This window comes from Mesorhizobium sp. WSM3862 (assembly GCF_002294985.1).
Taxonomy (GTDB): Bacteria; Pseudomonadota; Alphaproteobacteria; order Rhizobiales; family Rhizobiaceae; genus Mesorhizobium.
In genome coordinates this window covers 1-54643 of record NZ_NSGE01000008.1, presented here as the reverse complement: position 1 = coordinate 54643, position 54643 = coordinate 1, and the positions used below count along the sequence as shown (strand labels likewise).

General features: G+C 64.6%; 58 protein-coding genes and 1 pseudogene (1 of these 59 cut by a window edge). 24 read left to right on the top strand and 35 right to left on the bottom strand.

Going from position 1 to position 54643, the window contains the following annotated elements:
* Positions 1–214 carry the beginning of a DMT family transporter gene (locus CK224_RS23055; RefSeq protein WP_095783347.1) on the bottom strand. The gene continues 671 nt to the left of window position 1, outside the view, so the window shows 214 of its 885 coding nt (coding positions 1–214); the start codon lies at positions 212–214; its stop codon lies off the left edge, out of view.
* 574 nt (positions 215–788) lie between these two features.
* Here CK224_RS23055 and CK224_RS23050 point away from each other — a divergent pair.
* The 4 genes from CK224_RS23050 to CK224_RS23035 all read left to right on the top strand — a co-directional run bounded on the left by CK224_RS23050 (position 789) and on the right by CK224_RS23035 (position 5959).
* Positions 789–1940: an acyltransferase gene (locus CK224_RS23050; RefSeq protein ID WP_095783346.1), complete on the top strand. Its 1152-nt coding sequence runs from the start codon at positions 789–791 to the stop codon at positions 1938–1940.
* Positions 1937–3052 (top strand): glycosyltransferase, encoded by a 1116-nt coding sequence (locus tag CK224_RS23045; RefSeq protein WP_245426134.1) that lies wholly within the window; start codon positions 1937–1939, stop codon positions 3050–3052. Before CK224_RS23050 ends, CK224_RS23045 begins: the two co-directional genes overlap by 4 nt.
* A 112-nt stretch (positions 3053–3164) precedes the next feature.
* Positions 3165–4190, top strand: coding sequence for a glycosyltransferase (locus tag CK224_RS23040; protein ID WP_095783345.1), 1026 nt, complete (start codon positions 3165–3167; stop codon positions 4188–4190).
* On the top strand, positions 4187–5959 hold the full coding sequence (locus CK224_RS23035) for an ABC transporter ATP-binding protein (RefSeq protein ID WP_245426131.1): 1773 nt from the start codon (positions 4187–4189) through the stop codon (positions 5957–5959). The genes CK224_RS23040 and CK224_RS23035 overlap by 4 nt, the downstream gene beginning before the upstream one ends.
* A 232-nt stretch (positions 5960–6191) precedes the next feature.
* Here the strand turns inward: CK224_RS23035 and minE are convergent, their stop codons facing one another.
* The 3 genes from minE to minC all read right to left on the bottom strand — a co-directional run bounded on the left by minE (position 6192) and on the right by minC (position 8248).
* Complete coding sequence (gene minE, locus CK224_RS23025; protein WP_042638296.1) at positions 6192–6464, bottom strand: cell division topological specificity factor MinE; 273 nt, start codon at positions 6462–6464, stop codon at positions 6192–6194.
* A complete protein-coding gene (minD, locus tag CK224_RS23020; RefSeq protein ID WP_095783344.1) occupies positions 6461–7276 on the bottom strand; it encodes a septum site-determining protein MinD in 816 nt (271 codons plus the stop codon). The genes minE and minD overlap by 4 nt, the downstream gene beginning before the upstream one ends.
* Positions 7277–7384: 108 nt before the next feature.
* Positions 7385–8248, bottom strand: coding sequence for a septum site-determining protein MinC (gene minC / locus CK224_RS23015; RefSeq protein WP_095778967.1), 864 nt, complete (start codon positions 8246–8248; stop codon positions 7385–7387).
* A gap of 542 nt (positions 8249–8790) precedes the next feature.
* Here minC and CK224_RS23005 point away from each other — a divergent pair.
* Both CK224_RS23005 and CK224_RS23000 read left to right on the top strand, forming a co-directional pair.
* Positions 8791–9000 carry a cold-shock protein gene (locus tag CK224_RS23005; protein WP_066992896.1) on the top strand — a complete coding sequence of 70 codons (210 nt, stop codon included), beginning with the start codon at positions 8791–8793 and terminating at the stop codon, positions 8998–9000.
* A gap of 219 nt (positions 9001–9219) precedes the next feature.
* A complete protein-coding gene (locus CK224_RS23000; RefSeq protein ID WP_066992893.1) occupies positions 9220–9408 on the top strand; it encodes a hypothetical protein in 189 nt (62 codons plus the stop codon).
* A 95-nt stretch (positions 9409–9503) separates the two neighbouring features.
* On the opposite strand, the gene CK224_RS22995 is transcribed toward CK224_RS23000, so the two are convergent.
* On the bottom strand, positions 9504–11024 hold the full coding sequence (locus tag CK224_RS22995) for an FAD-dependent oxidoreductase (protein ID WP_066992889.1): 1521 nt from the start codon (positions 11022–11024) through the stop codon (positions 9504–9506).
* Between CK224_RS22995 and CK224_RS31455 the strand changes: the two genes are divergently transcribed.
* Positions 10966–11118: a hypothetical protein gene (locus tag CK224_RS31455; protein WP_164748317.1), complete on the top strand. Its 153-nt coding sequence runs from the start codon at positions 10966–10968 to the stop codon at positions 11116–11118. The two genes, CK224_RS22995 and CK224_RS31455, sit on opposite strands and share 59 nt — an antisense overlap.
* On the opposite strand, the gene CK224_RS22990 is transcribed toward CK224_RS31455, so the two are convergent.
* The 3 genes from CK224_RS22990 to CK224_RS22980 all read right to left on the bottom strand — a co-directional run bounded on the left by CK224_RS22990 (position 11115) and on the right by CK224_RS22980 (position 14548).
* The gene (locus CK224_RS22990; RefSeq protein WP_095778970.1) at positions 11115–11987 is read right to left on the bottom strand and encodes a ferritin-like domain-containing protein; all 873 of its coding nucleotides are present in this window, start codon (positions 11985–11987) and stop codon (positions 11115–11117) included. The two genes, CK224_RS31455 and CK224_RS22990, sit on opposite strands and share 4 nt — an antisense overlap.
* A gap of 538 nt (positions 11988–12525) precedes the next feature.
* Positions 12526–13362 (bottom strand): BA14K family protein, encoded by an 837-nt coding sequence (locus CK224_RS22985; protein ID WP_095783342.1) that lies wholly within the window; start codon positions 13360–13362, stop codon positions 12526–12528.
* A 79-nt stretch (positions 13363–13441) separates the two neighbouring features.
* Complete coding sequence (locus CK224_RS22980; protein WP_066992885.1) at positions 13442–14548, bottom strand: KamA family radical SAM protein; 1107 nt, start codon at positions 14546–14548, stop codon at positions 13442–13444.
* Positions 14549–14729: 181 nt separating this feature from the next.
* Between CK224_RS22980 and CK224_RS22975 the strand changes: the two genes are divergently transcribed.
* Entirely contained in the window at positions 14730–15665 is a 936-nt protein-coding gene (locus CK224_RS22975) for a hypothetical protein (RefSeq protein WP_066992882.1), read from the top strand.
* Between the two features lie 66 nt (positions 15666–15731).
* Here CK224_RS22975 and CK224_RS22970 read toward each other — a convergent pair whose 3' ends face one another.
* Complete coding sequence (locus CK224_RS22970; protein WP_095783341.1) at positions 15732–17288, bottom strand: serine hydrolase; 1557 nt, start codon at positions 17286–17288, stop codon at positions 15732–15734.
* A gap of 555 nt (positions 17289–17843) precedes the next feature.
* On the opposite strand from CK224_RS22970, the gene CK224_RS22960 reads away from it, so the two are divergent.
* Complete coding sequence (locus CK224_RS22960; RefSeq protein ID WP_095783464.1) at positions 17844–18737, top strand: hypothetical protein; 894 nt, start codon at positions 17844–17846, stop codon at positions 18735–18737.
* A gap of 42 nt (positions 18738–18779) precedes the next feature.
* Here CK224_RS22960 and CK224_RS22955 read toward each other — a convergent pair whose 3' ends face one another.
* The 3 genes from CK224_RS22955 to CK224_RS22945 form a co-directional block, all read right to left on the bottom strand.
* A complete protein-coding gene (locus CK224_RS22955) occupies positions 18780–20207 on the bottom strand; it encodes a hypothetical protein (RefSeq protein WP_095783340.1) in 1428 nt (475 codons plus the stop codon).
* Between the two features lie 377 nt (positions 20208–20584).
* Positions 20585–21094: an Hsp20/alpha crystallin family protein gene (locus CK224_RS22950; protein WP_067322042.1), complete on the bottom strand. Its 510-nt coding sequence runs from the start codon at positions 21092–21094 to the stop codon at positions 20585–20587.
* 104 nt (positions 21095–21198) lie between these two features.
* A complete protein-coding gene (locus tag CK224_RS22945) occupies positions 21199–21669 on the bottom strand; it encodes an Hsp20 family protein (protein WP_095783339.1) in 471 nt (156 codons plus the stop codon).
* Between the two features lie 347 nt (positions 21670–22016).
* Between CK224_RS22945 and groES the strand changes: the two genes are divergently transcribed.
* The 3 genes from groES (at position 22017) to htpG (ending at position 26176) form a co-directional block, all read left to right on the top strand.
* Positions 22017–22331 carry a co-chaperone GroES gene (groES, locus tag CK224_RS22940; protein WP_066992870.1) on the top strand — a complete coding sequence of 105 codons (315 nt, stop codon included), beginning with the start codon at positions 22017–22019 and terminating at the stop codon, positions 22329–22331.
* 52 nt (positions 22332–22383) lie between these two features.
* Positions 22384–24012: a chaperonin GroEL gene (groL, locus tag CK224_RS22935; protein WP_066992865.1), complete on the top strand. Its 1629-nt coding sequence runs from the start codon at positions 22384–22386 to the stop codon at positions 24010–24012.
* A 271-nt stretch (positions 24013–24283) separates the two neighbouring features.
* The gene (gene htpG, locus CK224_RS22930; protein ID WP_095783338.1) at positions 24284–26176 is read left to right on the top strand and encodes a molecular chaperone HtpG; all 1893 of its coding nucleotides are present in this window, start codon (positions 24284–24286) and stop codon (positions 26174–26176) included.
* A gap of 159 nt (positions 26177–26335) precedes the next feature.
* Here the strand turns inward: htpG and CK224_RS22925 are convergent, their stop codons facing one another.
* On the bottom strand, positions 26336–27958 hold the full coding sequence (locus CK224_RS22925) for an ABC-F family ATP-binding cassette domain-containing protein (protein ID WP_095780157.1): 1623 nt from the start codon (positions 27956–27958) through the stop codon (positions 26336–26338).
* Positions 27959–28225: 267 nt separating this feature from the next.
* Here CK224_RS22925 and CK224_RS22920 point away from each other — a divergent pair, with 267 nt between their 5' ends.
* The gene (locus tag CK224_RS22920; RefSeq protein WP_245426128.1) at positions 28226–28501 is read left to right on the top strand and encodes a GYD domain-containing protein; all 276 of its coding nucleotides are present in this window, start codon (positions 28226–28228) and stop codon (positions 28499–28501) included.
* A gap of 28 nt (positions 28502–28529) precedes the next feature.
* Here CK224_RS22920 and CK224_RS22915 read toward each other — a convergent pair whose 3' ends face one another.
* The 4 genes from CK224_RS22915 to CK224_RS22900 form a co-directional block, all read right to left on the bottom strand.
* Positions 28530–29273 (bottom strand): 2OG-Fe(II) oxygenase, encoded by a 744-nt coding sequence (locus CK224_RS22915; RefSeq protein WP_095783463.1) that lies wholly within the window; start codon positions 29271–29273, stop codon positions 28530–28532.
* Positions 29274–29353: 80 nt separating this feature from the next.
* On the bottom strand, positions 29354–30784 hold the full coding sequence (locus CK224_RS22910; protein ID WP_095783337.1) for a patatin-like phospholipase family protein: 1431 nt from the start codon (positions 30782–30784) through the stop codon (positions 29354–29356).
* Between the two features lie 86 nt (positions 30785–30870).
* Positions 30871–31398 (bottom strand): hypothetical protein, encoded by a 528-nt coding sequence (locus CK224_RS22905; protein ID WP_095783336.1) that lies wholly within the window; start codon positions 31396–31398, stop codon positions 30871–30873.
* A gap of 5 nt (positions 31399–31403) precedes the next feature.
* The gene (locus CK224_RS22900; RefSeq protein WP_095783462.1) at positions 31404–31826 is read right to left on the bottom strand and encodes an OsmC family protein; all 423 of its coding nucleotides are present in this window, start codon (positions 31824–31826) and stop codon (positions 31404–31406) included.
* A gap of 207 nt (positions 31827–32033) precedes the next feature.
* Between CK224_RS22900 and CK224_RS22895 the strand changes: the two genes are divergently transcribed.
* The gene (locus CK224_RS22895; protein ID WP_095783335.1) at positions 32034–33278 is read left to right on the top strand and encodes a cytochrome-c peroxidase; all 1245 of its coding nucleotides are present in this window, start codon (positions 32034–32036) and stop codon (positions 33276–33278) included.
* 185 nt (positions 33279–33463) lie between these two features.
* Positions 33464–33607, top strand: coding sequence for a hypothetical protein (locus CK224_RS31450; RefSeq protein WP_156751089.1), 144 nt, complete (start codon positions 33464–33466; stop codon positions 33605–33607).
* 86 nt (positions 33608–33693) lie between these two features.
* Here the strand turns inward: CK224_RS31450 and CK224_RS22890 are convergent, their stop codons facing one another.
* Positions 33694–34281 (bottom strand): dihydrofolate reductase family protein, encoded by a 588-nt coding sequence (locus CK224_RS22890; protein WP_095783334.1) that lies wholly within the window; start codon positions 34279–34281, stop codon positions 33694–33696.
* A gap of 105 nt (positions 34282–34386) precedes the next feature.
* On the opposite strand from CK224_RS22890, the gene CK224_RS22885 reads away from it, so the two are divergent.
* A complete protein-coding gene (locus CK224_RS22885; protein WP_066992843.1) occupies positions 34387–34803 on the top strand; it encodes a helix-turn-helix domain-containing protein in 417 nt (138 codons plus the stop codon).
* A gap of 136 nt (positions 34804–34939) precedes the next feature.
* Complete coding sequence (locus CK224_RS22880; RefSeq protein WP_095783333.1) at positions 34940–35662, top strand: 3-keto-5-aminohexanoate cleavage protein; 723 nt, start codon at positions 34940–34942, stop codon at positions 35660–35662.
* 40 nt (positions 35663–35702) lie between these two features.
* Here the strand turns inward: CK224_RS22880 and CK224_RS22875 are convergent, their stop codons facing one another.
* The 4 genes from CK224_RS22875 to CK224_RS22860 all read right to left on the bottom strand — a co-directional run bounded on the left by CK224_RS22875 (position 35703) and on the right by CK224_RS22860 (position 39251).
* On the bottom strand, positions 35703–36104 hold the full coding sequence (locus CK224_RS22875) for a GFA family protein (RefSeq protein ID WP_095783332.1): 402 nt from the start codon (positions 36102–36104) through the stop codon (positions 35703–35705).
* 78 nt (positions 36105–36182) lie between these two features.
* On the bottom strand, positions 36183–37175 hold the full coding sequence (gene add, locus CK224_RS22870; protein ID WP_095783331.1) for an adenosine deaminase: 993 nt from the start codon (positions 37173–37175) through the stop codon (positions 36183–36185).
* 142 nt (positions 37176–37317) lie between these two features.
* Positions 37318–38376 carry a Gfo/Idh/MocA family oxidoreductase gene (locus tag CK224_RS22865; RefSeq protein WP_095783330.1) on the bottom strand — a complete coding sequence of 353 codons (1059 nt, stop codon included), beginning with the start codon at positions 38374–38376 and terminating at the stop codon, positions 37318–37320.
* An 89-nt stretch (positions 38377–38465) separates the two neighbouring features.
* Positions 38466–39251, bottom strand: a complete 786-nt coding sequence (locus tag CK224_RS22860) for a ThuA domain-containing protein (RefSeq protein ID WP_066993181.1) — start codon at positions 39249–39251, stop codon at positions 38466–38468.
* A gap of 217 nt (positions 39252–39468) precedes the next feature.
* Here CK224_RS22860 and CK224_RS22855 point away from each other — a divergent pair, with 217 nt between their 5' ends.
* Positions 39469–40224, top strand: a complete 756-nt coding sequence (locus CK224_RS22855; protein ID WP_095783329.1) for a DUF4239 domain-containing protein — start codon at positions 39469–39471, stop codon at positions 40222–40224.
* A 3-nt stretch (positions 40225–40227) separates the two neighbouring features.
* On the opposite strand, the gene CK224_RS22850 is transcribed toward CK224_RS22855, so the two are convergent.
* From CK224_RS22850 to CK224_RS22835, 4 genes are all read right to left on the bottom strand, one after another.
* Positions 40228–41469, bottom strand: a complete 1242-nt coding sequence (locus tag CK224_RS22850; protein ID WP_095783328.1) for a glycosyltransferase — start codon at positions 41467–41469, stop codon at positions 40228–40230.
* Positions 41470–41761: 292 nt separating this feature from the next.
* The gene (locus CK224_RS22845; RefSeq protein WP_245426125.1) at positions 41762–43348 is read right to left on the bottom strand and encodes a DUF2778 domain-containing protein; all 1587 of its coding nucleotides are present in this window, start codon (positions 43346–43348) and stop codon (positions 41762–41764) included.
* Between the two features lie 507 nt (positions 43349–43855).
* Entirely contained in the window at positions 43856–44104 is a 249-nt protein-coding gene (locus tag CK224_RS31445; protein ID WP_176477998.1) for a hypothetical protein, read from the bottom strand.
* A gap of 286 nt (positions 44105–44390) precedes the next feature.
* Positions 44391–44870: a DUF2231 domain-containing protein gene (locus CK224_RS22835; RefSeq protein WP_245426123.1), complete on the bottom strand. Its 480-nt coding sequence runs from the start codon at positions 44868–44870 to the stop codon at positions 44391–44393.
* 236 nt (positions 44871–45106) lie between these two features.
* Between CK224_RS22835 and CK224_RS32005 the strand changes: the two are divergent.
* Positions 45107–45260 (top strand): annotated as a pseudogene (locus tag CK224_RS32005) (SAM-dependent methyltransferase); the annotation flags it as partial.
* Positions 45261–45289: 29 nt separating this feature from the next.
* On the opposite strand, the gene CK224_RS22825 reads toward CK224_RS32005, so the two are convergent.
* The 4 genes from CK224_RS22825 to CK224_RS31440 all read right to left on the bottom strand — a co-directional run bounded on the left by CK224_RS22825 (position 45290) and on the right by CK224_RS31440 (position 48733).
* A complete protein-coding gene (locus CK224_RS22825; RefSeq protein WP_095783327.1) occupies positions 45290–46543 on the bottom strand; it encodes an NAD(P)/FAD-dependent oxidoreductase in 1254 nt (417 codons plus the stop codon).
* Entirely contained in the window at positions 46540–47274 is a 735-nt protein-coding gene (locus tag CK224_RS22820; protein WP_066999293.1) for a methyltransferase domain-containing protein, read from the bottom strand. Before CK224_RS22820 ends, CK224_RS22825 begins: the two co-directional genes overlap by 4 nt.
* Positions 47271–48338, bottom strand: a complete 1068-nt coding sequence (locus CK224_RS22815; RefSeq protein WP_095783326.1) for a type III polyketide synthase — start codon at positions 48336–48338, stop codon at positions 47271–47273. The genes CK224_RS22820 and CK224_RS22815 overlap by 4 nt, the downstream gene beginning before the upstream one ends.
* A gap of 236 nt (positions 48339–48574) precedes the next feature.
* On the bottom strand, positions 48575–48733 hold the full coding sequence (locus tag CK224_RS31440) for a hypothetical protein (protein ID WP_156751168.1): 159 nt from the start codon (positions 48731–48733) through the stop codon (positions 48575–48577).
* Between the two features lie 231 nt (positions 48734–48964).
* Here CK224_RS31440 and CK224_RS31435 point away from each other — a divergent pair, with 231 nt between their 5' ends.
* The 3 genes from CK224_RS31435 (at position 48965) to CK224_RS22800 (ending at position 50721) form a co-directional block, all read left to right on the top strand.
* Entirely contained in the window at positions 48965–49111 is a 147-nt protein-coding gene (locus CK224_RS31435) for a hypothetical protein (RefSeq protein ID WP_082980599.1), read from the top strand.
* A 579-nt stretch (positions 49112–49690) separates the two neighbouring features.
* Positions 49691–49909 carry a hypothetical protein gene (locus CK224_RS22805; RefSeq protein ID WP_095783325.1) on the top strand — a complete coding sequence of 73 codons (219 nt, stop codon included), beginning with the start codon at positions 49691–49693 and terminating at the stop codon, positions 49907–49909.
* A gap of 107 nt (positions 49910–50016) precedes the next feature.
* Positions 50017–50721, top strand: coding sequence for an SOS response-associated peptidase (locus CK224_RS22800; protein ID WP_095783459.1), 705 nt, complete (start codon positions 50017–50019; stop codon positions 50719–50721).
* Here CK224_RS22800 and CK224_RS22795 read toward each other — a convergent pair.
* The 4 genes from CK224_RS22795 to CK224_RS22780 form a co-directional block, all read right to left on the bottom strand.
* The gene (locus CK224_RS22795; RefSeq protein WP_095824658.1) at positions 50718–50933 is read right to left on the bottom strand and encodes a hypothetical protein; all 216 of its coding nucleotides are present in this window, start codon (positions 50931–50933) and stop codon (positions 50718–50720) included. The genes CK224_RS22800 and CK224_RS22795 overlap by 4 nt on opposite strands.
* 71 nt (positions 50934–51004) lie before the next feature.
* The gene (locus CK224_RS22790; RefSeq protein WP_095783323.1) at positions 51005–51484 is read right to left on the bottom strand and encodes a class I SAM-dependent methyltransferase; all 480 of its coding nucleotides are present in this window, start codon (positions 51482–51484) and stop codon (positions 51005–51007) included.
* Positions 51485–51607: 123 nt separating this feature from the next.
* Complete coding sequence (locus tag CK224_RS22785) at positions 51608–51868, bottom strand: hypothetical protein (protein ID WP_141245851.1); 261 nt, start codon at positions 51866–51868, stop codon at positions 51608–51610.
* 3 nt (positions 51869–51871) lie between these two features.
* Complete coding sequence (locus CK224_RS22780; RefSeq protein WP_141245850.1) at positions 51872–52132, bottom strand: hypothetical protein; 261 nt, start codon at positions 52130–52132, stop codon at positions 51872–51874.
* 132 nt (positions 52133–52264) lie between these two features.
* Here CK224_RS22780 and CK224_RS22775 point away from each other — a divergent pair, with 132 nt between their 5' ends.
* Positions 52265–52465 carry a hypothetical protein gene (locus CK224_RS22775; RefSeq protein ID WP_095779104.1) on the top strand — a complete coding sequence of 67 codons (201 nt, stop codon included), beginning with the start codon at positions 52265–52267 and terminating at the stop codon, positions 52463–52465.
* A 14-nt stretch (positions 52466–52479) separates the two neighbouring features.
* Here the strand turns inward: CK224_RS22775 and CK224_RS22770 are convergent, their stop codons facing one another.
* On the bottom strand, positions 52480–53919 hold the full coding sequence (locus CK224_RS22770) for an FAD-binding oxidoreductase (RefSeq protein ID WP_095783321.1): 1440 nt from the start codon (positions 53917–53919) through the stop codon (positions 52480–52482).
* Between the two features lie 221 nt (positions 53920–54140).
* On the opposite strand from CK224_RS22770, the gene CK224_RS22765 reads away from it, so the two are divergent.
* Positions 54141–54383, top strand: coding sequence for a hypothetical protein (locus CK224_RS22765; protein ID WP_095783320.1), 243 nt, complete (start codon positions 54141–54143; stop codon positions 54381–54383).
* The last annotated feature ends 260 nt before the right edge of the window (positions 54384–54643 follow it).

Below are 54643 nucleotides of genomic sequence, written 5' to 3'. Positions count from 1 at the left end.
GCGTCGGCAGCACTTTCCATGGCCTGAGCACTGCCGCCAGCATCAACGCGCCGATGACGAGCCTCAGCATCGTTGTGCCCTCGGCCCCAAGGACCGGAAACAGGCCCTTGGCGAAGGCGGCGCCAACCTGCACCGAAAGGATGGCGCTGAGCAAGCCAAGCACGGGCAAGGCCCCCAGCGGCGCCTGCGGTGTTGCGATCGGCGTCGACGTCACTTCTCCTCCATCCCCCGCGCCCCGGTCCGTGGTGGAGATAGAGACTGGCGTTTCCCTTGTCTTAAGGCAACGGAGCCGGATGGTTGGACAAGGCCTCTCGCGACTGGTTTGCTGCGCCGCACAAGACTTTGAAAGTCAAAACAGTTTTCACAACGCCGCTTAGCAATCTTCAGCTAAGTGAGGCGTTACTGTAAATACAGGCCGAAACACGCGCTCCGGTTGCAGCGAAAAGCCCCAACATCCTTGGCGATAAATACTACCAAAGCCGGACCAAACGCCCCTGCGTATATAGGACCATAGGCCAAATCGCCCGCGGACAACTTTGTTCTGCAACCTTCCCGATCACAGCTTTATTTCAAACCCGTAAGCATTGTGTGTTGCGCCGCAACATAAGCCGAGACAGATGTTAACTAACATGGGCAGTGGAGGATGCCGCTACGTTGAGCCGAATGGGCATTCCGCTGATAGCCAAGGACGGCACTCTCGCCCCGGACGGAGATTCGTCGACAGGCCGAGCCGGCGTGCTTTGCAGGTCCAGCGCAGGATCTTACGGCGGAGCCGGGGGACCCCGCCAATGACAGGTCAGCGCGACATCCAGCTTGATGCAGTGCGAGCTGTAGCCGTCACGCTGGTGCTTTACGCGCATTTCCTTGCGCCGAACGGCACCTCCTTCCTCGGCCATCTCGGCGTGCGGCTGTTCTTCGTGCTCTCCGGCTTCCTGATCACCCGGCTTTTGCTGGACGCGCGTGAGAGCAACGCATTCGCTTCCGGGCCAGCGCTGCGCGCCTTCTACGCCAGGCGCATAATCCGGATTTTTCCGCCTTATTTCGCGGTGCTGGCCCTGGTCTGGGTCACCAATCTGGAAGAGTCCAGCTCGTCGCTTGCCTGGCATGCGCTTTATCTCTCGAACTTCTGGTATGCGCTGCGCAACGACTGGAACCCCTGGCTCCTCTGCCATTTCTGGAGCCTCAGCATCGAGGAGCAGTTCTATCTCGTCTGGCCGCTGATCGTGCTGCTGGCGCCGCGCCGGCGTATCGAGGCGATCACGATCGGCGTCATCCTCTTCTCGTTCGCCTACCGCTTCTACTGGCCGCTCACCGCCAACCCGGCGCTCGCCCGGGACCTGTTGCCGCCGGCCTCTATGGACGCGCTCGGCTGCGGCGCCCTGCTTGCCGTTCGCCGCGCCAGGGGCGCCGATGTGCCGCGCTGGATGCGGCTCGGCTGGCCGGCTTTCGCGGTCGTTTTCCTGCTCGTCGTCTGGTCCGATCCGGGACCGGCGAACTCGGCATGGGAGTGGGGGCACTGGGCGCTGGTGCAGGTGCTGCCGCTGGTGCCGCTGGTGGCGATCGTCGCCGCCTGCTCCAACGGCCTCGGCGGCAGGCTCGGCAAGCTGGCCGAACTGCCACCGCTGCTTTTCCTCGGCCGCATCAGCTACGGCGTCTATCTCTACCACCCGATCCTTCTCGCCTACGCCGTCAAGGCGCAGCCCTGGATCCCGCTCAACGTCTCGGAGCAAGGGCCTGGCCGCTTCCTTGTCGCAGGCGCCGCCACGCTGCTTGTCGCCTCACTCTCCTGGGCGCTGTTCGAAAAGCCGCTCAACAGTCTCAAGCGCTATTTCCCCTATGTCGCGCGGTCGCGCGCGGGCATGGCGGGCGAGACAAGCTGGATAGGCCCGCCGGCCAGCGTGTCCGCGCTGGACCTGCAGCAAACCGAGGCGCGGCGATGATGGCGAGCGCCACTCCCCTCATCTCCGTGCTGCTGCCGGTCTACAATGCCGAGCCCTATGTCGGCGCTGCAATCCAATCGATCCTGCGGCAGGATTACAGCCGGCTCGAGATCATCGCCATCGACGACGGTTCGACAGACCGGTCGCTGGAAATCCTCGACCGCTGCCGCAAGGCGGACAGCCGCGTATCCATTGTTTCGCGCGAGAACCGCGGTCTCGTCGCCAGTCTCAATGAGGGGCTGGCGAGCGCGCAAGGCGAGCTCGTCGCGCGCATGGACGCCGACGACTTCGCCTATCCCTGGCGGCTGTCGCGCCAGGCGGCGCTGTTTGCAACGCGTCCCGAGATCGGCTTTTGCGGCTCGATCGTCGACATGCTGGTGCGTGGGCGTATTGCGCCCGGCAGGCTCGACCCGGTGTTCCGCCTCGACCTTGCCGTGCTCGCGAAGTTCTTCACGATCTTCATGCACCCGACCGTGGTCTACAACCGCCGGGTGATCGGAGAGGCCGACCTTCATTACGACGCCGCCTACCGGCATGCCGAGGATTTCGACCTCTTCCGCCGGCTCGCCGACCGTTATCCGGCGGCCCTGATGGAGGAGAGGCTGCTGGTCTACCGCGTGCATTCCGGCAGCGTGACCAGCCGGCATGTCAAGGAGATGCGGCGCACGCATCTCCGGATCGTCGGCGAAAACCTCGAGCGCGAGGGTCTGACGGACGATACTAGGAACCTGCGCGCCATCGGCGATCAAGTCTCCTTCGCGACGGTGGCCGGGGCAGCGGCCTTCATCCGCGCGCTGGAAGAGCGGATTGCCGCGCTGCCCGCGGCGGTGCGCCCGAGCTTCGAGGCCGGTGCGCTCAACCTCTTCTATTTCCTCTACCAGCTCGTCAACGACGAGGAGCAACCCGCGCTCACGCATGAGCTTTTGACGCTTTCCGCGAAATGGAACGCGATCCGCCGCCGCGAGCAATATGCCTTGCGCCCCGGGGCCTGGGCACCGTGGCTCAGCCAGGCTTCGATGTGGGCCGGCAAGCAGGCCGACAGGCTCGCCTACCGCTTCAAATCCACGCCGGCGGCATCGGTGCTGGCGCCTTACAGGATGGAGGCGGCATGAGCAGCTTTGGCCGCGTCCACTCGCCGGCGGTGGAAATCGGCGAAAGCCGGCGCGACAGCCAATCTCCCCTGACAAGCGGGGAGGTCAGCAGCCTCAGCGCTGAGCCCTCTCCATGAACGACGCGCGCCATCCCCTGCCCCGGCACCCGGCCCTGCCCGCGCCTCCCTGGCCCAGGCAGCGGCCGCAGGTCTCCTTCATCGTCTGCACCCGTGACCGCGCGGCGGTGCTTGAAGCCTGCATCGATTCGATCCGTGCCGCCTGTCTTGCGCATCCCGCCTTCGCCGCCGAACTGGTGGTGGTCGACAACGGCTCGCGCGACGGCACGGCGGAATATCTTTCCCGGATCGCCGCGAGCTCCGACATTCCACTGACGGCGATCTCAGAGCCGCGGCCCGGGCTGGCGGCGGCGCGCAATGCGGGGCTGGCGCGGGCGCGCGGGCGCGTGCTGGTCTTCATCGACGACGACTGCAGGCTCGACCGCAACTACCTCGCCGATCTCCAACGGCATGATGCAAGCGGCGAGAAATGGCTGATCCGCGGCGGCCGCGTCGAGCTCGGCGATGCGCGCGACCTGCCCTTCACCATCAAGCGCTGCGACGAGCGCCAGCGGCTGACGCCCGCCGTGCATCCGGGCGGCTTCGTGCTCGGCTGCAACATGACCATGCATCGCGACGTCGCCGCTCGCATCGGCCCCTTCGACGAACGCTTCGGCGCCGGCGGGCCGCTGCGCTCGGCGGAAGACACCGACTACCTGGTGCGCGCCATGCTCGCCGGCATGGCGGTGGAATATGTGCCCGACATGACGATCTTCCACCACCACGGCCGGCGCGGCCGCAAGGCGATCGATCGGCTGCACCGCGACTACCATTTCGGCAATGGCGCGCTGTGTCTCAAGCATTTCCGCCGCGCACCATGGCTGCTTCGCCATTTCTATTGGGCGGCGCGTGCCGCCACGCGCGAGCTGATCGGCGGCCCGCGCTTCGACCAGGATCTCAGGCTCTCGCACTGGCCGATCGTTTTGATGAACCTCGCGGGCGCGGCGAAATTCATGACGCTCGTGCTGGCCGGCCGGCCCGATCGGCAGCCGCCGCACGCTGAGGAAGCCGCCGAGGTCAGCGCGGAGGCCGGCGCGCCATGAGCGGGCATCCGACACCGGCGATGCTGCGGCGGGCGCTCGGCCGCCGTCAGCTCGGCCTGCTGCCCGTCGTGGTCGCGCTCGGGCTTGCCAGTGCTGCGCTCGAAGGCTTCGGCATCGGGCTGATCATTCCGCTGCTCGGCATCATCATGGGACATGGCGAGGCGACCGGCATGGCCGGCCTTTCCGCCCTGCTGCAGAAGGTCGGCGCCGGGCTCGGCGAGCGCGAGCGCCTGATCGCGATTTCGGCCGCGATCCTCGGCTCGATCCTGCTCAAGAACCTGCTTGCCTTCGCCAATGCGGTGCTGACCGCGCATATCTACGGCAAGGCCGGCCAGTCGATCCGCGGCGCGCTCGCCGAACGCCTGCTCAGCGTCGGCTATCCGTTCTTCTTGAAGGAGAGCCCAGGGCGGCTGCTCAACATCATCTCCAACGAATCCTGGCGGGCGTCGGACGCCATGCAGGGGATGCTGGGCGCGATCGTCAGCGCCTCGGCGGCGGTTATCCTGCTTGCCTTCCTGCTGCTCTTATCCTGGCAGATGACGCTGCTGGTGATGCTCGGCCTGGCGCTGGTGCAAGCGGCACATATGGCGCTGTCGGCGCATCTCAAGGGCCCGAGCCGCAGCGTCGCGGCCCGCAACAGCGCTTTAGCCTCGCAGATGCTGCACCTGGTGCATGCCGGCCGTCTCATCCGGATCTTCGGCCAGGAGGCGCGCGAGAAGGCCGCCTTCGAGAAGGCATCGGACAGCGTGCGGCGGGCGGCCTTCACGCTTTCCAGTCGCCAGGGCGCGCTGGCGCCGCTCACCGAAGTGCTGCACGCCGTGTTGTTCCTGGCGGTGGTGATCGGCGCCTGGCTTGCTGGCCTGAGCTTCCCGTTGGTCGCCGCCTTCCTCATCCTGCTTTACCGCCTGCAGCCGCATGTGCGCGCGCTGCAGATGACCTGGAGCCAGCTGCAGGGGCTTTCCGGCTCGCTGGAGGAGGTGAGCTGGCTGCTCGACCCCGAGGGCAAGCCCGTGCCGCCCACGGGCAGCCGCCCGTTCGCGGGACTCGGCGAGAAGATCGCCTTCGAGGGCGTCAGCTTCAGCTATGCCAATGAGGAGCAGCGCGCGGCGGTGCTGCATGCGGCGAGCTTCGACATCGTGAGCGGCCGCTCGACGGCGCTGATCGGCCGCTCCGGCGCCGGCAAGACGACGATCGTCAACCTGCTCTGCCGCTTCGTCGAGCCCGATGGCGGCCGCATCCTCGTCGACGGCGCGCCGCTCGGCGAGATCGACCCGGCCCAATGGCGGGCGCATATCGCTCTGGCCAGCCAGGAGCTGGAGCTGGTCGACGGCACCATCCTCGACAACATCACCTACGGCAAGGACACGGCCAGCGCGGAAGAGGCGCGCCGCGCGGCCAAGCTCGCCGAGGCGCATGGCTTCATCGAGACGCTGCCGCAGGCCTACCAGACGGTGGTCGGCTATCGCGGCGTCAACCTGTCGGCCGGGCAAAGGCAGCGCATCGCGCTGGCGCGAGCGCTGCTGCGCGACCCCGACATTTTGATCCTCGACGAAGCCACAAATGCAGTGGACGGGCTCTCGGAAGCGGCGATCGTGGAAACGCTGAAATCGCGCGCCGGCCGCCGCACCACGATCGTCATCAGCCATCACCACTCGACCATCGCGTTCTGCGACGACCTGGTGATCCTGGAGCATGGGCGGGTGAAGAAGCAGGCGCCGTTCGCGGAACTGGCGGCGCGCAGCATGGATGAGCTGTACCAGCCGGAGTGAGGGCTTTCTTTGCGAGGGAAGTGGCGAAGGTTGGCGCGACACACCCCCCTCTGCCCTGCCGGGCATCTCCCCCGCAAGGGGGGAGATTGGCAGCTCCGGCTGCCGCGCTCTTCCTGCTCCGTCGGAAGTTGGCGAAAGCGGCGACGACATCTGATCTCCCCCTTGCGGGCCCTTGCGGGGGAGATGTCCGGCAGGACAGAGGGGGTGCTGTCCCGCCGGCGCTAAACCAGCTTCACCCCGCCATCGCCAGTGGCGCGGCGCTCTTGTTGGGGATCTGGATGTCGATCTCCAGCGTCGACATGGTGGCGCCGCGATCCATCGAGACCTGGAGATAGTCCTGGTCGATCTGCACATGCTTGGCAATGACGGCCATGATCTCCTCGCGCAGAATGGAGACGAGGTCTGGCTGGCCACGGCTCTGGCGTTCATAGGCGAGCAGCAGCTGCAGCCGCTCGCGCGCCACAGGCGCACTGGTGCGCCGCTTGAAGAGGTCGAGAATGCTCATGCCGCCCTCCTTCCGAGAAGCCGTTCGAGGAAACCCTTGCGCTCGAAGGGGACGACCACCGGCAGGTCCTCGCCTTCCAGGCGCCGTGCCGCTTCGAGGTAAGCCTTGGCGGCGATGTTGATCGGCTCGCTGAGCGTCACCGGCGCGCCGAGGTTGGAGGCCCTGAGCACATCCTGGCTTTCCGGGATGATGCCGAGCAGCGGCGTCGAAAGGATCTCCAGCACGTCGTCGATCGACAGCATCTCGCCGCGCGAGGCGCGCGCCGCGTCATAGCGCGTGACCAGCACGTGCTTCTGGATCAGCTCGCCCTGCTCGGCCTTCATGGTACGGGCGTCGAGCAGGCCGATGATGCGGTCGGAATCTCGCACCGACGACACTTCCGGGTTGGTGACGATGACCGCCTCGTCGGCGAAGCGCATGGCAAGCTGGGCGCCGCGCTCGATGCCGGCCGGGCTGTCGCAGAAGACATAGTCGAACACCGAGCGCAGCCGGGCGATGACTTCGGCAACGCCCTCCTCGGTCAGCGCGTCCTTGTCGCGCGTCTGCGAGGCCGGCAGCAGATAGAGCGTCTCCAGCCGCTTGTCGCGGATCAGCGCCTGCGACAGTTTTGCGGTGCCCTGGATAACGTTGACGAGGTCGAACACCACGCGGCGCTCGGCACCCATGATGAGGTCGAGATTGCGCAGGCCGACGTCGAAATCGACCAGGGCAACCTTCTTGCCGGTCTTGGCCACGGCAGCGCCGAGCGCGGCCGTCGAGGTTGTCTTGCCGACGCCCCCCTTGCCCGAGGTGACCACGACTACCTTGCCCATATATCCAGCCTCCGTTGGCGATTTTTATTCTCTGGCCGTGCCGGGCACGGCGGACTCATGAAGGACAATGGCACGCGAAACCGGTCCGAAGCTTGCGCGGCCAAAGACTCAGCCGAGCGGCACCACGCACAGCGCATCGTTTTCGAGGAACGCCTGCACCGCCTTGCCGCGCGAAACACCTTCCATCTCCTCGGCCGTGGTGTACCAGCCGTCGACGGCGAGCAGCTCGGCCTCGTTCTTGCGGCAGAAGATGCGCGCCGATGTGTTGCCTTCCGAGCCGGCGATCGCCCGACCGCGCAGCGTGCCGTAGACATGGATCGAACCGCCGGCGACGATTTCCGAGCCGGACGCGACGGAGCCCAGCACGATGACGTCGCCATGCGGATGAAAGACCGACTGCCCGGAGCGGATCGGCGCCTTGATCATCAGGGTGCCGGCGGAAGGCTCGTGCCGTGCCGGTGCAGCACCCTGCCCCGACCCGGCCGGTTCCGACTTGGCTGCTTCGGCGGCTCGCGCGTTCTGCGCATCGAGCTTCGCCAGCTCATCCTGCGGCGCCCTCATTTGCCCCGGCTGCACGTCCTCGACCGTAGCCGTCTCGACCGTGATCTCTTCCGCCTTCGCCTTGCGCGCGGCCCTGCCCAGCAACCCCTCGGCGGTCGCCTCCTTGGCGCCGGCGAGCAGCGGCGGCAAATCGGGGCCGAGCTCGGCGCCCTCGAGCTCGATCGCGTAGACGCGGATGCCGCGCCGGGCGAGCGTGCCGACAAGCGCTGCGATCTCCTCCGGCCCCGGCTTCAAAGTGTTGAGATCCAGCACTACCGGGCGGCCATTGAAATAGCCCGGCGAGTTGCCGATCCAGTGATCGAGCCCCTCCAGCCACTCGTCGATCGGCGCCTCCGGCGTCAGCGTGAAAGCGACGAAGGAGCGGGCGCGGAAGCGGATGGATTTGTTGTGCAAAGGGGCGGCGAAGGTCACGGCCAGACGAATCCTTACTCAATGGTTAAAGGGTGCCGGGCGAATGGTTAACAAAAGGTTAATTTTGCGGGTGGCGGCCGCTGAGGAACTGGCGCGGCTAAGTTTTGTGGCGGGGTGGTCACAGTACCCGCCGCAGCGTCTATCCAGCACACAATTCGACACATGGCGTGAGCCGGCAGGGAACGCTCAGCGGGGCTAGCGGGCCAACAATCGGCTGGGCATTTCGGTTCTTGTCGGCGAGGGATAAAGATCTGTATCTCGGCGCTTTCATCGGCGCCGGGCGGAAGCCCGCTATAGGAGTCGGGCGGCAAGCGCAATTAGTCGCCCGGAAGCTTTTCAGGACAACGGCCTTCGATAATATTATTTCGCCTCGCCTTGTCGCCGCTGCGGTTAAGCGCTATGTTTTTCAAATCGAACTTGTTGAACGAATGTTGTTTCTGCGCCTCGGCGCCCTGACGATCTTCCCTCTCAATTTCGAAGACTGCGACGTTTGGCACGCAGCCAGGCGGCGATGATTTGCGTCGATTTGAAAGGAAAATCGTATGACTACTGGAACCGTGAAGTTTTTCAACGCCACGAAAGGCTTCGGCTTCATCGAGCAGGGCAATGGGCAGCCGGACGTGTTCGTCCATATCTCCGCCGTCGAGCGCGCCGGAATGCGCTCGCTAGCGGAGGGCCAGAAGGTGAGCTTCGACATCGTGAAGAACCAGCGGAACGGCAAAAGCTCGGCGGAGAATATCCAGGCGGGCTGATGCCGTGCATCCATGGCCTTTGACCGCGGATGTACCGGCATTGGCCTTGGAGCACTTTGATCTTGCGGATGTCTTCGTCCCGAAACCGGCTCCCGATTTCGGGCAACATGTTTTGGGGTTTTACGCATGTCTTCCCCTAACCGGTTTCCGATTTCGGGAGATATGCTTTGGAAGGTCGGGCTTGCCCGGCCTTCTTCGTTTCAAATTGCGAGGTAGACCATGGCCGAAACCAGTGTGTTCAAGCCGAAGGGCGACGCCAAGAGCGAAGCCACCACGAAGACGGCGCGCACGATAATCGAGGGCGAAGCGGCAGCGCGGCAGGCAAAGACGGAACGGCTCCGCGCGGCCAGGCTCGCCCGCGGGCCGGTTGAAGCGGAGCCAAAGAAGAAGCCGGCAAGGCGAAAATAGCGACAGAGGTCTCTGGGGAAGTCCCACTTCTCCCGACGCGATTCGGCTCGAGTTCCCGCGGCTGGGGATCGCCGATCCAATGCCCTCCAGCTGAACTATCCCAAACGCCGGATGGCCGGGCCGTTGAGGACAGTTCCGTCCGGCGCGAACTGCGAGCCGTGGCAGGGGCAATCCCAGCATTGCTCGGTCGAATTCCAGTGCACGATGCAGCCGAGATGCGTGCAACTGGCCGAATGCCGGTGCAGCTTGCCGTCGCGATCGCGGCACACGGCGAACTTGCTCAAGCCGTCCTGAAGTATGCCGCCTTCGCCGGGCTCGAGGGCGTCGGCCGACTTAACCTCACCGGGCAGCAAATAGCCGGCAAGGTTCTTCACCGTCGTAAGGTTCTCATTGACGTAGTGCGCGAGCGCGGCGGGCGGCGTCCGGTCGGGGGCGTAGACGGCTTCCCAGGAGTTCGATCCGTCCACGATCAGATCGCGGATCAGCAGTCCGGCCAAGGCGCCATGCGTCATGCCCTGGCCGGAGTCGCCGGTGGCGATGAAGACGTTGCCGTTGCCGGGGCTTCGGCCAATGAAGCCGCAAAAGTCGATTGTTTCGAGGACCTGGCCGGACCATCGCGCTCGTTCTCCGCCAAGATCGGGCACCAATGCCCTGATCCAGGCTTCGAGCGCGACAAAGCGCGCCGCGCCGTCATCCGCTTCGCCCGATTTGTGATCGCGGCCGCCGGCGATGAGACAGTCCGTCTTGCCGGGACCGGGATTGAGGCGGACATAGTAATAGGGATCATCCATGTCCCAGTAGAGCGCATCCGGGAGGGTTCCCCTGGCGATGTCGAAAGCCATCGCATAGGTGCGGTAAGGCGCCATCTTGCTGTGGATCTTGACCCAGGTGTTGATCGGGGAATTGGTGGCAAACACCGCGTTCGAAGCCGTGACGGTGGAGCCGCCGTCGCATTTCAGGCGAACCTTGTCCCCCTCCTCGATTTCGATGACGGCGCTGTCGGCGAATGCCTTGCCGCCTCGTTTCTCGAAATCGGCCAGCAGCGCGCGCAAATATTTCAGCGGGTGGAAGGTCGCCTGGTCTGGATAGCGCAGGATGGGCGCCGTTTCATGGCCCTTGAGCGGCACACCCTTGCCATGCTCAGCCTCGGCGCCGATCTTTGCCGCAGCCGCATACTCCTTGTTGCATTCTCTGGCGGCCTCTTTCTCGTCCATCCATGCGGCCGGGAACAGGAAGCCGTCCAGCCGGCGGAAATCGCAGTCGATCTCCAGCGTGGCGACATGGCGTTCGATGCGGTCGACGGCGGCTTGCTGGCTTTCCTGGAATCCGCGCGCCAGAGCCTCGCCGCGCATGTCGATCAGCGCGCTCAAGCCGTCGTCGCAGATGGGTGCCAGATGGGCGGTCGTGCGCGATGTCATGCCGCCGAGCAAGGGACCGCGATCCACGAGCACCACCCTGCGTCCCGCCAAGGCCAGTTCGTAGGCGATGGAAACGCCGGCGATGCCGGCGCCGATGACGGCTACGTCACAATGCTCATCCTGCTCGAGGCGAGGCGCGTTGGGCAAGCTGGTGTCGAGTGTCCAAAAAGATCTGGTCGCTTCGCTGCTGACGTTCATTGCCTGCCTCGTCGAAACGAAATCGGATGCCCGCGCCGAATGCTGCTCGGCCCGGGTTGCAGATCATCGTGACCGGCTCCACTTCAACGGCTAGGTGCTCTTGAGCGTTCCGTTCATCCCGTTCGGGTAAAAGCCGCCCTTGCTCACACCCGACTGATCGGTCAGATAGACGATGCGCAGCACCTCCTGCGGCGTCCTTGTGAAGGCAATCGCATCCGGCGTTGAAGGAACGACGTTGGCCTTGCCGTCGACCTGAATGCCCTGGTCTTTGTCCTCGTTCCCATCGATCTTGTCGCGTGCGTCGGAAACCGCATTCGCCGCCTTCCAGGCCTTCTCGCCCATGCGATAGAGCGACGACCGCGCCATTCCCATGTGATAGGCCTCGACCGCGAGAATTCCAGCCGCGGCAGCGAGGAATTCCTTGTTCTTCAGGACAGTTGCCGCACCGGCGTAGGCGGTGACACCGACGTCCTCGAACAGCATGCCGCCGAGCACGAAATTCATCTGGTTGCCAAACGCATCGAAATCGTCGCCGAGGCCGGCCGCCTTGGCGACCGCGGCAAAGCCGGCATCGAAATCGATCGCCGGCCGGTCCACCGCATTCGACGCAAGCGTCTTGCGATAGAACCTGACATGGGCAAGCTCGTTTTCCGCGACCTCGCGCATGAATTCACCGAGCGCGGGCGTATCGAAGGCAACCTTTTTGCCGCCGACGACATCGCCGGGTTTGGAACCGATGTCCGAGTCCTCGATGCCTTTTCCCGTGGTGCCGCGGAGGTAATATTCAGCCTCCATATATTCCAGGTTGAGCGCGAAGCGGAAAATGTCTTCGTCTTTTATGTCGTCCTGCGCGGCAGCAGACGAAGTCGCAGCAATGCCGGCCGCTGAAGCAAGGGTCGCTCCAAGACCGATTTGCAGTGCCCGGCGGCGACAAACATGAAGTGAAGGCGTGACAGCGGTCATAGCTTCCTCCCGAAGCCCGCCTGTCAACCGGTTTGGCCTCAATTAGCGGGCCAGCCGCCAAACTTCGCAGAAGGCAGAATGTTCCTGAAAAGAAGCCGATATGGCTTTGCCTGGGGGGAGCCTGATGCGGCCGCGATACGGCTCGCGTGGCGCCGGTGCGGTTTTGCGCAGTCGAAGGCTCGAGCCCTGTCGCCCGGGTCGGCGCCGGGCTTGCAGGCAGGGCGGCGACGGGTGCCTCACTTTCACCTCGGCGCCATGAACGAGGCCCGGGAGAGATGGCCTGCCGCGCTCGGCTTCCCGCTCCAGCCTGACGAGAGCTCAAGCCGCCAGTTGCACCCTCACCGGCTGCGGCGATCATGACGCCGGCGAGCAGGCCGTAGGCGGCTTGCCAGGCCTAGCGGACCTGAGGTGTGAAGGCCGCCTACAGTCCGCCACTGCGTCCGCAACAATAACGGATTCGGCCAATGTTGAGTTACAAAAGGGTGCCTCGCGCCAGATTCAGCGGCCCAGCGTCACTTCGCAGGAACGTGGGCCTGCCCTACTCGCACTGCCGGCGCGGGCCGCCGTCATAGGGCTGGTAGGTGTTGTCCTGCGGATCGTAGGAGCGATAGCGGCTGAAGCAGGAGTCGATATGATCGCCCGACATTTGCGGGCCCAGCAGCCGATCCCTGGAAGGCTGGTCCTCCGGCAAAATCTCTTCCGGCGGGCCGCCATAGGTCGTCGCGTAGCCGTCCCGTGTCGTGGCGTAGCCTTCCATCTCGGCCTGGTCGTCAGTCACCTCGCCTTGATTGGTCATCCAGGGCTGATCGGATTGGTGTCCGTCGGTCGAGGCTGTGCGATCGCCGCCCGGATCGAAATAGGGCGAGATGCAGGGGCGGATCTCCCCGCTATAGGAGCGGTAGCTGTTTTCTTGCGGGCGGTAGCTGCGATAGCGGTTGGCGCACCATTCGAGATGCGCGGCGGGCAATTGTGCCTGCTGGGCCGGCGCCTGCTCCGAAGGCTGTTCAGCCGCATTGGCCTGGCCCGTCTGTGAAGCATTGGGCGGAGAGACCTCGGGCAAGGGCTGCAACTGCCGCGGCGCGGCGGCTTGCGGCGTTGGGAGAGCTGCGGTCTGCGTGGCCGTATCCGCCGCCCTGGCCCCCTCGTCCGCCTTAGCGGACGCGTCGGCGGCCTGCTGGGCCGGGATGCGCTCGAGATCCTGCTTCGCCGGATCGACGGGCCTGGCGTCCTTGGTCCAGAGCTCGGAAACGCCGATCGCCGGCGTTGCCTGGCGCACCGGCTTGGCGGCCAGCAGCCAGGTGGCGAAGGCGAGCCCTGAGGCAAACACGGCCAGGGTCAGCACGAAGCCGCCGACGATTCCCAACAATGCCTTCACGCTGCTCTCCTTCGAGCCCCCGCTTATAGAATGCGGGGGGCGGGATGGGAGTTCCTCTGCCGCCTGACGAAATGAGGAACTAGGCAACCACCTCGCGATACTTCCTCACCTTCCCGTCCTGCCCGCGAATCCGCCATGTCTCGCTGTCCCGGCCCTCGATGTGGCTGGGGCCGAGCGGCACCTTGCCGCCGCCATCGGGCAGATCGATGACATAGGTCGGGTTGCAGATGCCGGAGAGGCGCTGGCGCAGTTCCGCGGCCAGCGCCTGGCCCTCGGCAATCGTGGTGCGGCGGTGCGCCATGCCCGGCGCCAGATCACCATGGTGAAGATAGTAGGGTTTTACGCCTAACCGATAGATCAGCTCGCGGCAGAGCTCTTCCAGCAACTCGACCTTGTCGTTGACGCCCTTCAAGAGAACGCTCTGGTTGAGCAGAACAAAACCCGCCTGCCGCATGGTCCGACAGGCCGTTTCGGTGTCCGGCGTGATCTCGCGCGGGTGGTTGAAGTGGGTGACCACCGTCACCATCAGTCTTCCCAGCAGGGATGCCGTCAGGCCGGGCGTGATGCGCGACGGCAGCGCCACCGGCACGCGGGTGTGGATGCGCAGGAGCCGCACATGCGGGATGGCCTCGATACGGGCGCGGATTTCGGCGAGCGCCTTGTCGGGCAGCGACAGTGGATCGCCGCCGGTCAGGATCACTTCTCGGATCTCGCTATGTTGGGCGATGTAAGCGAGGGCCGGCTCCAGCGCCTCGCGCGTATAGCCGCGGCCGATCGAAGTCAGCGACTCCTTGCGAAAACAGAAGCGGCAATAGATCGCGCATTGATAGGTCGGGAACAAGAGCACGCGGTCGGCATGGCGATGCGTCAGCCTGGGCACCGGGCTGAAGGCGTGGTCGCCGATCGGATCGCCGAGTTCGCCCTCGGCAGTGATCAATTCGTCCGGCGACGGGATCACCTGCGCGCGGATCGGATCGTTCGGATCGTTCCAGTCGATCAGGTCGAGATAGGCTTTCGGCACGCGCACCTTGTGGGCGGCGGCGGCTTGCTGCGCAGCGGCGCGCTCGGCCGGTGAGAGCGGCAGGGCTGCGAGGTCGCGCACATGGCGCACGCCGGCACGCACGTCGTCCTGCCAGGCGGCGTCGGGGCCGCGCGCGGCTTCCTTGAGATCGGTATCTGAGGTCATTGGGGTCTCGGTACGAACTTGCGCGGGATATCGGCCGGATGGATGGCCGGGTCAATCGTTTTGGTTGCCGCAGAGCGGTGGAGCGGCGCGCGAGACCGGCTGGGCCTGATGCCCGGCTTGTCTCGTGGCTTTGAGCGCGACGAAATTGGCGCTAATTTGGCGCAGGCTTCGGGGGACACGAATGGATTTCAGCGCAGGCCATGGCTACCTTCTCATCGGTGGACTCATCCTGGTCGGCGCCGGGCTGCTGATCATTTCGCTGATCGTCAATCTGCGCGTGGCGCACAGCGTGCGCGAGGAACTGCGCCATCGCGAAAAGCTGCTGGAATATTACCGCAACATCTTTTCGCAGCTGGGCGTGATCCTGATCGGCATCGGCGTTTCTCTGTTCATCTTCTTCTTCCAGCAGAACTATCAGGACCAGCGCAAGCGCGAGACCGAGCTGCAGCAGGTTCTCGCCAAACTGGCGGCGCGCGTTGCCCGCGGCGCCCCGGTCATCGAAACGCTGGGCGAGTTCGACGAGATACTGGATGAGGGCAGCGCCTATGTCGGCCCCGAACACGGCGGAAGCAACGCCGCGATCACCGCCAGGGGAACGGAGCTCGCCAAGCAGGTCGAAAAGATCCTGCTGGTCGAACGTGATGTCGATGTTCGAGACTTCGAAATCCTGAACCTGTCGCGCGACCTCGAAGCCACCTTTGTCGTCAACGAGATCGATCCGACGCTGTGGTTCAACATCGTCCGCGACGAGAACGAGATCAAATACGCGACGACGCAGCTAGCCCTCGACTACAAGGACCTGCATGAGGCGATCGGCGACGAGGCGGTCGAAGCCGCGGTCGCCAAGCCCGACAAGGAACCGAAGATCAAGCACGAGGTGCTCGACATCCTCTATGACGCCGACCTGCTGCGCCAGCGCAGCAGGCGGTTTCTCGCCCGCGCCTGCTGGCTGTTCAGCAAGGGAAAGAGTTTCGTCGCCCTTGCACCGGTCGATGCGATCGAGACCGACACCAAATCGCAGCAGGAATGGATCGACCGCGCGAAACCGGTGCTGACGCAGACGAAGTCGGGCAGCGGCGACTGCTTCAAGCTGCTCCGCTACGGGCAGGCATCCTGAGCCCGCTGGTCTTTGTTTTGATACTGTCGTTCACCCAGAATAGCCGCACGGCTCTGGGTGAAGCGATCAGTCACCCACCCGCTGCAGCCTGCCAAGACGATTGTCGTCGAGGAACTCGATCGTGATCGCCGAAGCCTTACCATCGGGGCCGACGACGAAGCTCACGCCCGCCGGCCGGTCCGGCGTCTCGGCGTCGGGATGGGTCAGGAAAAGATCGCCGTCGAAATGCGTCAGCGAATAGGACCGCGCTCCGGCCGGCCCGACCTCGAGCACAAGGCCGTCGCCCGCGCTCGACACGGTCGCGTCGCCGATGAAGTCGTTGGCGTAGCGGCCGGAATAGGCGCTGGCCGGCCGGGCCGGCCTTGGCGGAGACGGTGGCGCGGCATATTCGGCCTTGGCCGCGGCGATCGCCGGACCCAGCATCCCGGCATAGATTCCGTCCCAGGCCTCGACCCAGTCCTTTTCGACTTTTCCGTCGAAGACCAGATCGGCAAAGCTGTCGGACAACCCTTCCGGGACACCGGTCGGGAAGGCGTTCGTAAGGATAACGATGCCAAGCTTCTCCTGCGGAAACAGCGTCGCCACCGTACGCGCACCGACGCTGAAGGCGCCTGCATGGCCCCAGCTCAGGCCGTGCCGGCCGAAATCAATATTCCAGCCGAGGCCATAGAAAGACTCGCCTCCGGTTACGGGATTGCGGCCGAGCGCCATGTGAGGCAGATGCGTCTGTCGCAGCGCATCGGAAGCAATCAGCGTCCGGCCGGCATAAACCCCGTCGCCGAGCACCAGGCGCATCCATTGCATGAGATCGCGCGCGCTGGAATTCACGCCGCCCGCCGGCGCCTGAGGATCGACATTGCGCTTGACCTTTGCGGCCCAGACGCCGTCGATTTTGACATGCAGCGCGGCGCGATTGGCGCGGCTGATGAAGTCCGCGTGACGGGAGCTGGTCGCTGCCATTCCAAGCGGGCGGTAGAGCTTTTCCTCCGCGACCGTCTCCCAGGGCTTGCCTGTCGGCTTCGCGGCCGCCACGGCACCCTCGGTCAGCCCGAAATTGCTGTAGGAATAGCCGGCGCGAAAGCTCGATGATGGCGACACAAAGCGGAGGCGGCGAAGGATTTCGGCGCGGTCGTAGCCGATGCCCTCAAGGTCGTCTCCGGCAGTGCCGGGAAGGCCGCTGCGATGCGTGAAAAGATCGCGGATGGTGAGTTCGCCGGTGGGATAGGGATCGGCAAGGCGGAAGGCCGGATCGAGGTCGGCGATCTTCGAATCCCAGGATACCACCCCGTCGCTGACCAGCGCGGCCACGACGGTAGCCGAGATCGGCTTCGAAAGGGAGGCGATCTGGAACACCGTGTCGGCGTCGACCGGCTCCGGTCTGCCGGCTTCGCGATGCCCGAAACCCTTGAGGAAGATCACCTTGTCGTCATGCACGACGCCGATGGCAAGGCCGGGGACGGCACCATCGGCGACGGCGGCTTGCGCCAGCGCTTCGAGCTTCGGCAAGGCGGCGGCGATGCGCGCGGGCGTGACGGGATCGGCCGATGCCGCGTGCGGCCAAAGCGCCACTCCGGCGATGAAGGCCAAAACCGTCAAATGACAGAGATCCCGACCAAGCCGCATCGCGCGCTCCCTTCCCTGCATTCACCCTAAGATTGTACAGGCCGGCACCGGCCTGGCCAAGCCCTGCGCCGCCCTGATCATCCTCCCAATCGACTGGTGTGGCGCCGGGTGCGTCCCTCACCTCTGGGCCTGCGCCCGCCTTAGAAGGTCCGTCCCCGACATCATGACTGTGCTCTGGACACGAAAGCTTGCGTTCCTTCGCCCCTCTGTCCTGCCGGACATCTCCCCCACTTGGGGGGAGATCAGATGTGGCGCCGGCTTTCGCCAATCATCGACGGTGCAAAGGGAGAGCCGTCAGCGGCACTGCCAATCTCTCCCCTCGTGGGGGAGATGTCCGGCAGGGCAGAGGGTAGCGCCGTAGAGCGCAACTGTCGCGGCGTGCCTCACCTCCTCGCCGACATCGAGCGGCAAGATCCAGCGGTTCCTGCTGAGGAAGGCGGAGGTAGAGAAGCGGAAGGCCGGATAAAATTCGGGTCCTCCCGGGGATTCCGCCACGCAAAAGCCGACAAGTCAGGCGAAGGCCACAAGGGCTTTGGTTTGAATTGGGGTTATAGAATGCGGCTGGTCTGGGCGTTTTCGTTCGCGCTGGCGAGCGGCGTGGTTTTCGCGGCATCGCCGGAGGACGACTATATCGCCGCGCGCAACAAGGCGATTTCCGACATCGCGGCGCAAGAGAGCTCGAACGCGGAAGTGGAGACGCTCGATGCTGCCAACACCAAGGCGCTGGCCGATCTGGAAAAGCGTCTTTCCGCCGTTCTCGGCCCGCTTTCGGTCAAGGATTTTCCGGCAACCGGCACGATCAATCTGCAGAGCCTGAGCGCCTCCGATATTGGCTTTGGCATGCTGGACGGGCTGCGCTACGCCAAGAGCGACGCCGGCCCGAGCATCGTCGCGACGACACGCGGGCTGGTCGAGCGCTGGCTGCGGTCCAAGGCTGACGAGGAGGATGAAAGCCTCCGGCTGCCCGCCGGCATCGACGAGGCGCTCAAGCTAGACGCCTTCTATACCCAGGCTATCGGCAGCGACGCCGCATTCGTGAAGACGCTCGACTTTTCGCTGAAGAAGCCCGAAGGCGCCGATATCGCCGTCGCGCGGCTCGGCGGCTGGACGCAGGATGTCGGACCGATCTACGACCAGCAGGTCGTCGTCGCGGTGGTAAAGGGCGACCGCGTCCTGATCGCCGAGGCGCCCGCGTCACCGGCCGTGCCGAAGATCGCGGCCTGCGAGGCGCTTTGGACCGCGGCGGACGCGGCTGCCCAGAAATTTCAGCAGACCTATCAGAACTCGGACCTGAAGGACCAGCAGGCCTATGATTCCGCCAACGCCGCCTGGGAAAAAGGCGACGGCGATTATCGCGCCTGCATGGGCGAGCGCCTGCCGGGCGATCCGGCCTTCCCGGCACTGCTTGCCGAGGCCCAGCAGCTTGCTGACCGGATGACCGGGAAGTAGGCCCAGAGCGGTGAGGCGCCGAGCTGGCTAGACATCCTTCCCTCAGCTCGCGGCGGCCCTCATGTTGCGCCGGCGCCTGGCGGTGGGCCGCGCCGGCTCCACGATATGCCCGTTGGTGACATGCCCATTCGTCACGGGCACAACATCCTGCCGAGCCCGGGCGTCCGTCACCCTGTGCAGCCGCTCGTAAGGCAGCAGCTCCTTGATGCGGGTATTCAGCGTCTCGACCTCGGCGCGCAGGTCCTCGCATTCCTGTTTCTGGATATCGAGCTGGATCTGCTCCGACGCCTGCTGCAGCGATAGCTGCGAGAGATTGGTGCTGATCACCGACAAATTCTTCTTGTCCAATTCGCTCTCGTTCCTGAGAACGGCAAGCTTCTCTTCCGCGATCTGCCGCTCGGTCACGGCGTCATTCAACTGCGCCCTCAGTCCTGTCGCCTCGGCGACCGCATCGGTCTTGTCGATGGAGGCCTGCTCGAGCCGCGATTGCAGCTCCTGGATTTCGGAGCGCAAGCCGCGCAGCTCCGCCCGGCTCCGCGCAAGCTCCGCCGCGCCATCGCTTTCGGCAATGCGGGCGGCTTCGGTTACCTCGGCAAGCTTGGCCTGCGTCGTCTCCAACGATTTCTGCAGCCGGGCCTCCTCCTTCTCGTGGCTACCGAGTTGGGCCATCAGTTCGGCAACGCGCGTGGCTTCGTTGGCGTGGGTCGCCGCGAACTCGTCGAATTTGTGCCGGGCCTCGGCCTCGCGCTTTTGCGCCTGCTCCAGCTCGATCGAAAGCCCGACCTGCTTCTCGCGCAGCAGCTTGTTCTCGACAGCGCGCCTGTCGGCTTCGACGGTCTTGGCCGTCAGGGTCTTGACGATCTCACCGAACTCAGCCTCGCGCCTGGCGCTCTCATTGCCCATCTCGACCATTTCGAGCCGCACCGCTGCAAGCGCCTCGCGCAGCGACTCCCTGTCCTGGACGAGACTTGCCTCGCGCTGCTGCCAGGCCTCGGCCGCGCCGTCGCGTTCGCGCTGCTTGCGCGTAGCGTCAAGCAATTGTTCCGACAAGGCCTTGTGTTCGGCGCCCAGAGCGGCGTTCTCCAGCTCCAGCTCATTGGCGCGCAGCGCATCGCGATGCAGGGCGTTCAGGATATCGCGCGTCATGTGGTGCGCTGTGGCGATCTCGGCCAGCCTTGACCCGATCTCCTCCAGATGACCCTGTCCGTCGCGGAAGAGTCCGGAAACGGCTTCCAAGGCGGCCAACCGTGTCTGGGTGTGCGGCGTCAGCCGGGAGGCGGAAGCCTCGGACTGGGTCTCGCCCGGCGGATCCTCCTCGCTTGCCGCCAGGTCGGCGGCAGAATCGTATCCCGGGGACGTCTCTTCGTCAGCCGAAAGACATTCTTCGAAAGCCTCAGCCAGATCCGACTGGAGCTCTTGAAATTCCTTGTCTACGTCCTCGGCCCGTTTGATCAGGGATTTGAAATTCATAACGGCACACCTGTTACGCTCACACCCGCCGTATTACTTAACGAATTGCTAATCTAGCCCTTAACGTTCCGTACGGGAAGCCTGACCAAAAGAAGGAAGGAATTAAGGTTATCACGGATTTCCAGAGGCTTGCGCGGTGTTCCGTCAGCGGCATCTGCGCTCAGCGCGGTAAACGGTTAGAATGGCCTGCGTCGGCCGCACGTCATCGAGCCGCAAGCGAGCATCTGGCGCCTCGCTGCGGGCGGATCACTCGTTGGAAAGGGAGCCGTTCCACGCTCCAGCCAGCACCCACGCCAGCGTTGGCCGTTCCATCTAGCGCCGAGGTTCCGTCATGCCGCAGGGGCCGGACCCGTCGGTCCAACCCCTGCATCCAGGCATCAGCTCTTGATTTCGATACGCTTGGCCTGCGACTGTGCCTTCGCGGTCTTGGGCAGCATTACCGTCAGCACGCCGTTCTTGAAGCGGGCATCGATCTTGTCTTCTTCGATCTCGTAGCCCAGCGGGATTCGACGCTCGAAGCGGCCATAGATGCGCTCGGAGAACTGCCGCTCCTTGTCCTCCGTCTCGGAGCGCTTTTCACCCTTCAGCGTCAGCACGCCATCATCAAGCAGCACCTCGATGTCCTTCTCGTCCAGGCCCGGGACTTCGGCCGCCACCTTGATCTCCTTCTCGTTGTCGGAGATCTCAACGCTCGGCCAGCCGGCACCAAAGGCTGATACGCCGCCTAGGGATGGCAAGCCGGAACCGAAACCCCGGAAGACGTCGTCGAACAGCCGATTCACCTCGCGATGCAGCGACAGGAAAGGATCGCGTTCGCCGTCGCGGAAGACACTTGGAACCTGGTTGCCATTGTTTCGGCCCCAGGGAATCAGATCACGAACACTCATTTTTTCCTCCTTTCTGTTCATCTCCTTTCTGTTCATCCGGAAGACAATGCCCTCAAGCGCCGGGAACATCACCCGGCGCTTGGCGCAAAGCGCGGCGAGAAGGCTCAGGCCGCCTCGGCCTCGATTTTCTTTGTCGCGGCCTTTGGCGATGATTTGTCCGCCGTGATCTCGATCCGGCGCGGCTTCATTTCTTCCGGGATCTCGCGTTTGAGGTCGATTGTCAGCAGGCCGTTGACGAGGCTCGCATCGACGACCTTGACGTGATCGGCAAGCTCGAAGCGACGCTGGAATGCGCGGCCGGCAATGCCGCGATGCAGGTACTCGCCGTTGTCCTCGCCTGCCTTTTGGCCAGAAACCATCAGCATGTTCTGCTCCTGGGTAATGGCCAGTTCGTCCTGGCTGAAGCCTGCCAGGGCCATGGTGATGCGGTAGTCGTCCTCGCCGCTCTTGGCGATATCGTAGGGCGGCCAGTTGTCAGCGGTTTCGATGCGGCTTGCGGTCTCGAGCGCGTTCAGCATTCGATCGAAGCCGATGCTCGACCGGAACAGGGGAGAAAAGTCGAAACTGGTTCTCATAGCTACATCCTCCATTGAGCAACATAGATACGAGGAGCGCCAAGGCAGCGGCGCTCCTTGACCTTGCCGGCCACTTCAGGCGCCGGCAGGTTCGATTTGGGAATTGATTCCTTTGCCGTCAAGGGTCCGGGACGTGCCCGTCAAAGCTGCATAATTACCTTTGTTTTCACGGCGCTAGCACTCGGCTGTTGCGAGTGCCAAAAAATTTCTTGCGGCCTCTTGAAACCGGCGCGTGCAAAACCAAATCCACATGCGCGAGGCCGAAAAGGATCGCGAGCCCCGCTCCGGTCCTTCCGGTCCGGAGTGGAGGAACCTCTCAAAATCTGTTTGTCCCGAAGGAGAACGATATGAAGTTCCATCCATTGCATGACCGCGTTCTGGTCCGCCGCGTCGAGGCCGAGGAGAAGACGGCCGGCGGCATCATCATCCCGGACACGGCGAAGGAGAAGCCGCAGGAAGGCGAGATCATCGCCGTCGGTTCCGGCGCGCGCGACGAGAGCGGCAAGCTCATTCCCCTCGACGTCAAAGTCGGCGACCGCATCCTGTTCGGCAAGTGGTCCGGCACCGAAATCAAGCTCAACGGTGAAGACCTGCTCATCATGAAGGAAAGCGACGTGATGGGTGTGGTCGAGCAGACATCGGCGTTGGGAAAAGCGGCTTGAACCGGCCCACCCGATCCGGTGAATGAAAGCTGCCTGCTGAAGGAGTGTTCCAATGGCTGCCAAGGAAGTGAAATTCCATTCCGACGCCCGCGACCGCATGTTGCGCGGCGTCAATATTCTCGCCGACGCGGTGAAAGTCACCCTCGGCCCTAAGGGCCGCAATGTCGTCATCGACAAGTCGTTCGGCGCTCCGCGCATCACCAAGGACGGCGTCACTGTCGCCAAGGAGATCGAGCTCGAGGACAAGTTCGAGAACATGGGCGCGCAGATGGTGCGCGAGGTCGCCTCGAAAACCAGCGATATCGCCGGCGACGGCACGACCACCGCGACCGTTCTCGCCCAGGCCATCGTCAGGGAAGGTGCCAAGGCCGTTGCCGCCGGCATGAATCCCATGGATCTGAAGCGCGGCATCGACAAAGCCGTCGAGGCTATTGTTCAGGAGTTGAAGACCAACGCCCGCAAGGTGACCAGAAATGACGAGATCGCCCAGGTCGGCACGATTTCGGCCAATGGTGATGCCGAGATCGGCCGTTTCCTTGCTGAGGCGATGCAGAAGGTCGGCAACGAGGGCGTCATCACCGTCGAGGAAGCCAAGACCGCCGACACCGAGCTGGAAGTGGTCGAAGGCATGCAGTTCGATCGCGGTTATCTCTCGCCTTACTTCATCACCAATCAGGATAAGATGCGCGTCGAGCTCGAAGAGCCCTATGTGCTGATCCACGAGAAGAAGCTTTCCAACCTGCAGGCGCTGCTGCCGGTTCTGGAGGCGGTGGTTCAGTCGGCGAAGCCCCTGCTCATCATCGCGGAGGATGTCGAGGGCGAGGCGCTCGCGACGCTGGTGGTCAACAAGCTGCGCGGCGGCCTGAAGGTTGCGGCCGTCAAGGCTCCGGGCTTCGGCGACCGCCGCAAGGCCATGCTGGAGGACATCGCCATCCTCACCGGCGGCACCGCTATCAGCGAGGATCTCGGCATCAAGCTTGAGAACGTCACGCTGGAGATGCTCGGCCGCACCAAGAAAGTGGTGGTCGAGAAGGAGAACACCACGATCGTCGATGGCGCCGGCAAGAAGGAGGAGATCCAGGGCCGCGTCGCGCAGATCAAGGCGCAAATCGAGGAGACCACCTCGGACTACGATCGCGAGAAGCTGCAGGAGCGTCTGGCCAAGCTCGCCGGCGGCGTGGCTGTGATCCGCGTCGGCGGTTCGACGGAGGTCGAGGTCAGGGAGCGCAAGGACCGCGTCGACGATGCCATGCATGCGACGCGCGCGGCGGTCGAGGAAGGCATTCTTCCGGGCGGCGGCGTGGCGCTGCTCAGGGCCGCCAATGCGCTCGACGCGGTGGCTGCCGACAACCCCGACCAGAGATACGGCGTCGACATCGTGCGGCGCGCCATCGAGGCGCCGGCGCGTCAGATCGCCGAGAACAGCGGGGCGGAAGGCTCGATCATCGTCGGCAAGCTGCGCGAGAAGACCGATTTCGCCTATGGCTGGAACGCCCAGACCGGCGAATATGGCGATCTTTTCAGCCAGGGCGTTATCGATCCGGCCAAGGTCGTGCGCACCGCGCTGCAGGATGCAGCCTCGATCGCCGGCCTGCTCGTCACCACCGAGGCGATGGTCGCCGAGAAGCCGAAGAAGGAAGCGGCACCCGCCATGCCCGCCGGCGCCGGCATGGACTTCTAGGACGCTGGGGAGGCGCGGCGCCGACACAGCCAATCTCCCCCGACAGGGTTCAAATTGGGGGAGATTGGTCGGCAGGGCAAAAGGGAGCGCGAGGGAAACGGCACCCTTCTGAATTGACAAGAACCGGAAAAGCGAGAAAGCACTCCGCGACAGATCGGCTGGCGGGAGCGCCCCCTTTGTCCTGTCGGACATCTCCCCTCATCGGCGGAGATCGGCAGCTTCGACACGCCGCGGCGCGACGGGCCAGAGTTACTATGTGGGAAGATTCTGAATGACGACGGATACCAAGACGACGGAAACCAGGACATTCGAGGCGGATGTCTCGCGGCTGCTGCACATGATGGTGCATTCGGTCTATTCGGACCGGGAAGTCTTCCTGCGCGAGCTGATCTCCAACGGCGCGGACGCGTGCGAGAAGCTGCGCTTCGAAGCGATCACCCGTCCCGAGCTGCTGGGCGAGGACGCAAAGCCGCGCATCACCATTTCGGCCGACCCCGACAACAAGCAGCTTGCCGTCGAGGACAACGGCATCGGCATGGGCCGCGAGGAGATGGCCGAGGCTCTGGGCACCATAGCACGCTCCGGCACCCGTGCCTTCATCGAGCGCGTCGAGGCCGGCAAGGCGACTGAGGACTCGCAACTCATCGGCCAGTTCGGCGTCGGCTTCTACTCCGCTTTCATGGTGGCCGATCATGTCGATGTCATCAGCCGGCAGGCCGGCAGCGAGGAAGCCTGGCGCTGGTCTTCCGACGGCAAGGGCACCTACGAGATCGCTCCCGTGCCGCTTGCGGCAGCTCCCAGGCGCGGCACGCGCGTCGTGCTGCATCTGATGGACGATGCGAGTTCCTACACCACGCCTTACCGGCTCGAAGGGCTGGCGAAGTCGCAGTCCGGCCACGTGCCGGTGCCGATCACGCTTGTTGAGAAGCCGGGCGCCGAGCCGCGCGATATCGCCGACGGCACGGCGCTCTGGGTGAGGCCGAAGAGCGACATAAAGCCCGAGGAATATACCGACTTCTACCGCAGCATCGCCGGCCAGTATGACGAGCCGGCCGCCACCATCCACTTCCGCGCCGAGGGTCGGCACGAATACAGCGCGCTTGCCTTCGTGCCGGGCTCGCGTCCGTTCGATCTCTTCGACCAGGACCGCAAGGGTCGTATGAAGCTCTACGTGCGGCGCGTCTTCATCACCGACGATGCCGACGTGTTGCCGCGCTATCTGCGCTTCGTCCGCGGCCTGGTCGATTCCGCCGATCTGCCGCTCAACGTCTCGCGCGAGATGATCCAGGAAAGCCCGCTGCTCGCCGCGATCCGCAAGGGTGTCACCAACCGCGTCCTCGGCGACCTCGCTAAAACGGCCGATAACGATGCCGAGGCCTACGCCAAGATCTGGGAGAATTTCGGCGTCGTGCTCAAGGAGGGGCTCTACGAGGACTACGAGCGGCGCGAGCAGCTGCTGAAGCTCGCCCGCTTCCGCTCGACCGCTTCCGGCGAAGCGCTGCGCAGCCTGGCCGATTATGTCGCCGCAATGAAGGAAGGGCAGAAGGCGATCTTCTTCATGGCCGGGGAAGACCGCGCCCGGCTCGAGGCCTCGCCGCAGCTCGAAGGGTTCCGGGCGCGCGGTATCGAAGTGCTGCTTTTGACCGATCCGGTCGACAGTTTCTGGACGACGATGGCGCCGGAATTCGACGGCAAGCCGTTCAGATCGGTAACGCAGGGCGCGGCCGAACTGTCGGAGATCACGCTGCTCGACACTGCGTCCAAGCCGGATGCCGAAATCTCGTCCGAAATCGCGACCTTCCTGGCCTTCGTGAAGACGGCGCTGGGAGACGAGGTCTCGGACGTGAAGGCCTCCGACCGCCTGACTGAAAGCGCGGTCTGCCTGGTCGCGCCCGAGCACGGTCCCGACCGCCAGTTCGAGCGGCTGCTCAACGCGGCCGGCCGCCTCGACAAGGCGGCGAAGCCGATCCTCGAGATCAACCCGCGGCACGAGCGCGTCACGGCGCTGGCGAAGCTCGGCGACGGCGAGCGCGCTTTCAAGGAAGACGCCGCGCATCTGCTTTACGACGAGGCGCGCGTGCTGGACGGCGACAAGCCGGCCGATGCCAGGGCGTTTTCGGCGCGGCTTGCTCGCCTGATCGAGCGCGGTTTGGCGAGGGAGTAGTGGGGGCGTTGGGCGCCTCACGGAGCCCGGATCCTGCCGTGACTTCTCACGAGGAGGTGGCGCAAGGGTGAGATCGGTCGCGATTCTTCGCGCCCCCTCTGTCCTGCCGACGGGTCAAGGCTTCTCCACGCTACTACGCTCGGAGGTCAGAGCGCCGCCCTACCCCCTCAGCCCCGGTGCCTCTTGCCCCGTCCTGGCGACATATTCCGTATAGCCGCCGCCATAGGTGTGGATGCCATCCGGCGTGAGCTCCAGCACGCGGTTCGATAGTGCGGACAGGAAATGGCGGTCGTGCGAGACGAACAGCATCGTGCCTTCATATTGCGCCAGCGCCTCGATCAGCATCTGCTTGGTCGCCATGTCGAGGTGGTTGGTCGGCTCGTCGAGCACCAGAAGGTTCGGCGGATCGAACAGCATCAGCGCCATGACCAGCCTTGCCTTCTCGCCGCCCGAGAGCACGCGGCACTTCTTCTCGATCTCGTCGCCGGAAAAGCCGAAGCAGCCGGCTAAAGCCCTGAGCGGCGCCTGGCCGGCCTGCGGGAAATTGTCTTCCAGCGTCTGAAACACGGTGCGCTCGCCGTCGAGCAGTTCCATGGCGTGCTGGGCGAAATAGCCCATCTTGACGCTCGGACCGCGCGCCACCGAGCCCTCATCCGGCTCGGAGGCGCCGGCCACGAGCTTCAAAAGCGTCGACTTGCCGGCGCCGTTGACGCCCATCACGCACCAGCGCTCGCGGCGGCGGATCTGGAAGTCGAGGCCGGCATAGATCGAGCGGCTGCCATAGGATTTGTGGATGCCCTTCAGCGTCGCCACGTCCTCGCCGCAGCGCGGCGCAGGCTGGAACTCGAAGGCCACCGTCTGGCGACGCTTGGGCGGCTCGATGCGGTCGATCTTGTCGAGCTTCTTCACCCGGCTCTGCACCTGGGCGGCGTGCGAGGCGCGCGCCTTGAAGCGCTCGATGAAGGCGATCTCCTTGGCAAGCATCGCCTGCTGGCGGTCGAACTGCGCCTGCAGCTGCTTGTCGGCCAGCGCCCGCTGCTCCTGGTAGAATTCGTAGTTGCCGGAATAGGAGGTGAGCCCGCCGGCGTCGATCTCGATCACCTTCGAAACGATGCGGTTCATGAACTCGCGGTCATGCGAGGTCATCAGCAGCGCGCCGTCATAGTCCTTGAGGAATTTCTCCAGCCAGATCAGGCTCTCAAGATCGAGATGGTTGCTCGGCTCGTCGAGCAGCATGACGTCGGGCCGCATCAGCAGGATACGGGCGAGCGCGACGCGCATCTTCCAGCCGCCGGAGAGTTTTGCAACGTCGCCGTCCATCATCTCCTGGGAGAAGCCGAGGCCGTCGAGCACCTCGCGGGCGCGGCCGTCGAGCGCATAGCCGTCGAGTTCCTCGAAGCGGTGCTGCAACTCGCCATAGCGCTCGATGATCGCGTCCATCTCGTCGGCGCGGTCGGGATCGCCCATGGCGTTCTCGAGCTCGCGCATCTCGGCTGCGACGGCGCTCACCGGGCCGGCGCCTTCCATCACCTCGGCGACGGCGCTCATCCCCTCCATGTCACCGACATCCTGACTGAAATAGCCGATGGTAACGCCGCGATCGACCGAGACTTGGCCTTCGTCCGGCTGCTCCTGGCCGATGATCATGCGGAAGAGCGTAGTCTTGCCGGCGCCGTTCGGGCCGACGAGGCCGACCTTCTCGCCCTTCTGCAGGGCGGCCGAGGCTTCGATGAAGACAATCTGACGGCCGTTCTGCTTGCCGATATTTTCGAGACGGATCATGGGACGGTCCGGGAAACTGCGCTGAGATGGCGGGATTTGCCCGGGGCATACGCGAATGAGGGTGCGGAGGGAAGAGGCAGAAGCGCCGCATCCGCGCGCTCGGCTATTCCTTCGAGGCAGAACCCAGCCGCAGTGAAATTGATTGGCGTCGCCGACCGATCGAGCGCTTAGTGCTGGAGCCAACCACTTGATGGGCTCTGGTAAGGGAGGTCAACCATGGCCATGTACCTGACGCGCTTCAGCTACACGCCCGAGACCTGAGCGCGAATGATCGAAAACCCCGAGGATCGCCGCAAGGCGGCCAGCTCATACATAGAATCGGTCGGCGGAAAGCTGCACGGGTTCTGGTATGCGTTCGGCGAACACGACGGGTGGAACCTGTGGGAGGCGCCGGACAATGTTTCGATGGCGTCCGTCGTGCTCGCCATCGGTGCCGGAGGGGCACTCAGCTCCTGCGAGACCACCGTCCTCCTCAGCGTCGAGGAGACGATGGACGCGCTAAGCAGGGCGAAATCGATCCGTTATCGGCGGCCTGGAACGTAGAGCCGAGAAAAGCCGCCTCGGAGGGGTGTCACCTCGCGTCGTGGAAGATGATACCGAGCGTATGTCGCCTGCCCGAGCGCAGGCGGCTGACGCCGTGGCGCAGGTTGACGCGATAGTAACCTCGCGTGCCCTCCACGGGCCGGTTGTGCACGGCGAAGATCACCGCGTCGCCGCGCTTGAGCGGCACCACCTCGGCGCGGCTCTGCATGCGCGGGCGCTGCTCGGTCAGCACGAATTCGCCGCCGGTGAAATCCTTGCCGGGTTCGGAGAGCAGGATCGCCACCTGCAGCGGAAAGGCGAGCGCGCCATAGAGATCCTGGTGAAGACAGTTGAAGTCGCCGGGGCCGTATTGCAGCAGAAGCGGCGTCGGCTTGGTTTGGCCCTCGTCGTGGCAACGCTTGAGGAAGGCGGCGTGGTCGGAAGGGTAACGGAGCGCGGCGCCCATCTTCTCGTTCCAGTCATTGGCGACGTCGGCGAGCCGTGGATAAAGCGCAGTGCGCAGGCCCTCGATCAGATCAGGCAGCGGATAACGGAAATAGCGGTACTCGCCCCTGCCGAAGCCATGGCGCGCCATCACCACATGGCTGCGGAAATGTTCTTCGTGCGGATAGAGCGCGGCGATTTCGGCGCATTCCTCCGGCGAAAGCAGGCCGGGTATGACAGCGCAGCCCTGGGCGTTGAGCTCGGAGACGAGCGCGCGCCAGTCCTGCGCGGCGACACGGGATTCGGCGGAGCGTCCGGCACGTTTGGTGTTGAGGGAATGGACAGTCATGAGCGCCTCCTTCGATGCCATCAAAGTGGGGCGGAGGCGAAGCGGCGGCCACCCGATTCCTGCGGAAATGGCGCGCGGTCTTACTGCGAACCAGCCACAACGAAGCCCGCGCGACCCTGAGCGCGGCGGAATGCCTGCTGCAGGCGCGGGTTGAGGCGCACCGCGTCGCGGCCGGCCTGGATGGTCCGCTCGACCTGCTCCGGCGTCAGCCTCAGCCGGGTCGGGATGACGTTCAGCGCGGCTGCCTCGTCTGGCGGCAGGTCGGCGAAGGAGACCAGTTCAACCACCATCTGGACGTCGCGGCACTTCCAGCCGGACAGGCCGCCGCGGTAGCGCGCTACCGCCGCCGCCGGCAGGCTGCAGCGATATTTGACCAGCTTTTCGCGCCACAGCCGGAATTCGAGCTTGAGGGAATCGAATTCGTCGCGCACCGAGGACGCGATCGAGGTGCCGGCGGTGGCGTCGATCATGTCGACCAGGCCCGGTCCCTGCTTGACCTTGACCCAGTCGGGTTCTTTCCTGCGGCCCGCATCGGCAACGATCATGATCAGCGTTCGCATCCTCACCGCCGCCTGCGGCGACAACGGGCTGTGCGGACTGCCGGCGATGTCGAGCGATTCCGCGAAGCCGACCACCGCGATGTTGTCGGTCAATCCGCCGTCGAGCAGCTTGATGTAGTTGACGCGGTCGTTGTTCTGGTAGGACTCCATGGCGCGAGCCGCGGCCTTGACCCGTTCCGGTGCCTCCGGATCGTTGAGACCGCGTTCGATCCAGTCCGGCTGCTTGTAGTTGCATCTGGTTGTCGGCGTGGTCGTCGAGACGACAACCGGCGCGAACACCGCGGGGAACGCCGCCGAGGCCGCCACCGCATCGGCGATACGAAGCCTGTCGAGATCGCTGCAAATAGCCGCGAAGCGGTCGTAGGTGAAGCCGAAGGCCGTGCCGTTGTAGATGTCGGAGGCGTGGATCCAGACCAGCGGGGCGCCGGGACGTCTGAAGGCGCTGTATGTGGCACCGTCGAACAGGTTCCTGTCCAGCCACGCGGCAAAGGTGTTGCGGTCGTTGACGCCGCCTTTCCACAGCCGCGCCAGATTGGCCGGAGCGAGCTTGGCGGTGTGCAGCGAGCTCTCAGCATCGCGCAGCAAGAAGCGCTCGCGAAGCTCGCGGTAACCACGCCCTTTGTAGCCGAGATAGGCCGCCGTCACCGCACCGCCAGAAACGCCGCCGACGACGCGCACGTCGTCGATCAGCGTATGCGCTCGCCCGCCGCTGCCGGCCACGACATCGTCGAGCGCCCGAAGCACGCCGTAGCTGAAGGCGGTGGCGCGCGTGCCGCCGCCAGAGAAGGACAGCGCGACCACGGTCGACCCGTCGGCGGGAGCATCGGGAAGGTAGTCCGGCGAGCCAGGCCCGACTTGCGTCACATGGGTGTTGATGGGCTCGACGTCATTGGCGACGCATCCGGCCAGCAGAGCCGCTGCCAACACAAGCAAGCCCACACGCCAACGCATCGAGGTCCCCCCGATCGCTCGTTCCCGGGCTCAGTCTATGCGCAGCAGGCAGAGCAAGGCAACGGCCAGCCCCGGGGTCCTTCACCTCAAGCGTTCCGGCGGTACCCCTCCAGTTCCGGATCGAGATCCACCTTCACTCCATTGGTGAAGACGCAGGTCGCCACCATGATGCCGGCGAAGGCGACGAGGTTGACGAGCAACGTTTCGTCGTAGCGGGCCTTGAGCGCGGCCCAGGTCTCGTCGGCAACGGCATTGGCGTCGGCGGCGAGCGCCCTGCCGAAGGACATCAGCCGCGCTTCGTCGGGGCTGGGTTCAATCAGATCCGGATCGAGGCCGGAATCGATCAGCGCGCGACGGAAGAAGGTGACCGGGATCTCGGCGCGCATCGTCTCGGCGATCACCTTCGAAAACAGCCAGATCGCTCGGTCTTCGAGCGTCGGACGCAGGAGATCGCGCAGCGTGAACCATTCGGCATAGATGCGGTGCGCGGCCGGCGAGTGAAGCAGGATGCGCTTCATGTTGGTCATGCGGCCGCGCAGCGCAAGCTCCCGGTCATGCTCGGCGCGGATTTCGTCGGAGGCGGTCGCATAGTCGATCGCAGAGAGATGCGCCACGCCCCTCACCCCAGCATCGCGTGCAGCGCCGGCGCGCCGCGCAGCGTGTTGGAGACGGTGCAGATCGTCTCGGCGTCCTCGACGATGCGCTGCTTGGTCGCCGCGTCGAGATCGCCTGCGATCTGCAGCCTGATGGTGAATGTCTCGACCCGCGCCGGCTCGTCCTTCGCCTTCTCGCCGCCGACATCCGCCTTCACCTCGCCAAGCCGGTCGGCGACGCCGAGGCGGGTGGCGGCGATGCGGGCGCTCAGCACCATGCAGGCGGCCAAGGAGGCATAGAGCAGGTCGAGCGGGTTGAAGCCCGGCGCGCTGACCGCAGTCACCACGTCGACCGTGCCGCCGGTCGGCGTCGTTACCGCCGGCAGGCCGCCCGGCGGCAGCACGGCGGAGGCGCCGGTCGCACGCGTTCTGATCTTCAGCTCGCTCATCGAATGTCCTTCGTCCGGTTTGGAGGCCATTGATAGCGGACGGGAATTTATCTCGGCAACCATCCAGGGTGCAGCTGCGGTTCTCTTCGTGCGAGGAGATGTCCGTGGAGAGCGGATTTGCCGCGTACCGGCTTGGCAATTTGGCTCCGCCAGTCAACAATCCGCGGCACCGCGCTGCCGGGCCAATGGCAAACGGGATTGAGGGTCATGACACCACGGAAATCTGCCACGCTCGCCGCTGTTGCCGTCGCCGTCCTTTGGCCCGCCGCCGGCGCGCCGGCAGATGGCGTCCATCCTGGCCCGATGTCACGCACGCAAGCCTTCGCACGCGCCGAAGCACTGACGGCGATCGGGCGAAGAATGTTCTTCGACCCATCGCTGTCGGCTTCCGGCAGACAGGCCTGCTCGTCCTGCCACGATCCCAACCACGCCTTCGGTCCGGCCTCCGCCGCGCCGGTCGAGATGGGCGGGCCGAACCTCGACCGGCCTGGCCTGCGCGCGGTGCCGTCGCTGCGCTACCTGCAGGCGGCGCCCGCCTTCACCGAGCATTTCTACGATTCCGAGGACGAGGGCGACGAAAGCGTCGACAATGGCCCGACCGGCGGATTGACTTGGGACGGGCGCGCCGACCACGGCAAGGACCAGGCGAGGATCCCGCTGCTGTCGCCGTTCGAGATGGGCAACAAGGATGAAGCCGCCGTGGTCGCCGCCTTGCGCAAAGCGCCCTATGCCGACGCGTTCAAGGCGGCGTTCGGCGCGGATATTTTCGACCATCAGCAGGATGCCTTCGACGCGGCGGTCGAGGCGCTCGGCACCTTCGAGCAGAGCAGCGCCGACTTCTACCCCTATTCCAGCCGCTACGACGCCTTCCTTGCTGGCAAGGCGCAGTTGACCGCGCAGGAGTTGCGCGGCCGTGCGCTGTTCGAGGACGCAAACAAAGGCAATTGCGCGAGCTGCCATCTGAGCGAGCCGGCAAATGACGGCGAGCCGCCGCAATTCACCGATTACGGCCTGATCGCCATCGCCGTGCCGCGCAACCAGGCGATCCCGGCCAACGCCGATCCCAATTATCTCGACCTCGGGCTGTGCGGGCCGCTGCGGGCCGACTTCAAGGGCCGGAGCGAGTATTGCGGCCTGTTCAAGACGCCAACCCTGCGCAATGTCGCGCTGCGCAAAAGCTTCTTCCACAACGGCTATGTCCAGTCGCTGCGCGAGGCGGTCGCCTTCTACGCCACTCGCGACACAGATCCCGGCCGCTGGTATCCGAAGAACGCGGACGGCACGGTCGAGAAATTCGACGATCTGCCAAAGGCCTACTGGGGAAACCTCAACACCGACCCGCCCTTCAACGGCAGGAAACCAGGCGAGAAGCCGGCGCTGACCGACGCCGAGATCGACGACATCGTCGCTTTCCTCGGCACGCTGACGGACGCGGACCAGGCCGGGCAGTGACGGCGACTGAAGGCTCACCGCAGACTTCCCCTGCCAAAATAATCGGTGGACGCGTCTTGTTTGCGTGGCTTCCGTCACAGACCGACAGAAAGCATCTGCTACATTAGCATCCCGTCAGAGCGGGGGCTCAAATGAGATTCGTAGCGGTGCAAGAACCGCCTCATCATAGCTGGGCGGTGTTCGACATGGCCAATGACAAGCCCGCCGAACATGCCGGGCGCGCGCTCATCGGTCTCACGTCGCACGAAGCCCGGCGGTTCGCCGCCGCGGCCAACGACGAGGCGGGGTATCGGGAAACCAACGCGCTGGCGTCGCATCCAGGCGGGTAAGGCATGGCACTGACGGTTCGCAATTCGCCGGGAAACGACAACCGAACAAGCGGTTGAGACGGCGTGCTGCCAGATTGATTCAAGCCTCACCCGGCCGGCGCGTAGCGGTTCACCACCATGCCGCAGGCATAGGCTTTCGAGCCGGTGAGCTTCAGCCTGGCGAAGCCGCCCTGATCGAAGATGCGACGACCGGCACCCAGCACCGCCGGGTTGATGAAGAGCTGGAACTCGTCGACCAGCCCGGCGGCGATCAGCGCCGAGGCGAAGCCGGCGCCGCCGAAGACGGCAATGTCGCCGCCCTCGCCCGCCTTCAGCGCATTGATCTCGCGCGGCAGATCGCCGCTCGCGACCCTGGTACGCTCCCACCGCGACGCCTTCAGCCTGTCGCTCAGCACCACCTTGTCGGCTGTCACGATACGCTGGGCGAAGGCATAGAACCGGTCTCGCGGAAATTTCCTCGCCGCATCGCCCCAGTGATTGAGGTAGCCCTCCTCGGCCATCTTGCGGCTGAGCAGAATCGTGTCGACGGTTGCGAACACGGCATTGAAGTCCTGCTTGAGCTCGTCGTCCCAGTCGCTCTCGTCGCCCCATTCCCAAAGCTGCCAATGACGGTTCTCATCGGCGCCGACGAAGCCGTCGACCGACATCTGCATTTGCAGGATGAGCTTTTTCATTGCGCGGTCCTCTCGCATCTCCAAACACGGTTTACTTTTGAAATCATTTGACGCGCGGAAAGAATGCTGTCAATTGAAAAGTGATTTACAAATGGAACTAACTTCATGTCGACGAAGGAAAGGTCCGGCTGCCCGATCAGCCTGTCGCTCGAGCTCATCGGCGACCGCTGGACGCTGCTCATCATCCGCGACCTGGCCTTCGCCGGGAAAAGGCATTTTCGCGAGTTCCTGCAGTCGGACGAAGGCATCTCGTCGCGCACGCTGGCCGAGCGGTTGCAGACCCTGGTCGACGAAGGCGTCCTCACCCGCAGCGACGACCCGACCCACAGGCTGAAAGCGATTTACCGGCTGACCGAGGCCGGCATCGACCTTTTGCCGATACTCGCCACGCTTGGCGCTTGGGGCAGCAAATATCGAAAGGCGGATGAGGATTTGGCGCGGGTTGCCAAGGAACTCGCGGCAGGCGGCCAGCCGGCGCTGGAGCGGATGAAGAAGAGGTTGAGGAAGGAGCATTTGGGGTAAGGCGTTCCACGCCGCCAATTGCCCAAAGTCGAGTTCTACGGCGAAGGATCGCGGCGTCGATAAGATCCTGCCCCCAGGTTCCGTTTCCAGTCTATGCACCCCTGCGCTAGACTCCGCCTGAACAGGATCGACCGCCATGATCGTCCAGGCCTGCATCAACGGCGCCCGCCCCGCGGATTTTCACCCCGCCCTGCCGCTCGACCCGGATGCCATGGCACGCGACGGCGCGGCCTCGGTTGCGGCGGGTGCCGCCGAACTGCATGTGCATGCGCGCGGCGCCGACCGGCAGGAAAGCCTTGCCCCGGAAGCGATGGACCGGACGGTGACGGCGCTGCGCCGCGCCTGCCCCGGCACGCTGATCGGCGTTTCGACCGGCGCCTGGATCGAGAAGGACGACAGGCCCACGATTGCCGCCATCGCCGGCTGGCATGAGCTGCCCGACTACGCCTCGGTCAATCTCAGCGAGGCGGCGGCGCCCGAAGTGATGGAAGCGTTGCGCAACCGCGGCGTCGGCATCGAGGCCGGGCTGGCGTCGATCGGCGATGCGCTCAGGCTGGCCAGCCTCGATCATGGCCGCCGGGTGCTGCGCGTCCTGATCGAGATTTCCGAGCAGACGCTGGAGGAGGCCTTTGCCGTCGCCGACGGCATCGAAACGCTGCTGCAACGCGAAGGCATTCACCGCTCGATCCTGTTGCATGGCGAGAACGCGACCGTGTGGCCCTTCGTCGAGCGGGCGGCGGCGCGGAAGTTTTCGACCCGTGTCGGGCTTGAGGATGGGAAGGAGTTGCCTGATGGGACGGTGGCGGACGGGAATGCGACGCTGGTGAAGGCGGCGGTGAGGATCTATCGCCGGGCGTGACTTGGTTCCTCGCCTCATGGGGAGGACCCAAGGCCAAAAGTCAGCCGAACTTCGTCAGCGGCTTGGCGGTTATCTCGACCCATTCGCAGCGCCGGCTGCGGTGGTAGAAGGATTGGAAGGGCGGCGGGAACGACGGATCCGCGAACGTCCCTGCCGGAATCGCAGTAAGGCCGGGCTGCGTGTCGATGCGATAGTGCACTGTGGTCCCGCAATCAGGGCAGAAGCTGTAGGTTATCTGCCCGCCCTGCTCGCCAGTGCGCGTGAACTGCAGCGCGCGCCCGTCTATCGTCACATCGGCCTCGGCAAAGCGCACATTGTAGCTGAAGGCGCTGCCTGTGCGCCGCTTGCAGTCGAGGCAATGACACACCGAGATGCGCACCGGCTCGCCCGCGCAGGTGGCCGACAGCTGACCGCAGGAACATTCGGCGCGTCGCGTGACCATGCTGGCTCCTTTCGACCGAGTCTCGGCACCTTATGCAGTTCGGCGGCGTGGTGAAAGCACCTATCCGCCGAGCGTCGCCTATCCCTGCCAGGCCGTCAGATCCGCCAGTATCCGCGCCTTCACCGCCGGGTCGGCGTAGCTCGCATGCACCGATGTCGCGGCGAGCTGGCGGATTATTTCAGTGTCCCAGGCGAAGGTCTCGGCGCAGGCGGCGTAAGAGGCTTCGAGCGTCGTGCCGAGCAGCGCCGGATCGTCGGTGTTGATGGAGACGGGAACGCCGGCTTTGCGCAGAGCGTCGATCGGATGCTCGGCAAGCGAAGGATAGACGCCGAGTGCGATGTTGGAGATCGGGCAGACGCCGAGCGGAATTCGCCTCTGTGCGAGCAGGTCGACCAGAGCCGGCTCCTCGATCGCGCGAACGCCATGGTCGATGCGATCGGCGCCAAGCAGCTCGATGGCGTCGCGAACGCCCTCGGGACCGCTCGACTCGCCGGCGTGGACGGTGCGTCGCAATCCGGCCGTGGCGGCGCGGCGGAACGCCTCGGCAAAGCGCGGACCGGTGCGCCCGGCGGCCGCCTCGTTGCCGTCGATCGAAAGGGCCACGACGCGCGGGTGCCTGATCCTGCTCAGCAACTCCACCAGTTCGATGGCGTCCTCGGCCGACTGGGTGCGCAGCAGGCTGATGCAGAGCCCGACCGGCGGGTATCCATCCTGCTCGGCCGCCGCGAACCCGGCATCGAAGGCGTCGATCATCCCGGCGATGTTCCGGTGCCAGTGCGGCCAGTGGGTCGGATTGACGATGACATCGGCGTAGCGCACGCCGCTCTTGGCCATGCGCCGCGCAAATTTATAGGCGGTGATGGCCAGCTGCTCGCGCGTACGAAACGTGCCGCACAGCCAGTCGAGCATTTCGAGGAAGCTCTTCAGATCATGCGCCTCGAAGAGCCTGTCGCGCGGCGCGCGCAGCGGGATGCCAGCCTCCTCGCAATTCCTGATCACGTCGTCGGCCTCGAAGCAGCCCTCGACGTGGATGTGCACTTCGGCCTTCGGCAACCCGATATAGTCGGTCAATGAAGCCTCCCGAGCTTTGTGGCCGCATCAAATCACGAAAGGCGAGATCAAGGCTTCAAGAAATGATTGAAAGATTTGTGTGTGATGGCCGCCAGTCTTCCCCCGTTGCGGGCCGTTGCGGGGGAGATCGGCAGGTTCGGCCTCACTGCGTGTCCGCGTGGGCTCTCAGCTCGGCGCGCTTCTCGTCCGACACCACCGCCAGATCCAGCACCTTCTGCAGACCAGCCGCATGGCGGAAATTGGGCTCGGCCTGCACGCCGCTTTTCACCGCCTCGACGAAGCGCTGGTAGTTGGTCGGCACGGTGCCGGCGTCGAGCTCTTCCCATTTGGCGTCCTCGACATTGGCACCGATGCAGCCCTTCAACATCGAGCCATTGAGATTGTGCACCACCTCGATGCCGCCCTTGTCGCCATAGATGCGCAGCCTGAGCTCGTTGAGATGGCCGCTCGCCCAGCGGCTGGCATGCACCACGCCGAAGGCGCCGTTGGCGAAATCGAGCGTCATGGCGAAGCTGTCATTGGCGTCGAGCTGGTATTCGCCGATGCGGTTGCCCGGCGCCTTGTCGAAGGCGCGCAACCGACAGAATACGTGGTCGATATCGAGGGCGGCGCCATAGCTGGCGAAGTCGAGGATGTGGATGCCGACGTCGCCGAGCACGCCGTTTGAGCCGTGGCCGCGCGAGAGCCGCCAGAGCCACTTGGGGTCGTTTCGCCAGTCGCCCCAGAATTTCGATACCAGCCAGCTCTGCAGATAGGAGGCCTCGACGTGGCGCACCATGCCGATCTCGCCGGCCTGCACCATTTGTCGCGCCTTCTGCAAAGGCGCGACGTTGCGGTAGGTGAGGTTGACCATGTTGACGACGCCGGCGGCTTCCGCCGCATCGGCCATCTCGCTTGCCTTGCCGAAATTCTCGGCCAGCGGCTTTTCGCAAAGCACCGGCTTGCCGGCGGCGATCAGCGCCATGGTGGTCGGGTGATGGATGCGGTCGGGCGTGACATTGGCGACCGCGTCGAAACCGTCCCAGTCGAGCGCCGCCTCCAGCGAGGTGAAGCGCTTCGGGATCTTGTAGGCGTCGGCATATTCGCCGACGCGGGCCGGATCGACATCGACGGCACCGACGATGTCGACGCCTTCGATGGCGCCGAAGCGGCGGGCATGCTCCTGCGCCATCCAGCCGGTACCGAGTATCAAAAGCCGCATTTTGCTCCTCCAGAGGAATTGGTTCGATTCAATGATATGAGGCGGGCGATCTAATTGTCGTTGATACGCAATCCCAGACAGAATACGGTTTAGCGGAAACCAGCCTCGCCGGGCGCATGCAGCTTGCCGCCGCGTTCGACGATCGGCTCCAGCGCCTTCTCCACCGGCACGTTGGGTGCTTTGAGGATGGCGGAATTCCTGCCCTGCGGGTTGTGCGCCCACTTCACTGCGTTGCGCAGCACCTTGTGCACGGTCGCGTCGTGGTAGGTCGGATAGGTTTCGTGGCCTGGGCGGAAGTAGAAGACATTGCCGGCGCCGCGCCGGTAGGTAAGGCCTGAGCGGAACACCTCGCCGCCCTGGAACCAGGAGATGAAGATTGTCTCCAGCGGCTCCGGCACGGCGAACTGCTCGCCATACATCTCCTCGTTCTCGAGCTCGAAATACTCGCCGATGCCTTCGGCGATCGGGTGGCTGGGGCTCGTCACCCAGAGCCGTTCGCGCTCGCCGGCCTCGCGCCATTTGAGCGTGCAGGGCGTGCCCATCAGCCGTTTGAAGATTTTCGAGAAATGGCCGGAGTGGAGCACGATCAGTCCCATGCCTTCGAAGACGCGGCGTGCGACGCGCTCGACCATATCGTCGGCCACCGCGCCATGGTCCTTGTGACCCCACCAGACGAGCACGTCGGTCTCGGCGAGGCGGGATTCAGGCAACCCATGCTCCGGCTGCTCCAGCGTCGCGGTCGAGGCGGAGATCGCCTTGTCGGCGTTGAGCGCGTTGGCGATGGTCGTGTGCATGCCTTGCGGATAGATGCCGGCGACCACCTCATTGGTCCGCTCATGGATGTTCTCGCCCCAGACGACAGCGCGAATTGTCATGGATTGCCTCGTGATGGTGAGAGGGTGGAGCCGCCCGGCGCAATAGATAGCGTCTTCGGCCGGCATTGGAAGCGGTTTTTGCCCTTCGCTCCGCTGCACATGACGAAGAGCCCGAAAGCATCGTTCGCGAACAACCACATACGCCTGTATGCTTCCGCTTTGATTCAACCACCTCCACCCAATTGGCAACCGTCCTTTCCCGTGCGCAATATCAGCTATGGGCGAAGTGCTTATAGGGGCGGCGATTTTTGCTTGTCTGGCCGGGGCGTCGCTGGTCAGCCTGATGGTGCATGAGCGCTTCCCTGCTCACCACCTTGGCGACGATACCAGCGCGGTGGTGCGGCTCGCCGCGAACCTCTTCATGGTGATGTCCTCGCTGGTCCTCGGCCTGATGATCAACTCGGCCAAGAACACGTTCGAATCCATCAACGTCAACGTCCACACCTTCGCCACCGATCTCATTCTGCTCGACAGAACGCTCCGACACTATGGACCGGAGGCGGACGGCGCCCGGCAATCGCTCACCGCCTATGTGCAGCGCGTCGTCGATACCTCGACCGCCGACAGCGACACGACGGTCGTCCCGAACAGGCTGTCGGAACTGCTGCTCAATCAGGTCGGCGATATCGTGGGCGGATTGACCCCTGCGAATGCCAAGCAGACCGCCGCGCAACAGGCGGCGACGCAGCAGCTGCAGAAGGTGATCGCGCAGCGCTGGATCCTGGCCGAGCAGTCCGAGGGTGCCATCCCCGCGCCGCTGATCGCGCTGCTCGTTGCCTGGCTGACGCTGATCTTCGCCAGCTTCGGCTTCCGAGCACCGTGCAATGGAACCATCATCTTCACGTGCCTCGTGTCCGGGGCGCTGGTGGCCGCGGCAATCTATCTGATCATCGACATGGACAGCCCCTTCTCCGGCCCGATCCAGGTCTCGCCGGCGCCCCTGCAGAGGGCGCTGGCGGAACTGACGCAGTGAAGGTCAGGCACGACCGAACATCTCGATCAAAAGCTTCGCCGCCACCGCCGCGCCGTCGGCGCGGACCGAACGGGCAACCTCGCTCGCACGGATGCGGGTTTCGGGCGCCAGCGCCGTCTCCATCGCCGCCGACAATGACCCCGCTGTCGGAACCGGCCCGTCATGAGCTGCGCCGATGCCGAGCTCGGCCACCCGCCGCGCCCAGTACGGCTGGTCGCCGATCTGCGGCACCACCAGTTGCGACGCTCCTGCCCGCGCGGCGGCGACGGTCGTTCCGGCACCGCCGTGATGCATGACGGCGGCGACGCGGCGGAACAGCGCCTGCTGGTTGACATCGCCGACGGCGAAGCAATCGTCCCGGTCGTCGGTAAGGCCAAGCTCGGCCCAGCCACGCGCGACCACCGTGCGCCGGCCCTTGGCGCGGACCGCCTCGATGGCCGCGCGGCCGGCCTCCTTGGCCACGGCAATGGAGCCGAAGCCGACATAGACCGGAGGTGGGCCGGCTTCGAGGAATGCCTCCAGCCCGTCGGGCAGCGGCCGCTCGTCGGCCAGGATCCAGGCGCCGGTCTGCCTGGCATCGGTCAGGTCCGAGGGCAGCCACGGCCCGAGCGCTGGGTCGCAGGCGAGCAGGACCGGATCGCCGTAGACATAATCGCGGACATTTTCCACCGCAGGCAATCCGAGCGACGCGCGCCAGCTGTTGATCGCTTGGCTGAACAGCGCGTTCTTGGTCGCGATATCCGTCTCCCACAGCAGCCGGTTGTCGGTCACCCCGGCTGGAAGCGGATGTCCCGGATATTCATGCGGCCGGTTGTGCACCGACGGCAGCCAGATCGGACAGAAGGTGGCAAGGATGTAGCGCATGTGCCGCTGCCCGGCGACCAGCCGCGCGGCGGCACAGGACGGAAACAGGCCGCAGGCCACCACGGCATCGCAGCCTTCGGCGGCCGCCATGAGCGTATCGTATTGCCTGGCGAGGATCGCGGCCGCCTGGCCGGAGATGAGCGCGGCCACGTCCTTCGGCGATTCCGATGCCCTGCGCCGCGTCATCTCCTTTACCCATTCGCGCACCGGTGCGAAGGCCGGCACCAGCTCCACACCGGCACGGGCGCACAGCGCTGCAAATTCTTCATCGCCGGGGACACTCACCCGCACCTCGGCGCCGAGCGCCTGCAGTCGCTCGCCCAGCGCCACCACCGGCTCGACATCGCCGCGCGAACCGTAAGTCGACAGTAAAATTCGCATGCAAACTCCCTTTCCTAAACTGAGGTCAAGGGCAGCGTACATAGGGCATTGCCGGGGGCTTGCCGCAAGCCCGGGCTGCGCCATATATGCTTTCTGGGAGAGGGAGTTCTCCCTTTCCTCATCCGCAATTCGATGGAACCGGTCACTGCCGCTGTTGCAAGAGACGTGGCGAAGACATCAAGCGCGTGCGTCGACCGCGCCGCGCGTCAACGGCGGTAAAGACCGCAAACCGTCAAGAGATCAAAGGCAGCCTACCGGCAACAAGCTGCTGCCGGCATAGTGGCGGGCGGGGTCAGCCCTGGCGGCCTTCCTGGGCGACCTGGGTGGGCGACCCGTTCAGGCGCGGCACAACGACCAGGCGCTTGATCTTCCCCTTCTTGAAGGCAGAGAGGAAGCGGCCATAATCCTTGAAGGCCACGCAGCCGCTGGATTGGGCTGGGGCGCCGCGCAGCAGATAGGTATGGGCGAGCAGACCGTTGCGGTTATATTTGTTCCTGCCGCTGGTCGGCGTCAGCCGGATGGCCTCGACGCCGTGGAAGCGCGATTCACGCAGCGACAGATTGTAGGTGTCGGGCGGCGTCGGGCCGGAATTCTTGCGGTTGGCGAAGCGCGGCTGGTCGGCCATGGCGCCCTTCCCCGAATGCGCCTCCAGCTTGGAGCCATCGGGCATGTAGACCGTCGCCGTCGAGATGTCATAGACGGCGACGCCATTGCCCGTCGAAGGACTGTTGAACAGACCCCTGAAGGCGTTGCCGAGACCGCCGCGCTCGGGCGTGTCCGGCTTGGCGTAGGCGAGCATCTCGGAGGCTTGCGCCTTGCTGCGCTTGGCCGGCGCGGCCTCAATCGGCTTCGCACCCTGCACACCCGGAAGCGCCTGGTCGGAGCTCCTCAGCGAGCGCGGCGTCTGCGCACCTTCGGCGGAGTCGACAACGGTCGGCTGCGGCTTGGCCGGCTGCGGTTTGGCCGACTCCGGTTTGGCAATTTGGGGCCTTGCCGCCTGGCTTGCCTGCGGCTTGGCCGGTTCCGGCTTCCTCGCGGCATTCTGTTCAGGCGCTTCCGTCACGCGCCCGAGGGCGGTGCGCGGCCTCAAACCAGGCACTGCGATGCTGTCGGGCAAACCATCCTGCGGCGGCAGCGAAGCGACCTGCACTTCAGCTTTTCCGTCGTCGCCGGAAGCGCCGGCCGTCATCTCAGGCGCGTCGCCGCTGGCGAGCGCGACGGCGGTCGGCACGTCGACCGTCTCTTCGGGCATGACATTGGCAAGCGCCAGCGCCAGTTCGGACGCGCGCTGAACGTCGACCTGATTTCCGCCAAAGCGTGACTCGGCCGGGCCGCTCAAGGTCAGCCCACTCCGGGCCGAACCGCTATCGGCCGCGCCGCCGAAGCGGCTTGCCGACGGCAAGCTCGCCAGCAGGACCGGAGCGTTCTCGGCGCGCCGGAAGGCATCGGCCAGTTTCTGCGGCGAAAGCCCGGCGCGCTTGATGACGCTGTCGAAACGGTCGGCGACGTCCGCGGCGGAAGCCGCGACAACCTTCTCATGCGATACGCTATCCGGTGCCGGTTTCAGCCGCGCGGCCTTGCCGTCATGCACCAAGCTGGAAGGGTTTGGCGTGGAGCTCGCAAAGCTGGCTGCGAGCCTGAGGCAGCCGGCATCGCAGCCGCGGGTGAGCGAGCCCGTCTTGTGCGCACCGTTCGCGGCAAGGCGCGGCGCCCAGGCGTTCGCGACCTTGCGGCGCTGGTCGCCAAGCACGATGCTATGCGGCGCAAGCAGGCTCTGCGGCAATCCGTTGGAGGCGGCGGTGAGCGAGGTACTCACGGAATAGAGGCCGGCCATGGTCGCGACCGACCACAGGGCCAGGGCAGCGCCGACAGCAGGCACCACAACCCAACGATGACCACCAGATTTCTTCGAAGTTACCCCCTCTTCAGGAGCGTCACCCCGGTTCTTCAAACGCAAAAACGCCATACGACCACTCTCAATCGGCATGCCGGTTTGCGGACCTGGCACCCGTCACGATCACAGTTCGCCTGGTGCCCCCTGCACCTTCACGCGTCTGTTGCCGATTGATTCAAAAGATGGACAAAGATGGTTAACCAATCCCTCCACCAATCGCCATTGTGGCGACGGTCCATACGAAAAAAGAGCCCTCCATGGTCTGCGCCACGGTAAAAATGCTCTCCCTCAGCCGCTTTGCTGCCCGTTTTTGCGGACCGAGTCAAGCAAGCGCGAAGGTTCTACCCTTTCGGGCGATCGCCAGCTAAGAACGGATTGAGGTTAAAAAACGGCAGGAAGAGCCTGGCGCGAGCAGCTGCGGCATCTCTTCCAGGGCGGCAGATCGCAACGTCAACCCCGATGCGGGAAGACAGCATTCGCCGCGCCAGACAATCAAGGACGGAGCTGTCGAGCCGGATTGCGTCGCGACGGTGCGGTGCGGCGCTCCGCAAGCGATTGCAACAACTCCGCTTCGGCGCTGAAGCCGTTTTGGAAGGCTTCGAGCACGTCGGAGGCAAGCTGTTCTCTTTCGCCCCCGTCTTTTAACGCCAGACGGCGCTCGTTGCACAACTGATCGAATACTTTCTGGAGGAGCTCCAGCTCGACTGGCGTGAATATTCCGCTGTGCTTGGTGAAAGCCATACGCCTCCCTCCCCCTTAGATGGGCGAAAGCGCGATCTACTCTTTCAAGCGTCCGTGTTCCTCGTCAGAGTGCGCACGACAAGGCATCCTACACCTTTCCGGCCGGCCTATCGATTCCGTCGTAGTCGTAGATCGGACCGTTCAAGCTGCCCCGCTTCAGTCGGGCGACGCCGCGGGCGCCTTGGAGCTGTTCAACTTTTGAATCGCTTGCCCAATCCAACTGGTTGTTTTTACATAGCTCCAGTGAAATCCTAGAGCTATTTCAATCACCGGCAAACGGGCGCATTCAGCGCATTCGGTCCGGATCGTCGGCAACGCCGACGTGGTGCCGATAGACCATTCCCCAACCCTTCCAGCCGGTGAACAGAAGGATGAGGACAACGATCAGCGACAGGACAAGGCCAACCGGCACTACCGCTGCCTCCGCGTCGGCATACCGCGAGTACCAGTTGTAAAGTTCGACGAGAACGACGACAACGTTGCCGCCGGCGTGAAGCCATGCGTCCTGGAGATTGCGAATCTGGGTGTCGCCGAGGACATCGGTCAAGCCGGCAAGAGCCGCCAGCACGGCCATGATCAGACCGGCCCCCAGCAGCCAGAGCGTAGCGGTGACCCAGCCCGGATTGCCGGTTCGCCAGAAGATAAGGTCGCAAACGAAGGTCGCGACGAAGAAGGCGATCGGGAACGGTATCAGCATTGCATGAACAGGATGGCCGGCAATGCTTGCCGTGCTGTGCGGATTGCGAGGGATCGTGTGCTGGACCATCGTAGGGCCTCCTCGAGGCGTGGCGAGCGCCGCCCTCAGGCCACATCACAACGCATCAGGGGCTCGGCGGCAGAAAGCCGGATATATGCAAACTCCGGTTGAGCCGGAATGTTCCATAACCCGACTGCGCTGCGCGGAACGAAATTCACGCACCGCTATAGGCGCGTATGCCAGTGTGGGCTCGACTCGAAAGCGAGCTGAAACGATAGTGTGCTCTTGTCGCGCGTGATCCAATGCCACGCATCCCGGCGGTGGCTTATTGTCACGGCACTCTTCTTCGCAACGAAATCCAAGCCAGGGATCGGCAAAACTGGAGCAGCAACGGATTACGCCACTTCGGTGATTGCGGACAGGCACGGCAGCGGTGAGGTCGCCGCCAAAATTCAGTCGACATCATCGTGGCTGAACTCTAGGCCAACCTATCGAGCCAGGCGCGCATCGGCCAAACCGGGGACAGGTTTTGTCTTGCCGCTGAGCCGCGCTCCAAAGGTGAGCGTGCGTGGAAAATTGCGGACGACTACCTCCATCAACGCGACGCCCCCGGGGCCGAGGGCTAGCCGAGCCAGGGCTTCGGCGGCTAGGACCCGCGTGGAGAATAATCTTCGCCAGACCGCCTCGTAGCGTTTGCCGGCCGCTTCCCGTCCCGCCCGCCCGCTCGCCGCCCCGCAGAGTTCCTGAGCCACAAGCCAGCCGGACTGAAGCGCCATCGATATCCCCTCGGCGATAATCGGATGCGACTCGCCAGCGACATTGCCGACGCGGAAGATGTCCGCTTCGTAGCCTGCGCGGATGCCCGGCCGGATCGGGCCTGCGGCGAGCCACGGACCGTCAAGACGGGCATCCGCCAGCGCGTCCCGCGCGCCCCGGCATGTCGCCCTGATGTGACGCTCGACGGCTTCGGCCGCCGGAACATGGCCGCCGCGTTCGCGGGCAAGGCTGCCGCGCAGCCGGGCAAGCACGTCGCGCCTAATGCAGCACGAGATCGATAGGCGGCCACGGTCGGCGAGCACCATGCCGCCGTAGCCGCCGGGAAACGTGAGTAGCGGCATCAGATCGGGCGGCAGCGCCGACCCGGTGAAATGCGCCTTGAACCCGAGCAGGTCCGAGGAGCGGCTTTGCTTCCCGAGCTGGCTCGGCAGCGGCCCCGGCTCCCACGAACCGTGTGCAGCGACGATTACCGATGCCCGCAGGGTCATCCCCTCCTCGCCGGGACTGCCGCTTGTAGCCTGGATCCGCACCGCCCCGCGGTCGCCATCCCTTTCGATGGCGACGGCACGGCAGGGCTGGAACACTTCCACGCCAGCCGAGCGGGCCGCGTCGAGCAGCAGCGTGTCCAATATGTCGCGGCCAAGCGCGCGGCCGAAGCCGTTTCTTGCTGCGGGTCCGGATCGCGCGCCCGGCATCGGCGCCTCGATGCTGGCATTGCCGGAAAAGAGGCCGACCCGGCGTATTTCCGGACCGGCCTCGCCGCGCCAAGCATCGCCGATACCCAGCCGGTCAAGGAGCGCGAGGTTGCTTGCCGAGATGTATTCGCCGCATACCTTGCGGCGCGGAAACGCGCTCTTCTCCACGATCGCGACAGCCCATCCGCGCCGGGCGAGCGCCAGCGCCGCCGACGTGCCCGCCGGGCCGGCGCCGATGATGATCGCATCGTGGGTGGATGCGCGCTTCACGGCTTATCCCTGGGCGCATCCCCGACCTGGATCGCCGAGGCCCCGACAAAGACATGCGAGAAAGGCCCTGCGCGCCGTTCCTCGAGCGGGTTGCCGCCGGCGGCAGCCCAAAGATCGGAAAGCTCGTGGCCGCGAAAGCCGGCGCGGACGCTTTCAACCGCATCATGTCGCGTGACGTCGTTGACGCCAATTGCCGGCAGAAGCCGAGCCGCGACCAGTGCAAAGCCCGCCCGCAGCGGTTCCGTCGCCAGGATGAGCGGCGCCTTGGGCCGCAAAAGCGAGAACAGGCGAAGCAGTGCAGCATCGTTGAAATGATGCAGGAACAGGTTGACCGTGATCGCGTCGAAGGCCCTGCCATCCGCCCTCTCTGCCCAATCGAAGACATCTGCGGTGATGGTTTCGATCGTCCATCCCAGCCCGGCGAAATCCGCCGCGAGCTTCGGCGTGGCGAGGCCGATGCGATCGAGCATCGTCAGCTCCACCTGGCGCCAATCGCGTGCCATGCGCCTCGCCACCCTGAGCATGAAGGTGCCGTCACCGGCGCCGATCTCCAGGATGCGGCCCGGCGGCCTCGCCAAAAATTTCCGCATGAGCGAGGCCATGATCGGCGCCTGGAACATCAGCGCGTTGATGCGGGCGAGATCGCGGCGCGAGCGGATTGCCCGCGCATCGTCGGCCGCGAGTCCGTCCAGGATTTCCGGAACGAGGCTGCGTTCAGCGAGCGCACTCATGAAACGGTCCTGAACAGCATGGTCTCGGCCGTCAGCCCGGGCCCGAACGACATGCCGCAGCCGAGCAGCCCGCCCGGCTTCTTCAGCATCTTCTCCATCACGAACATGACGGTTGGCGACGACATGTTGCCATACTGGCGCAACACCTCGCGCGACGGCTCGAGCGCGGCGGGCTTGAGTTCAAACGCCCTTTCGACCGCGTCGAGAATGCTGCGGCCGCCGGGATGCACAGCCCAGAGGTCGATCGCTTCCGGCGCCCGGCCTGCGAGGATCGCGTCCCGGTTGCTGCGCAGGGTTTCCTGGACAGCGGCCGGCACCTTGCCGGAAAGAACCATGTCGAAACCTTGGTCACGGATATCCCAGGTCATCAGTTCGCGCTGCTCGTTCGCGACGGCGCAGCGGAAGGAGTCGAGCTCGATGCCGGGCGGCTCGGCGGTGACGATGCTCGCAGCGCAGCCGTCGCCCCAGAGGCAGAAGCAGAGCAGCTTTTCCAGTTCGGTGGTTTCCCTGATGTGTAGTGTGCAGATCTCGATGTTGACCAGCAGTACCCTTGCCCCCGGATCGGAGCGTACGATGTGGCGTGCAAGCTTGAGGCCGTTGACCGCAGCGTAGCAGCCCATGAAACCGATCATCGTGCGTTCGACGCCGTCCGCAAGGCCGCAGCGCTGAACCAGGTCGAGGTCGATGCCGGGCGCGGAGAAACCCGTGCAGGTGGTGACGATGAGGTGTGTGATGCGCGAAGCCTCGTTGCCGAGATGCAGCCCGTCGACGCCCTTTTGTGCCAGCGTGGGTGCGGCCTCTGCGAACATAGCCATTCTGGCGGCCGTCCCGGGAAATGCCCCCCGCTTGAAGATCCCGCCGAGATCGACCGACGGCCCTTCGGGGTCGAGAGCCGGGGCAAAGCAGGAGAAGCGGTGGTCAATGCCGGCAAGCCCGGCCATGCGTTCGAATAGTTTCCTGCGGTCGCTGCAGAGCATGGAGGCCGCGTAGCGCAGGTAGAACTGGTGGACTTCATGCTCCGGAACCGCCGTCGCGATCCGGTTGATGTAGGCGTTAGCGGACATGTACTGTCTCCCTGGGCCTCGGCGTGGTGCGCGCTGTTGCGGAGGGGTTCCTTGCTCATGAGCGCGCTTTGGCAGGCGCCAAGCGCTGACCGTTGCCTGTTCGATAAACGTTTCGGAAAACCTGTTTCTTCCCTGGCGTGTGATCCCGAAACTAAAAGATTTGAAGGGGATAATAGGCAAATCAAAGTGTTACAGCCTTTTCCGCGCCCTAGCAGCAGGCAAGGATTTCGGGTCGATCACTTGCTGCCCTGCACCGTTCCGGGCACGATCAAGGCTCCCTGATCGCGCTCTGAATATCTGAAGCCGATAAAGAACAAGGCGATGATGATGAGGCCGACCGCCAGCACGATGGCGAGGGTCCTTCCCGGGTTTTCGGCAGGGGGCCTATCTAGCATGGTGGTTCGCCTCCCATATCAACCTGGCGAGGGCGGGAAGGGTTCCCGGGCGGGTAGAACGCTCGCCCAGTCCGACATTGACGGTATCGGCAAGGAAGCGGGAAGCGCACCCCAGCGGGCGAATAGCGACTACCGGCGATAGCTGCAAATTGCATCAATCGAATTGTGAGAAAATTAATCAGCGCTTTCTAATATTGTTGGTCACCCGGCAAGAATTCCGGTAACGGACCCATGACCAAGAACCTCGGCAACGCCAAGCCCAGCGCCCCAGCGGGCGAGATAAGATCCTCGCCATTCGGCAGGATAGCGCCGGCGCTGTTCCCGCTGGCAGTCGTGGCGCTGGGCTACCTCGTGGGCAAGCAGTTCTTCGGTTTCTGATGCTGGGCAAATGTTCTGTGGAGGCGGGCCGGAGCCTCGCGCGGGCCGGTGGTCGTATTCGGCCGTTTGCGCCCCTCCCACTGCTTTGGTCCTAGGGCCTAGGTCGTTCTTGCCCTTGCATTAGTACAAGCGCATGTTCGAAGTAGCCGGCAGGCTCGCAAACTCCGGTCAGGCCCGGCCGCCGAACCCAAACACCCCCCCAGGCTGCCGGGCCGTCGGCGCGCCTTGCAAGCAAGCCCTCCACACCACCGATCGGTCCGCAACCAGCGCTGCTGCCGCGGTGGACCTGCACGCGCTCACAATCGCTCCAAAGCGCTCGAGAGGCGTATCGTTGCGCGGATCGGCGCCGCATCGAAGTCGAATTCTACCTTGGGTGTCCTTCAAGCTTTCAGTGTCTGGATTTTATCCATTTTGAACGGCCGTTACCGGAAATCTGTATTTTCGACATCAAGTGTGCTCGTGCCTTGCAACTATTCTCCGGCTGAGGATAATAAGCGGTTGCTTGCGGCGACCCTTCGTGCGTTAAATCGTATTGCTGTTCGAGGATGCAATTCTTAGGGCGACGAGCTGGAGCTGCACATGGTGGCAGGCGAACCAGACAGTGTCCGCGTAAAATTCATCAACGGCCAATGGCTGGTGCGCGTCGTCGAAGGCGGCCGGCTGGCCCATCAGTTGTTCAACATCCACGCGGAAGCCGAAGCCTTCGCCGAGGAGGAACGCCACCGGCTGGGCCTGCCGGGCGAGCCGCCGGCCGCGGAGCCGGTCGAGCCAAAGCGGCGCCGCGGGCGCAGACACTGAGCGCCCAATATCCTCAATTTCGTGTGGCTTGCCATCGCCTCACCGGCAACCAGTTTGCGCTCCGCGGAAAATGCGGGAACAATCGGCGGGACGGGGAAGTGCTGCCGATGTGCAATCTTTACAACATCACCACCAGCCAGGAAGCGATCCGCCAGTGGACGCGAGCGCTGCGCGACATTTCGGGCAATCTCGAACCTTCGGTCGACATCTATCCGAACCAACCGGCGCCGGTGGTGCGCAATGCCGCCGACGGCAGCCGCGAGCTCGCCCGGCTGCGCTGGGGCATGCCGACGCCGCAAGAACGCGTGCGCGGCAATGCCGATCCCGGCACGACCAACATCCGCAACCCCCAATATGCCCACTGGCTGCCTTATCTCGGCGTCGAGAACCGCTGCCTGGTGCCGGTGACGAGCTTTGCCGAACCCTCGCCAAAGCCCGGCGACAAGGATCCTGAAACGGGCGTGCAGAAGAATTTCTGGTTCGCGCTCGGCGAGGACCGCCCGCTGTTCTTCTTCGCCGGGCTGTGGACGCCCTGGCATGGCGTGCGCAAGGTGAAGGAAGGTCCGGGCGACCACGAGCTCTACGGCTTCCTGACGACCAGGCCGAACGCGTTGATCGCGCCGATCCACGAAAAAGCGATGCCGGTGATCCTGACCACCGAGGCGGAGACCGAGCTGTGGCTGACAGCGCCATGGTCGGAGGCGAGGACGCTGCAGCGGCCGGCGCCGGACGACGCGCTGGTGATCGTGGACAAGCCGGCGACGCAAATCAAGTTTCCGGCGGAACCGCCGGCGCAGGGGTCGTTGTTTTAGCTCCTCGCCTTCTGCAGCACCCAGATATAACCCTTGGGCGGGTGATCCTGGTCGATGAACTGGGTCTTGACCTCAGTGTCCTTGCCGCCGCAGCGCTTGCAGCGGAAGCGGATGGTTTCGAGCGGCTTGTTCCAGCCGACCACCTTGGCCACGTCGTTCGCTTTGAAGCGGCCGGCGTGGTAGCAGTGGCGGCATTCGACTATGAGCAGCATGTTGGCCTTGACCACCCGGCCGACGAAGCCGCGGAAACGGATGCCGGATGTGAAGTGAGCTGTGGTGGCGGCTAGTTCACGCGCCAGAGGAAATAAGGCCAGTCCGGCGTGTCGAAGGGCAAGGGGGTCCAGCGCGGCGACTGCATCGCCCGATCGCTGACCACTAGGCCACCCGGTGCCATCAACGCATCGATGAGCGCCGCCAGCCAGCCGGCCTGGGCGGTGTCGCGGGCGCGGTCCTCACTGCCGAAATCGGCATGGGCCAAGGCTGCGGGCGCGCAGCCGGACAAGGCGGGCAGCGTTTCGCGGAAATCGCCCAGCACAAGGTCGGCGCTGGCCGGCGCCGCATCAGCCGGGGCGTGCAGGTCGCGGTCGAAGGCGATGATCCGGCGGTCCGGGAACAGCTTGCGCAGATGGCTGTAGGTGCGGCCCTTGCCCAGGCCGATCTCCAGCACCGGGCCGGGCAAGCCCCGGGTCTCCTCCGCCGCCCGCTCCAGCGCCCGGCGCTGGGTGGTGAGGCGGGCGATCATGCGGTCGAGGCGGCTGTCCATGGGCACTCCGGGCAGGCTCGATGGTGTCGAGGGCCGCCACTGTAGCTTCGGCCAGGGACACCGTCGATCCCGAACGCGGCAAAACCAGGTCTCAGAAATAGCTCGCGTGTTGAGTGACAGCTGCTATCCCCTCGCCTTCTGCAGCACCCAGATATAACCCTTGGGCGGATGGTCCTGGTCGATGAACTGGGTCTTGACCTCAGAGTCCTTGCGGCCGCAGCGCTTGCAGCGGAAGCGGATGGTTTCGAGCGGCTTGTTCCAGCCGACCACCTTGGCCACGTCGTTCGCCTTGAAGCGGCCGGCGTGGTAGCAGTGGCGGCATTCGACTATGAGCAGCATGTTGGCCTTGGCCGCCCGGCCGACGCTGTCCATGGGTCCGGCCATTTCTCATGTCCGGTCTGAATAATCCTCAGGCAGCGGCAGCAGGCCGAGCCAGGCGGCGCGGAAATCGAGGTCCCTGCCCGCCACCGCGCCCATCATCTCATGCAGCCTCTCCACCAACCCGTTGAGCCGCCAGTACATTTCGCCGTTGGTCTTGAGATTGAGCTGCGCCGCCAGCACGGTCTGGCGCAGTTCCAACGCATCGCGAATGATCGCCTCCGCGTTCGACCGGAACAATCTGTCATAGCGGCTTTTCCGTCTGCCCAACGCGGCTCTCCGTGATCCTGAGCAACCGCCCCATCTGCTGACAAAATAGGAACCCGTTCCTCGCTGAGTCAATTCGTCGTTGACAATTTTGTTCTCTTTTTGTTCACATGCTAGTGGAAACCTGCACCCGAGATGGATCACATCGTCAGGCTCGACAGCCGCGAGGAAGCGGCGCTTCAGGCAATCGCCGAGCGGTTCATCGCCCGGCACAAGGGCGACCCGGTGAAGGCGCTGAAGGAGATGATCGTGTTCAACGGCCATCTCCAGCAACGGCTCGACGCGCTCCAGGCTTCAAGGCTTCGTCAACGAGACGCGTCGGGACGGCGCGGCTGAGGCATGCTGCCCCGTCAGGCGGCCCGCAGTCCTTCCTTCGGACGCAGGTTCTGGTTCATGCGGAACAGGTTCTGCGGATCGTAGCGCTGCTTGATCTCGAGCAACCGGCGATAATTGCCGCCATAGGCCGCTTCGACACGGTCGACCTCATCGTCCGGCATGAAGTTCACATAGGCCGTTCCGGCAGCATGAGGCTTTGATGCTTCATAGATGTCTCGAGCCCATTCGATGCAGGCCTTGTCCATGGCCGGTTCGCGCCAGCGGGCGTGAACGTTCATGACGAAATGCGAGCTCCGCTGCGGAAACGCCGTCGCATCCGCCGGGACGCGGCCAGCGACGCCGCCGACATGGCCGAAGAATATCTCGCATTCGGGACCCGGAAGCCTGGATATCGCGGTCGTGGTGATCTCGATCGCGCTGTCGGAAAGCTCAGTGAAGTCATGGCTCTTCCAATAATTGCGGGCGCCAGGCGCGAGCAGCGGATCGAAGGCCTGCTGCCAGCCCGTGAACGGGTTGGGACCGACGACGTCGGCGATCGGCGTGCCGATGGCGCGGAGCTTTTGCGTCGCCTTTTCGCCAGCCTCGATATCGCCGCAATAGCACATGGCCAGCACCAGCACTTCCTTGCCGTGCCATTCGGCCGGCAGGAAGGGCAGCGGCGGCGCCTGCCGCATGACCACCCAGCAGGTCAGTTCGTCGGGGGCGGTTTCGAGCGCGGCGCGGTATTCCCGAAGCACCTTCCCGGCATCGGCGAAGGGATGGACCACAAGGCCCGACAGCACTTGCGGCCCGAACTGGTGAAGTTTGAACTCGAACCCCGTGACGACGCCGAAATTGCCGCCGCCGCCGCGCAGCGCCCAGAACAGGTCCGCGTTCTCGGTCTCGCTGGCGCGCAGCAGCTTGCCGTGCGCGGTCACCACGTCGGCCGAAACGAGATTGTCGATGGTCAGCCCGTATTTGCGGGTGATCCAGCCGAAGCCGCCGCCCAGTGTCAGGCCGGCAATACCTGTGGTCGAGTTGATGCCGGTCGGCAGCGCCAGTCCGAAGGCCTGTGTTTCCCGGTCGACATCGACAAGCGTGGCGCCGGGTCCGACCCAGGCGCGCCGCGCCGCGACATCGACCCGCACAGACTTCATCATGGAGAGATCGATGACGAGGCCGCCCTCGCAGATGGCGCTGCCGGCAATGTTGTGACCGCCGCCGCGCACGGAGACGAGAAGTCCGTTCTCACGGGCGAAATTCACCGCGGCAACGACATCGGAGGCGCCGACGCAGCACGCGATCAGCCCGGGCCGCCGGTCGATCATGTCATTCCAGATTCTGCGCGCGCCGTCGTAGCCGGCGTCACCCTCCCGCAGCACCGCGCCGCGTATTTGCGTCGAAAGCGTTTCCAGGGCGGCGGCATCGACCGTGGTCTTGCCACCCTCAAGGGCAGTGAAGCTCATGGCATTCATGAATTCCTCCCGTTCTTGTTGATGAGCCCCCTCCGCCCGAATTTTAGTGTGCGCTCATGTTAAGCATCCCGCAAGTTATCGCGGGCAGCGAGCCGGCCGTGCGGGCCCTGCTCAACAAACGATTGGCAAGAACGGCACGCGCCTTGCCTGCAATCTTGACGGGCAGGAATAACAGGCTTTCAATCAAGAGAGATTATCGCTGCGGATATGGGGAACGCCGCATGAAACGCATGCTGTTTGCCTGTTCGATATCGCCTGTTCTGCTATTGTCAGCGAACCGGGCGTTTGCGTTCAATTTCGGCTTCGTCAGAGTGCCGGACTGGATGGATCCTTATATCGGCATGCTCGTTGCCGTCACCTTCTTCTTCTGGCTCGGACTGGCGGCGACAAAGCCGAGCGGCGTGCCGTTCAAGCAGGTGCGGTATGTCGCGATTTCGCCATGGCCTTCTTCTTCACCATCATGATGATTATGCTGTTCGCCGGCATGGGCCTGAGGCGATACGCTGAGTGGACCGGCGCAGCGTAGAGCGGGAGCGAAACGGGACAGATCGACGCTCTTTCGCGCCCCCTTCTGTCCTGCTGGAGATCTCCCCCTCAACGGCAGGGGAATCGCAGATAAGTTGATTGGCTATTGCCAAGCCGCAAAGGAAGGATTCTTGAGAGGCTTTCTCGTAGCAGAGGAGGCCCGAGTGCGGCTTGTTTTGTCGATCCTGCAAGCAGTTCG

Coding starts and splice junctions, on each gene's coding strand:
- CK224_RS22920 (WP_245426128.1), top strand. CDS start 28,226: ATGATCGAAAACCCCGAGGATCGCCGCAAGGCGGCCAGCTCATACATA.
- CK224_RS22945 (WP_095783339.1), bottom strand. CDS start 21,669: ATGAGAACCAGTTTCGACTTTTCTCCCCTGTTCCGGTCGAGCATCGGC.
- CK224_RS23000 (WP_066992893.1), top strand. CDS start 9,220: ATGGCCGAAACCAGTGTGTTCAAGCCGAAGGGCGACGCCAAGAGCGAA.
- CK224_RS31440 (WP_156751168.1), bottom strand. CDS start 48,733: ATGCTAGATAGGCCCCCTGCCGAAAACCCGGGAAGGACCCTCGCCATC.
- groL (WP_066992865.1), top strand. CDS start 22,384: ATGGCTGCCAAGGAAGTGAAATTCCATTCCGACGCCCGCGACCGCATG.
- CK224_RS22990 (WP_095778970.1), bottom strand. CDS start 11,987: ATGACCGCTGTCACGCCTTCACTTCATGTTTGTCGCCGCCGGGCACTG.
- CK224_RS22875 (WP_095783332.1), bottom strand. CDS start 36,104: ATGGTCACGCGACGCGCCGAATGTTCCTGCGGTCAGCTGTCGGCCACC.
- CK224_RS31435 (WP_082980599.1), top strand. CDS start 48,965: ATGACCAAGAACCTCGGCAACGCCAAGCCCAGCGCCCCAGCGGGCGAG.
- CK224_RS22995 (WP_066992889.1), bottom strand. CDS start 11,024: ATGAACGTCAGCAGCGAAGCGACCAGATCTTTTTGGACACTCGACACC.
- CK224_RS22895 (WP_095783335.1), top strand. CDS start 32,034: ATGACACCACGGAAATCTGCCACGCTCGCCGCTGTTGCCGTCGCCGTC.
- CK224_RS22960 (WP_095783464.1), top strand. CDS start 17,844: ATGCGGCTGGTCTGGGCGTTTTCGTTCGCGCTGGCGAGCGGCGTGGTT.
- CK224_RS22855 (WP_095783329.1), top strand. CDS start 39,469: ATGGGCGAAGTGCTTATAGGGGCGGCGATTTTTGCTTGTCTGGCCGGG.
- CK224_RS22820 (WP_066999293.1), bottom strand. CDS start 47,274: ATGAGTGCGCTCGCTGAACGCAGCCTCGTTCCGGAAATCCTGGACGGA.
- CK224_RS22770 (WP_095783321.1), bottom strand. CDS start 53,919: ATGAATGCCATGAGCTTCACTGCCCTTGAGGGTGGCAAGACCACGGTC.
- groES (WP_066992870.1), top strand. CDS start 22,017: ATGAAGTTCCATCCATTGCATGACCGCGTTCTGGTCCGCCGCGTCGAG.
- CK224_RS22860 (WP_066993181.1), bottom strand. CDS start 39,251: ATGACAATTCGCGCTGTCGTCTGGGGCGAGAACATCCATGAGCGGACC.
- minE (WP_042638296.1), bottom strand. CDS start 6,464: ATGAGCATTCTCGACCTCTTCAAGCGGCGCACCAGTGCGCCTGTGGCG.
- CK224_RS22880 (WP_095783333.1), top strand. CDS start 34,940: ATGATCGTCCAGGCCTGCATCAACGGCGCCCGCCCCGCGGATTTTCAC.
- CK224_RS22890 (WP_095783334.1), bottom strand. CDS start 34,281: ATGAAAAAGCTCATCCTGCAAATGCAGATGTCGGTCGACGGCTTCGTC.
- CK224_RS22885 (WP_066992843.1), top strand. CDS start 34,387: ATGTCGACGAAGGAAAGGTCCGGCTGCCCGATCAGCCTGTCGCTCGAG.
- CK224_RS31445 (WP_176477998.1), bottom strand. CDS start 44,104: ATGGCTTTCACCAAGCACAGCGGAATATTCACGCCAGTCGAGCTGGAG.
- CK224_RS22980 (WP_066992885.1), bottom strand. CDS start 14,548: ATGACCTCAGATACCGATCTCAAGGAAGCCGCGCGCGGCCCCGACGCC.
- CK224_RS23035 (WP_245426131.1), top strand. CDS start 4,187: ATGAGCGGGCATCCGACACCGGCGATGCTGCGGCGGGCGCTCGGCCGC.
- CK224_RS23045 (WP_245426134.1), top strand. CDS start 1,937: ATGATGGCGAGCGCCACTCCCCTCATCTCCGTGCTGCTGCCGGTCTAC.
- CK224_RS22785 (WP_141245851.1), bottom strand. CDS start 51,868: ATGGCCGGACCCATGGACAGCGTCGGCCGGGCGGCCAAGGCCAACATG.
- CK224_RS22800 (WP_095783459.1), top strand. CDS start 50,017: ATGTGCAATCTTTACAACATCACCACCAGCCAGGAAGCGATCCGCCAG.
- CK224_RS22900 (WP_095783462.1), bottom strand. CDS start 31,826: ATGAGCGAGCTGAAGATCAGAACGCGTGCGACCGGCGCCTCCGCCGTG.
- CK224_RS22925 (WP_095780157.1), bottom strand. CDS start 27,958: ATGATCCGTCTCGAAAATATCGGCAAGCAGAACGGCCGTCAGATTGTC.
- CK224_RS22775 (WP_095779104.1), top strand. CDS start 52,265: ATGGATCACATCGTCAGGCTCGACAGCCGCGAGGAAGCGGCGCTTCAG.
- CK224_RS22765 (WP_095783320.1), top strand. CDS start 54,141: ATGAAACGCATGCTGTTTGCCTGTTCGATATCGCCTGTTCTGCTATTG.
- CK224_RS23050 (WP_095783346.1), top strand. CDS start 789: ATGACAGGTCAGCGCGACATCCAGCTTGATGCAGTGCGAGCTGTAGCC.
- CK224_RS22805 (WP_095783325.1), top strand. CDS start 49,691: ATGGTGGCAGGCGAACCAGACAGTGTCCGCGTAAAATTCATCAACGGC.
- CK224_RS22790 (WP_095783323.1), bottom strand. CDS start 51,484: ATGGACAGCCGCCTCGACCGCATGATCGCCCGCCTCACCACCCAGCGC.
- CK224_RS22850 (WP_095783328.1), bottom strand. CDS start 41,469: ATGCGAATTTTACTGTCGACTTACGGTTCGCGCGGCGATGTCGAGCCG.
- CK224_RS22795 (WP_095824658.1), bottom strand. CDS start 50,933: ATGCTGCTCATAGTCGAATGCCGCCACTGCTACCACGCCGGCCGCTTC.
- CK224_RS22955 (WP_095783340.1), bottom strand. CDS start 20,207: ATGAATTTCAAATCCCTGATCAAACGGGCCGAGGACGTAGACAAGGAA.
- CK224_RS31450 (WP_156751089.1), top strand. CDS start 33,464: ATGGCCAATGACAAGCCCGCCGAACATGCCGGGCGCGCGCTCATCGGT.
- CK224_RS22815 (WP_095783326.1), bottom strand. CDS start 48,338: ATGTCCGCTAACGCCTACATCAACCGGATCGCGACGGCGGTTCCGGAG.
- minD (WP_095783344.1), bottom strand. CDS start 7,276: ATGGGCAAGGTAGTCGTGGTCACCTCGGGCAAGGGGGGCGTCGGCAAG.
- CK224_RS23040 (WP_095783345.1), top strand. CDS start 3,165: ATGAACGACGCGCGCCATCCCCTGCCCCGGCACCCGGCCCTGCCCGCG.
- CK224_RS22915 (WP_095783463.1), bottom strand. CDS start 29,273: ATGACTGTCCATTCCCTCAACACCAAACGTGCCGGACGCTCCGCCGAA.
- CK224_RS23005 (WP_066992896.1), top strand. CDS start 8,791: ATGACTACTGGAACCGTGAAGTTTTTCAACGCCACGAAAGGCTTCGGC.
- htpG (WP_095783338.1), top strand. CDS start 24,284: ATGACGACGGATACCAAGACGACGGAAACCAGGACATTCGAGGCGGAT.
- CK224_RS22865 (WP_095783330.1), bottom strand. CDS start 38,376: ATGCGGCTTTTGATACTCGGTACCGGCTGGATGGCGCAGGAGCATGCC.
- CK224_RS22970 (WP_095783341.1), bottom strand. CDS start 17,288: ATGCGGCTTGGTCGGGATCTCTGTCATTTGACGGTTTTGGCCTTCATC.
- CK224_RS22975 (WP_066992882.1), top strand. CDS start 14,730: ATGGATTTCAGCGCAGGCCATGGCTACCTTCTCATCGGTGGACTCATC.
- CK224_RS22910 (WP_095783337.1), bottom strand. CDS start 30,784: ATGCGTTGGCGTGTGGGCTTGCTTGTGTTGGCAGCGGCTCTGCTGGCC.
- CK224_RS22950 (WP_067322042.1), bottom strand. CDS start 21,094: ATGAGTGTTCGTGATCTGATTCCCTGGGGCCGAAACAATGGCAACCAG.
- CK224_RS22835 (WP_245426123.1), bottom strand. CDS start 44,870: ATGGTCCAGCACACGATCCCTCGCAATCCGCACAGCACGGCAAGCATT.